This window comes from Stenotrophomonas sp. PE591 (genome assembly GCF_018320795.1).
Taxonomy (GTDB): domain Bacteria; phylum Pseudomonadota; class Gammaproteobacteria; order Xanthomonadales; family Xanthomonadaceae; genus Stenotrophomonas; species Stenotrophomonas maltophilia.
This window is the reverse complement of record NZ_JAAOKO010000008.1, coordinates 112,251-168,842: the sequence shown is the minus strand read 5'-3', so window position 1 is coordinate 168,842 and position 56,592 is coordinate 112,251. Positions and strand designations below refer to the sequence as shown.

Here is a 56,592-nt window from a genome sequence, read left to right as displayed (position 1 = left end):
GGTGACGCGGTTGATCTCGGCCAGGCTGGTGATGCCCGCCGCCGCCTTCTTCAATGCCGACTGGCGCAGGTCATTCACCCCGATCTGCTGCGCCGCCTCGGCAATCTGCAGCGCATTGCCACCGGCCAGCACGATGGTGGCGATCTCATCGGTCATCGGCATGACCTGGTAGACGCCGGTCCGGCCCTTGTAGCCCTCGGTGCATTCGTCGCAGCCGACGGCCTCGTACAGCTCGATGCCCGCATCCAGCTGCGCCTGGGTGAAGCCTTCGGCCAGCAGCGCATGTTCGGGCAGGCTCGACGGACGCTTGCAGTTGCCGCACAGGCGACGCGCCAGGCGCTGGGCGATCACCAGCGTCACCGAGCTGGTGATGTTGTAGGGCGCGATACCCATGTTCATCAGGCGCGCGATGGTCTGCGGCGCATCGTTGGTATGCAGCGTGGACAGCACCATGTGGCCGGTCTGCGCGGCCTTGATCGCGATCTCCGCCGTTTCCAGGTCGCGGATTTCGCCGACCATGATGATGTCCGGGTCCTGTCGCAGGAACGAGCGCAGCGCCGCGGCGAAGGTCATGCCGCGCTTGTTGTTCTGTTGTACCTGGTTGACGCCGGGCAGGCGGATTTCCACCGGGTCTTCGGCAGTGGAGATGTTGCGCGTCTCGTCGTTGAGGATGCCCAGCGCGGTATACAGCGACACCGTCTTGCCCGAACCGGTCGGGCCGGTCACCAGCACCATGCCGTACGGCTTGTGGATGGCATCCAGGAACAGCTTCTGCTGGTCCGGGTCGTAACCCAGCTTGTCGATGCCCAGCTTGGCCGCGCTGCCATCGAGGATACGCAGCACCACCTTCTCGCCGAACAGGGTCGGCAGCGTGCTGACGCGGAAGTCGATCTGCTTGGTCTTGGACAGGTTGAGCTTGATGCGGCCGTCCTGCGGGACGCGCTTCTCGGCGATGTCCAGCTGTGCCATCACCTTCAGGCGCGCGGCGATGCGCTGGTTCAGCTTCACCGGCGCGCGCGCCACCATCTTCAGCAGGCCGTCGATGCGCAGGCGCACGCGGTAATCGTCTTCGTAGGGCTCGAAGTGGATGTCCGAGGCGCCCTTGCGGATCGCATCGACCAGCACCTTGTTGACGAACTTCACCACCGGGGTGTCGTCACCCTTGGCGTCGATGCCGGAATCGCCGCCGGTGGCGCCGAGATCCTCGTCGCCGGCCGCCACGTCCAGGTTGCCCATGCCATCGTCATCGCCACCCAGGGCGTCGCCGAGGGTGTCATGGCTGGCGTGCCACTGTTCCAGCGTGCGGCGGATCTGGTCCTCGTCGACCAGGATCGGCTCGACCACCAGGTTGGTGTGGAACTTGATCTCGTCCAGCGAGTGGGTCGGGTTGCTGGTGCCGACGAACAGCTTGCCACCGCGCTTGAACAGCGGCAACACGTTGTGCTTGCGCAGCAGCTCCTCGCTGACCAGGCTCATCGCGTTCTGGCTGGCGTCGAAGGTGGACACGTCGAACAGCGGCATGCCGAACTCGACCGCATTGGCGGCGGCCAGCTGCGAGGCATTGACCAGCTTGTTCTGCGCGAACCACGTCGGCAGCGGCTGGCGCGCGGCGGCGGCCTTGGCCATGGCGTCGCGGGCGGTGGCCTCGTCCAGGGCCCCGTCCTGCACCAGGCGACGGGCCAGGCCGGTGATGCCGACAAGATTGGCGGTGGTGACAGCGTTCATATGAATCCTTGGCTCATGGGGTCATGCCATGCCGTGCGTCTTGCACGGACACCGCACGGGGCAGCAGAACCCGCCGCGACCCAATGGCCACCGGCATCGCCAATCCATGAGCAACACTGCCTTGCCCGGCACTCCCGGCCCGGCAGGCACGATCCTGACTCCCCCGGGGATGATAGCCCCGTCAAGGGGCAGCCAGCATCCCATCGGAGCGCTGAAGTGTGATCAGCAGCCTGTCGGGCGATAGCGCGCTTCGAACGCGCTGCCATCGCAGCTCCAGATGCCCTCGGCGGAGCGGCGCAGGATCAGGTCCTTGCCGTCCAGCGCGCTGTGTCCCTTCAGGGTGCAGCTGATGTGGCCGACACCGGAGTCGCTGAGTTCGGCTTCGACGTTGGAGCAGTGGGCGTTCTGGGCGACACCGATGTAGTTCGGTGTGACCAGGCTGGCCGAACGGCCCTCATTGACGAGGATTTCCACCTTGGTCTTGCCCAGCGTGATGTCGGCCAGTGCGGCGGTCAGCTGCGTGCGTACGACGTAGGGCTGGAACGCCACCGTCGCGATCGCCGCCAGGATGGCGATGATGGCCACCACGATCATCAGCTCGATGAGCGTAAAGCCTTTTTGTGTGTGCATGACTCCCCCTGTTGGTTCCAGCAATCCCCATTGCTGCGTGCTGACCGGGATTCGCATTCCAGTCAGCACAAGGCCCGCCGAAGCGGGCCTTGTGTTTTCTCTGTTGAGAGCCGTGGAAGCACAGCGCTACCACGCGACTCAGCTGAGCATATTTATTACTTGGTGCAACCCTTCGGAATGAACTTGTCGTCCATCACGGTCACGACGCAGGAGAAACCACCCGGGGTGGTGATCGCGCCGGTGGCGTCGGTCACGGTATCGGTATAGGTCAACGCCAAGGTAGAACCGGCACCGATGCGGGTGCCCGGGTCACGGATGGTGCAGGTCATGCCATCGTCGTCAACGGCGATGGTCGAGCAGGAGCCGGTGTTGTTGGCCTGGAAGCCAGCGGCGGCCAAGGTCGGCGCACGGCCGGCGCTCTTTTCCATCTCGAACTGGGTCTTGTGCGAGGCCAGGTCAGCCAGCGCAGCGGTGACCTTCGACTTGGCGGTGTAGTCCTGGTAGGCCGGCAGTGCGATGGCAGCCAGGATGGCGATGATCGCGACGACGATCATCAGTTCGATAAGGGTGAAGCCCTTCTGGTTCTTCATTGGTACATCCCCAAGATAGTGGTGGTTGAGTTCAGTGCACGGGATCGGACCGGACAGCGCCGGTTGAGCGGGCCCCATGCCCTGCGGGTGGATCAACGCAGGTTGCGTGCCAACCCCGGCACGCCTCCCCCTGGATTTCCCCGCGCCCATGATGGCAGCAATTTCGCGGATGGGAACCCCCCGCTTCCGAATCTGCGATGGACGCGGCAATGTGACGCAGTACGTCACCTTTGGTCGGCACCCGGCACGAAATCGCACGCTGGGCCGCCTGCCAACTGCCCATCCGCCTTTGAACCCGCTACCATCGATGGCTAGTTACCCGCCTGGGGATGGCGGGTCTTGGGGAGCCAACATGTCTGTCAGTCGCAGTGCGATCAAGAAAGAGCCGGTGGCGCGCGCCACCATGGAACTGCAGCCGTTTGTCTGGGAGGGGACCGACAAGCGGGGCGTGAAGATGAAGGGCGAGCAGCTGGCCAAGAACGCCAACCTGCTGCGCGCCGAGCTGCGCCGCCAGGGCATCAACCCGGGCCAGGTCAAGCCGAAGTCGAAGCCGCTGTTCGGCGCCGCCGGCAGCCCGGTCAAGCCCAAGGACATCGCCTTCTTCAGCCGGCAGATGGCCACGATGATGAAATCCGGCGTGCCGATCGTGTCGGCGCTGGACATCATCGCCAGCGGGCACAAGAACCCGCGGATGAAGAAGCTGGTCGACACCATCCGCACCGACATCGAGGGCGGTTCCTCGATGTACGAGGCGGTCAGCAAGCACCCGGTGCAGTTCGACGAACTGTACCGCAACCTGGTGCGGGCCGGCGAAGGCGCCGGCGTGCTGGAAACCGTGCTGGACACGGTGGCCACCTACAAGGAGAACATCGAAGCGCTGAAGGGCAAGATCAAGAAAGCGCTGTTCTACCCGATCATGGTGGTGGTGGTGGCGATGGTGGTCAGCGGCATCATGCTGGTGTTCGTCGTGCCGCAGTTCGAGGACGTGTTCAAGAGCTTCGGTGCCGAGCTGCCCGCCTTCACCCAGCTGGTGGTGAACCTGTCACGGTTCATGGTGTCGTGGTGGTGGCTGATGCTGCTCATCGCGATCGGTGCCGCAGTCGGCGCGATCATGGCCTACAAGCGCTCGCCGAAGATGCAGCATGCGATGGACCGGTTTGTGCTGAAGGTGCCGGTGATCGGGCAGATCATGCACAACAGCGCCATCGCCCGCTTCTCGCGCACCACCGCGGTGACCTTCAAGGCCGGCGTGCCGCTGGTGGAGGCGCTGGGCATCGTGGCCGGTGCTACCGGCAACACCGTGTACGAAGAGGCGGTGCTGCGCATGCGCGACGACGTCTCGGTGGGTTACCCGGTGAACATGTCGATGAAACAGACCAACCTGTTCCCGCACATGGTCATCCAGATGACCGGCATCGGCGAAGAGGCCGGTGCGCTGGACGCCATGCTGTTCAAGGTGGCCGAGTACTATGAGCAGGAGGTCAACAATTCGGTGGATGCCCTGAGCAGCCTGCTGGAACCGATGATCATGGTGTTCATTGGTACCATTGTGGGCGGCATGGTGATTGCCATGTACCTTCCCATCTTCAAACTCGGCGCCGTCGTCGGATAACACATACATGGCTTTTCTCGACCAGCATCCTGGCCTCGGCTACCCCGCCGCGGCCGCCTTCGGACTGCTGCTGGGCAGTTTCCTGAACGTCGTCATCCTGCGCCTGCCCAAGCGGCTGGAGTGGCAGTGGAAGCGCGATGCGCGCGAAGTCCTGGAGGAACCGGACTTCTATGAGCCGCCCCCACCGGGGATCGTGGTCGAGCCGTCGCACTGCCCGCACTGCAAGCACAAGCTGAGCTGGTACGAGAACATCCCGCTGTTCAGCTGGATCATCCAGGGCGGCAAGTGCCGCCACTGCAAGGCACCGATCTCGCTGCAGTACCCGCTGGTGGAGGCGCTGACCTCACTGCTGGTGGTGGCCTGCGTCTGGCAGTTCGGCTTTGGCTGGCAGGGTTTCGGCGCCATCGTGCTGACCTGCTTCCTGATCGCGCTGTCCGGCATCGACCTGCGCACCCAGCTGCTGCCCGACCAGCTCACCCTGCCGCTGATGTGGCTGGGGCTGATAGGCAGCATCGACAACCTGTACATGCCGGCCAAGCCCGCCCTGGTGGGCGCGGCGGTGGGTTACCTGTCGCTGTGGACGGTCTGGTGGCTGTTCAAGCAGCTGACCGGCAAGGAGGGCATGGGCCACGGCGACTTCAAACTGCTGGCAGCCCTGGGCGCCTGGTGTGGCCTGAAGGGCATCCTGCCGATCATCCTGTTGTCGTCGGTGCTGGGCGCCATCATCGGCTCGATCTGGCTGTACAGCCGGGGCCGTGACCGCGCCACGCCGATTCCGTTCGGCCCTTACCTGGCCATTGCCGGCTGGCTGTACTTCATGTGGGGTGCGCCGCTGGTGGAGCAGTACATGGTGATGAGCGGGCTGCGCTGAGGGGAGTCCCCATGAGCCGCTATGTGGTTGGCCTGACCGGTGGCATCGCCTCGGGCAAGAGTGAAGTGACCCGGCGCTTCGAAGCGCTGGGCATCGTGGTGGCCGATGCCGATCTGGCCGCCCGGGCCGTGGTGGCTGCCGACAGCCCGGCGCTGGCCCGCATTGCCGAGCGTTTCGGCGCCGACATGCTGCTGGCCGACGGCAGCCTGGACCGGGCCCGCCTGCGCGCCCACGTCTTTGCCGATCCGGCCGAGCGGACGGCGCTGGAAGCCATCACCCACCCGGCCATCCGCCTGCTGATGCAACAGCAGTGCGAGCAGGCTGAGAGCCCCTATGCGATTGCGGCCATTCCGCTGCTGACCGAGGTGGGCGGGCGGAAGGCCTATCCTTGGCTGGACCGGGTATTGCTGGTGGATGCACCGGAAGCCGTGCAGCACGCCCGGCTGATGCAGCGCGATGGCATTGATGCTGCGCTGGCCGACCGGATGATTGCTGCGCAGGCCAGCCGCGCACAACGGTTGGCGCTGGCCGATGACGTGGTGGTCAATGATGGGCAGCCGGAGGACCTGCAGGTGCAGGTGGAACAGCTGCATGCGCGGTATCTGGGCTTGGCCGGGGCTTGAGGCCTGGTTGCCGGCCAGCGGCCGGCACTACCAAAGCGCATCCATGCGTGGCGTGGATCTACTGGCCGATTCGATTGCCGGCCAGCGGCCGGCACTACCAAAGCGCATCCACGCGTGGCGTGGATCTACTGGCCGATTCGATTGCCGGCCAGCGGCCGGCACTACCAAGGCGCATCCATGCGTGGCGTGGATCTACTGGTCGATTCGATTGCCGGCCAGCGGCCGGCACTACCAAAGCGCATCCATGCGTGGCGTGGATCTACTCCAGCTGCTGGCGGGCGCCACCCTGCTCCCGCGCGATTTCGGCAGCGTGCAGCAGCTGGATCAGGGTATTCAGGCCGGCAAGCGTGCGGCTGAGACCAGCCATCGTGGCGGCCTGCGCCGGGCTGGCCCCCTGCACATCCAGCCGCTGGCCGTCGGCGGCGTCGCGGCCATCCATGCGCGCCAGCAGGGCGGGCAGTAGGTCCCTGGGGTCATCCAGCAGAACTTCGACCCGCTCGGCGACGTCGGCAGGCAGCAGGTGGGCGGCATCGCCGATCAGGGCGTGCAACTGGAGGAACAGCGCGCGGGTGGACATGGTGAAGCTCCTCGCAGACGGCAGGCCACCTGCAGATGCAAGGTGGCGGACGGTGCGGGTTGGCGTACCGGACAACTCCCAGATGGATGGAAACTCCGGCGGATTCCCGGGAATCCCCACGCACCGCCCGCCATGAAGCGAGCACAGTGCATTGTCCGCGATGCCGCGCGAGGCATCGGAAGTTTTCCATCTGACAGTTGATTTCAGGACGCCAATCCCGGCCAAGGCACCGGCCCCGGCCAGGTCATCAGGCCATCACCGCGCACGGCGATCTGTAAGGAAATTCCCAAGTGCGGCGCGGGCTTGCCAATGCGTGCGTTGGAACACGCGCGGGGCGCGGCAGCGATCACGGTGGTGTTGTGTCGGGCCTGTGATGCGATGTTCGCGTGCGGGGGATTCAGTGGCACAAGCGACACAGGGCGTGATGCAAGGTCGGCAGGGTCCGTGCCGACCAAGGTCGGCACCCACCCAAGCAGGGCTGCTTACAACGGCTTCGGCGAGAACGTCAGGGTGGCGATCACGCCACGCTCGCCACCGGGACGCACGCTCACCTGCCAGCCGTACAGGTCGCACAGACGGCTGACGATCGACAGGCCGATGCCGCCGCCCTGCGAATGACCAGCGTGCGTGCCGCGGTAGCCACGCTGGAACAGCTTGGCCGCATCTTCCTCGCTCAGGCCCGGGCCGCTGTCGGTCACCGACACCGAATTGGCGCCCACGAAGACGCGTACTTCGCCATCCTGCGAGTACTTCACCGCGTTGCCGATCAGGTTGCCCAGCGCCACCGACAGCGCCGCCTCGGGTGCATCGATCACCAGGTTGCGCTCGCCTTCCAGCAGCAGCTCCAGCGGCTTGCCACCCAGCTGCGCGCGGTGCGCATCCAGCAGCTGCTCGGCCACGCGGGCCACGTTGCTGGTGCCCTGCCCGCGCTCGTTGCGCGACAGCAGCAGCAGTGCGCCGATCAGGTCGCTGCACTGCTGCTCGGCACGCTGGATACGCTGCAGGCGCTGCAGCACCTTCTCGTCCAGGCCGGGCCGGGTCAGCAGCAGCTCGGTGGCACCGCGGATCACTGCCAGCGGCGTGCGCAGTTCATGGCTGACGTCTGCATTGAACTCGCGATCGCGCTGCACCACTTCGGTCAGCCGCGAGGAATAGTCGTCCAGCGCCTGTGCCAGCTGCCCCACCTCGTCATCGGGAAAGCGCGGCGCCAAGGGCTCGGGCTCACTGGTACCGCCACGGTACGCACGCAGCCGCGCGGCCAGGTCCGACACCGGCTTCATCACCTTCGACGCCGACCACCAGCCCAGCACCAGCGACAGCACGCTGAACACCAGCACCGACAACACCAGCGCGCGGTTGAGCTGCTTGCCGCCGCGCACGCTGTCGGTCATGTCATAGGCGAGGAAGAACCAGGCGTCGTCGGCCTTGCGTACCGCCAGCTTGTAGGCATACGGCTGCCCCTGCTCGTCGGTGCCACTGAGGTTGTAATTGCCGTTCTGCAGGTCGGCCCACTGCGGCCACGACTCGCGGGCCTTGTCGAACTTGTCAGCCGAGTAGGCGTACGCCCGGATCTGCTGCACGGGCACTGCCGGATTGCGCCCCGGATGCTCGTAGAAGCGCCGCGCATACTCTTCGATGTTGTGGTTGATCACGTCTTCCACCAACTGGTTTTCCACCCGCATGCGGGCCCAGTTGGTGGCGAACGCGAACAGTGTCGTCAGGCAGAAGCCCAACAACACGAACGAGACGATGATGCGGCTGCGCAGGCGCCGCCGGTATGGCGTGCGCCGGCGCTCCCCCTTGGCTGCCACGGAATCAGGCTTCCGGGGTGGCGATGCGGTATCCGATGCCATGGCGGGTCTGGATCAGCGGCACTTCAAACGGCTTGTCGACCACCGCACGCAGGCCATGGATATGCACGCGCAGCGAATCCGAATCGGGCAGTTCCTCGCCCCACACGCGGGTTTCCAGCTCCTGGCGGGTCACCACCGCCGGTGCCGCTTCCATCAGCGCCTGCAGGATCTTCAGCGCAGTGGGGTTGAGCTGCAGCAGCTTGCCCTGGCGGCGCACTTCCAGCGTATCCAGGTTGTATTCCAGGTCGCCGGTTTCCAGCACGCGGGTCTGCACGCCCTTGCCGCGGCGCGACAGGGCGTTCAGACGCACTTCCACTTCCTGCAGCGCGAACGGCTTGATCAGGTAGTCATCGGCACCGGAATCGAAGCCGGCCAGCTTGTTGTCCAGCGAATCGCGGGCCGTCAGCATCAGCACCGGGGTCTGCTTGCGCGCTTCATTGCGCAGCTTGCGGCAGACTTCGATGCCGTCCATGCCTGGCAGGTTGAGATCCAGCACGATCGCGTCGAACTCGTGCACCACGGCCAGATGCAGGCCGGTGACCCCGTCAGCCGCGAAGTCCACCGTATGCCCCCGGTCCTCCAGATAGTCGCCCAGGTTGGCCGCAATGTCGCTGTTGTCTTCGATTACCAGGATTCTCACTGTCACCTCTAATTGACTGTACTGCCGGCGCGCATGACCTGCCTCATGTCCTGCTGTGCCCGTTCCTTCTGCCGAGCGCGCTCGGCAACGGTCATGCACTGCGTCGTGGTCCGGTTGGAACCGATGGGCTTTTCACGTTGGCATATTAGACGACTATCTTCACGCGCCTGTGTCAAAACCGTGTTCACGACCTGCTGATCGTTGAAGACCTGGGTTTGCACCGGTTCAGGCATGGAATCGCGTGCCGGGTACTGCTCCACCGCTGCGCGCATGCGTGCAAGGGCGTCGTTGACGCGGGTGCGCTCGTCCTGCTTGAGTTCCGAATAGGTTTCGCCGTCCTTGAGCTCCACCTCGATACGCGCGATCTGCTGCTGCAGCGGCTGGCCGGGCACGAACACGTCCTTGCCCCTGGATGCCGATGCGGTACTGACCAGGGCGAGTCCTGACAACAGGACGGCCGACATCAAAGCCTGTTTCATGGCAAACAAATCCTTGTCTGTGGCGAATCCCGACTCTATTCGCACCCCCTTCACGCCAGCAAGTGCCAATGGTCGGGGCAGCGGAAGCCCTACCGCGAGCTGGCAGGGTTGAAGTTGTTGAAGGTGCGCTGGTCGTTCAACAGCGCCTTGCCCTTTTCCTCGATCCGTCGGCGCTCGGCCACCGTCAGGCAGCGGCTTTTGGGCATGTTGCTGCCGGTACTGCGCGTGTGCTGACAGATCTGCCGGCTGTCCTCGTGGGCGCGGGTGAGCAGGGTATTGATCCGCTCCTGGTCGTTGAAGACCTCCCCCTGCACCTGCGGCGGCAGTTCCTGCACGCTCTGGTGGCCGCCCATCCGCGCGGTGATCCGGGCCAGCGCTTCGCGCACGGTGCTGCGGTCATCAGCGGAAATCTCGCTGTAATCGCCATCATCCAGGGCTTTTTCGACCTGGCGCACCTGCTCGGCCACCGGCGACTGCCGGTCCATCTGCACAACGGATTTCTCCGGCTTGGCCGCAGCAGATCCGGCCAGGCCCAGCAACAACGCGATCATCGTGATGCGGTACATCGCCAGCCTCCGATCCATCCAGGAACGATGGGGGCCACTCTACGGCCGTCACGCCACCTCCACAAGGGACAGCGGGCAGGCATAAAAAAGACCCAGGCGGTGCCCCCGCCTGGGTCTGAAGTTGTATCCCGATACCGATCCTGCTGAGAGGCAGAGCTGCGGTTCGCTGAAGCCTACGCGTGGGCCGATTAAAGGCTTGTTAAAGCCGGCCTCATCCGCCCGTGAGAATCTCAAGCCGCTGAATAATCAGGGTTTTTTAAGCTTCTCGACGTGCTCGATGATGCGCGTGGCCACGTCCACGCCGCAGGCGGCCTCGATCCCTTCCAGCCCCGGCGTTGAATTGACCTCCAGCACCAGCGGGCCGCGCGCGGAGCGGATCAGGTCCACCCCGCACACCGACAGTCCCAGCGCCTTGGCCGACCGCACCGCCACCTGCTGCTCGGCACGGCTGGCCTTGGCCGCCACCGCCGTACCCCCGGCATGCAGGTTGGAGCGGAAGTCACCTTCCGGCGCCTGCCGCTGCATCGAGGCAACCACCTGGTCACCGACCACGAAGCAGCGCAGGTCGGCGCCCTTGGCCTCGCCGATGAATTCCTGCATCAGGAAATTGGCGTACAACCCGCGCAGGGCCTCGACAATGCCGCGCGAGGCGCTGGCCTTCTCGGTAAGGATCACGCCGCGCCCCTGGGTACCCTCATTGAGCTTCACCACATGCGGCGGTGGGCCCAGCATGGACAACAGGTCGACGGTGTCGTCGGGGTTGTCGCCGAACACAGTGACCGGCATGTCGATGCCCTTGGCCGCCAGCAGCTGGTGTGCGCGCAGCTTGTCGCGCGAACGCAGGATCGCGTCGGACGGATTCGGGGTGCGTGCACCCATCAGTTCGAACTGGCGCAGCACGGCCGTGCCATAGCGGGTGATCGAGGCACCGATGCGCGGGATGACCATGTCCACGCCGGTCATCGGCCGGCCCTTGTAATGCATCGAAAAGCCATCGGCGGCAATGCGCATGTAGCAGCGCAGCGGATCGAGGATGCGCACGGTGTGGCCGCGCGCGCGCGCCGCCTCGACCAGCCGGCGGGTGGAATACAGGGAACTGTTGCGGGACAGGATGGCGAGCTTCATCGCGGCAGGATCGGGCGGCAGGCGCGCAGCATAGCGCGGGCGTGTGGCGGGTGGATGATGCCCTGCGGCGTGGCTTGCTCCGGCGCAGGCGGCACACTGCGGGGCAGGCCAGACCGCAAGGAAACCCGATGTCGATCACCGTATTCCCGCGCTTCTCCGAAGTGGATGTACTCGGCCACGTCACCAACACCGCCCTGCCCGTCTGGTTCGAGGAAGGCCGCCAGGAGATCTTCCGGCATTTCAGCCGCGAGGCCAGCATGCGCGACCTGGCACTGATCCTGCGCCGCTACGAGATCGACTTCCTGCAGCAGATACAGGCGGGACACGAAGTGCGCATCGAGACCCGGATCGAGAGCATTGGCCGCTCCTCGCTGTCGATCGTGCAGCAGGCGTTCCAGTTCGAGGCCCTGGTAGCCAGCGGGCGCTGCGTGATGGTTCATTTCGACTACACGGCCAACGCCTCGCGCGAGATCGATGCGGAGCAGCGCCAGGCGTTGTCGGGGCTGTTCACCGAGGAATATGCACAGTCGCTGCGGGAAACGAGCGCGCGCGCCGCCGAGGCCTGATCAGCGCGAGGGAAGGCGCAGCCTGAAGCGCCCATCCCGGGCGCGCAGCGCCAACCCGGTTTCACGCCATTCCACAGGCAGCTCCAAGGCTGTGTGGCGCGTGGGGTTTCGATGGACGGCATCGGACTCCCAGCGTTCCTCATAGGCTTCGCACTGGAGTGTGCCGTCATCGTCAGCATCGATCACATTGATCCAGGCCACGCTCCGGGCCTTGCCGAAGCCCCCCATCGCATGACGGGCAAAGGCTTGCCAACGACCCTGCCAGCAGACAAGCCACACGCCCTCGATGGGTCGCAGGTTTTCATCAAGCACACTGCCGGCCACCACCAGGCAGCGTCCCGACGGGCTCGCGATCACGGTCTCCAGATCACAGGCATGGCGACCACTGGAGGCGTCGTCAAGGTAAAGGGCATACGGGCAGATGCACGCGAACAGGGCCGGATGCGCAGTCACGCGCAGATCATCGGGAAGCAGTGGGACCGCGCGCAGCACCCGGGCATCAGGCAGGACGTGCCTCAGCTCCCGCGGCCATCCGGCGGCCAGCGCCGGATGGCCGTGCTCCAGCCACAGGCCTCGGCAGGAATGCAGCTGGGTCACGCCGCCGGACTGGCTGCGCAGCCACGACGCCGCCCCCGCCTCCCCATCGGTCTGCAGGCGCTCGCCCAGCTGCTGCCGGAACTGGCCGGGGTCAGCCGCAAGCACCTGCACCGTCTTTTGGCGCTCGTCGTAGACGATCACTGCTTCGCATCGATCAACATACCCGCTGGCCAGGCGCAGCGCGCCTCCCGGCAGGTCCTGCCATTCACCACTGGCATCACGACTGCCTCCAGTGGATACGCCTTCAACGATGGCGCCATCGCGCAGCATCTGCGTGCTGTACGCCGGTCCGCCCATGCCCAGCTCGCCCCAATCCAACAGCACATCATGTGCGGGCGGCCGTTCGGCAAAGGGCTTCATCGATCGCGAGCGCAGTCGTGAACCGCCCACGGCATTGCCGACCAGATCGATTCGCTGCAGCGCGCCCCCCAACGCAAGGCACACGGCAAGGCCGGCAATCACTCCCAGAGGCGACCACCAGGCCACACAGACGGCGACCAGGGCCAGGAACGGCAACCACTGGGTGTAGCGCCGCAGGGCGGTTCGATCAAGGGACATGCGGATGAGAGAGGCGCCCCAGCGAACCGTCGACGTCTTCAATGCCGATCCGATCGATTGCGGCCGATGCCGGTTCAAGCATCCTGCGCTCCTGGAACTGCGCCAAATCGATTCTCTTCCTCGCTCCCGGGAAGCAGCATGACCGGAAAGAGGACGAACACCCCCAAGGGAATGAACGCGATCACGGTGTACCAGCCTGACTCGTCGATGTCGTGCAATCTCCTCACGGTCAGGGCCAGCATCGGAGGCAGGAAGACGAAGACAGCGCAGACGGTCATGACCCATCCCACCTTCCACAGGCTCTCGGACGTTTCCCAATCCAATGACAGGTACCCGACCAGCCAGTAACCGCGATCCATCACGCTGTAGCTCACCGCCATCACGAACCCGGCCAGCAGCGAATACGACCAGAACTCCCGCCGGTCGGATCGTCCGGAAAAATCAAGGCATCGCCTGATGGGCACAAGTGCAGCGATCATTCACGCTCCGGGCAACGGATGTTGGGCGTCAACAGCTGACGATCTTCTAGCATTGCGAAGCCAAGCATCAACTGAACTCCGCAGCTCGACCGGGCCCGGGAGGCCACAGCAGCCGCAGCTGCAGCGGGGCAGTTCCTGTCCTGCAGGCTCTGCGCAAGGATGCATTCGGACTCGACCGATCCGGCCAAGGGATGTTTGCGAAGCCACGTCCAGCCCTGGCATTCACCGGGCATCTCGACCGAGATCCATGCGCGGAAAAGCGGGGTTCGGATATCGCGGAGCGTCTGCCTGATGCAGACCGCTGGAGACATGGAGCGGGCGATGGGAATCGAACCCACGTCAGTAGCTTGGGAAGCTACAGCTCTACCATTGAGCTACGCCCGCGTTGCGGTGGGAAGTCTATGCGCTGGGCCCCGTGTTGCGCAATGGTGCCCATCGCATCAGGCCGGGGTCACAGCCCTCTCGTTGCCGAGAGGGCCGACCCCACCTGGTTTCTGCTTAGAAGGTGCCGCTGAAGTTGGCGAACAGCGTTGCGTCCTGGGCACGCTTCTGCCCGGCCGAAGCGCTCAGGCCGAAGTTGCTCTGCAGCCCGAACAGTTCGGTGCGGGCGCCCAGCACGACGGTCGCGTAGTCCTTGTCGAACTTCAGGCCCGGCACACGGTAGCTGCCCAGTTCCGGCAGGGTCTGCAGCCACGCGCTGCCCTGCTTGGTGTCTTCGAACTCATGGTCGTAGGTCAGCTGCGCGTACGGCTTGAGGGTGCCGCCATCGAAGCGGGCCTGCCAACCGATGCGACCAACGGTCGAATCAACGTTCTGGCGGTCGTAGCCCAGCGCGGTGGCCAGGGTGCCGGCCGCAGCGCTTTCGGTGTAACCATCGATCTTCACCTTCTGCCAGATCACCGAAGCGATCGGGCCGTGGCGGAAGCCGCCTTCGGTGCCGAACTCGTAACCGGCGTTCAGGGCGGCGGTCAGGTTACTGCCGTCCGGCGAACCACCGTGCTCGCGGGTGGCCGGGCCGAGCTGGACCTTGCGGTTCACGTCATACGACAGCCAGGTGTAGCTGACCTGGCCGTTCACCCAGATGCGATCGCCGTACCAGCCGGCGAACAGACCGGCGGTGGTGTCCTTCTGGGTGAAATCGCCACGGCTGTTGCCGAAGTCGGCGTTGAGGCGGCCGAAGCCGGCGAAGCCGCCGACCACCATGCCGTCGCGCGCCCAGTCGATGCCGAACAGGCCGGCCGGCGCCAGGCCGTCGTACAGATCCGCGTGGTCGTAGCGCTGCAGGTCACCGCGGACGCCGCCCCACCAGGACAGGCCGTCGGCCGGACGACCGCCCAGGTGCATGCTGACCTGATCGGCACGCGAACGACCGATGGTCTGTGCCGAGTGGCTCAGCACCTGCTGCAGGCGCGGGGCTTCCAGCACCGAGACCGCGTATTGGCCCAGCAGCTGGTGGCCCGCCGTGGTCGGATGCACGCCATCGGCGAACAGATAGGTGTTGGCCGCATCCGGGCTGACGTAGCTGGTCGGGTTGCAGCCAATGATGCTTGCAGTGGCGTTGTTCGGATCGATCTTGCAGGCGGTGCTGGTGACGTTGGTGAAGCCGTACATCGCCGGGTTGGCGGTTACTTCGCGCAGGATGCTGAAGGTATCAAGCGGGATGAACTCGATGCCGGCCTGCTTCAGGCCACCGTACAGGGCCTTGTTGTAGCCGGCCGACAGTGCGGTGGCGGCGGCGGCATTGGGACCACGGAACTGCGGAGTGATGCCCACGTCCGGCAGGTTCGGAACCAGCACGTACTGGGCGCCGGCCTGCTTCAGTGCCCCCACCAGTGCGATCTGGTCCGTGACCGCTGCGCCGATGATGCCCTGCACCTGGGCCTGGGACGCGCCGCCTGCCGCCGCACGGGTGGCCGCGAACAAATCATTGGCGCCTCCCCAGACGGTGTACAGCGCGTTACCGTCAGCCTTGCCGCCATTTGCGGCAAGGTAACGGGCGGCCTGCGACTTCAGCGACGGAATGGCACCCAGGCCACCCGCTTCGTCGACCGATACGCGGGCGCCACCGACAGCATAGTTGTCACCCTTCTGGCCGTTGCCGTTGGCACCGCCGTTGAGGCCGTAGTAATTGGCGACCTGCTGCGACCACACCCAGCCCGGGTTGGTGGTGAACTGACCGGTGACCGGCTGCACGCCCGGATCAAGCAGCGGGCGGAAATAGCCGGCATCGGTCAGGCTGTCGCCGAAGAACACGGCCTTGGAATACGGGGATTCGCCTGCCATGGCCGGAAGCGCGGCCAGCGCGATCGCGGCCGCCATCAGGGTGCGGATCGGGCGTTTGCTGAGCAGCATGAAAAAACTCCTGTGGGGATATCGTTGAGGACCCGGCGGACGTACGCCGGCGCACGGTGAATGGTTTCACTGCGCCGCGTTTTGCTCACGCTGCGCCGCCGCATGGATTGTCGCCCGATCGCCGGGAAACCTGCTGTGCCGGAGCTGGCGCCCCGTTCAATTTGCAAGTGTTCCGATCCCGGCGGGCTATCGGCGACAATGCACGGATGAACATCCAGCTCAATGGCGAACCCCGCGCCCTGCCCGCTTCGGCAACCCTCCACGACCTGCTCGAGGCCGAACAGTTGCTGCAGCGCCGGGTGGCGGTCGAGGTCAACGGCGAGATCGTCAGCCGCAGCCGCCACGGCGAGCACGTCCTGGCCGAAGGCGACGTGGTGGAGATCGTGCACGCGTTGGGCGGGGGCTGAGACCTCCGGGTGGTGCCGGCCGCTGGCCGGCAATCCGACGCTGTCAGGCACCCTGCATGTGCCGGCCAGCGGCCGGCACTACCCTCGCCCTCCTGCGGACAGCACCGCCTTGCGTGATCCCATCTTCAGGCGGATAGGCGATAATCGCGCCATGAACGTTCATGTCTCCCCCGATTCGCTGGTGATCGCCGGCAAGACCTATGGCTCGCGGCTGCTGACCGGCACCGGCAAGTTCAAGGATCTGGAAGAAACCCGCCTGGCCACCGAGGCCGCGGGCGCCCAGATCGTCACCGTGGCGATCCGCCGCACCAACATCGGGCAGAACCCGGGTGAGCCGAACCTGCTCGACGTGCTGCCGCCGGAGCGCTACACCATCCTGCCCAACACCGCCGGCTGCTACACCGCCGAAGACGCCGTGCGCACCTGCCGCCTGGCCCGTGAGCTGCTGGACGGCCATAACCTGACCAAGCTGGAAGTGCTGGGCGACCAGAAGTCCCTGTACCCGGACGTGGTGCAGACCCTCAAGGCTGCCGAGCAGCTGGTCAAGGACGGCTTCGAGGTGATGGTCTACACCTCTGACGATCCGATCCTGGCCAAGCGCCTGGAAGAAATCGGGTGCGCCGCAGTGATGCCGCTGGCCGCGCCGATCGGTTCGGGCCTGGGCATCCAGAACAAGTACAACCTGCTGCAGATCATCGAAGACGCCAAGGTGCCGATCATCGTCGACGCCGGCGTCGGTACCGCGTCGGATGCCGCGATTGCGATGGAGCTGGGCTGCGACGGCGTGCTGATGAACACGGCCATTGCCGGTGCGCGCCACCCGGTGCTGATGGCCAGTGCCATGCGCAAGGCGGTCGAGGCCGGCCGCGAGGCCTTCCTGGCCGGGCGCATCCCGCGCAAGCGCTACGCCAGCGCCTCCTCCCCGGTGGATGGGCTGATCGGCTGATGACCAATCCTTTCGACAGCGCCGGTTCCAAGGCTCCGCCCAAGCCCTTCACCGTAAGCGAGGGCCGCCGCGAGGTGCGCAGCTTCGTGTTGCGCCAAGGCCGCTTCACCCCCGCCCAGCAGCGCGCGTTCGACGAGCGCTGGCCGCGCTTCGGCCTCGACTACACCGGCCAGCCGCGTGACCTGGACGCCACCTTCGGCCGCCCGGCACACAAGGTGCTGGAAATCGGCTTCGGCAACGGTGCCGCGCTGCGCTTCGCCGCCCAGCACGACCCGTCGCGCGATTACATCGGCATCGAAGTGCACGCCCCGGGCGTGGGCCGGCTGCTGAACGCGCTGGCCGACGACAACGCCGACCACGTGCGCCTGTACCACCACGACGCGGTGGAAGTGCTGCAGAACGAGATCGCCGATGGCGCGCTCGATGAAGTGCGCATCTACTTCCCGGACCCGTGGCACAAGAAGCGCCACAACAAGCGCCGCCTGCTGCAGCCGGCGTTCGCCGAACTGCTGGTGCGCAAGCTGCGCCCGGGCGGTCGCCTGCACTGTGCCACCGACTGGGAGGACTACGCCGAGCAGATGTGGGACGTGCTCGATGCCACCGCCGGCCTGGTCAACCGTGCCGGCCCGCGTGGCAGCGTGCCGCGCCCGGACTGGCGCCCGCAGACCCACTTCGAGACCCGCGGCCAGAAACTCGGCCATGGCGTCTGGGACCTGCTGTACGACCGCACCTGACGATCGCCTGAGGACGCCGCGCCCCACATGGATACCGCGCTGACGCTGACCAACGACATGAAGCTCGTGCTCGGGCTGGTCGGCTTCACGATGGCGATGTTCCTGTTCGAACGCATCCGCGCCGACGTGGTCGCGCTGGTGGTGCTGGTGGTGCTCGGTGTCACCGGGCTGATCGCGCCGGAGGAAATCTTCGGCGGCTTCTCCGGTAACGCGGTGATGAGCATCATCGCCACCACCATCCTCGGTGCCGGCCTGGACCGCACCGGGGCGCTGAACCGGCTGGCCGCGTGGCTGCTGCGACGCGGTCATGGCGTCGAGCAGCGGTTGCTGATGATGACCACCGCCATTGCCGGCCTGAACTCGTCCTTCATGCAGAACCCGTCGGTGATGGCGCTGTACCTGCCGGTGGCTTCGCGACTGGCAGCGCGCACCGGCCTGACCCTGCAGCGCCTGCTGCTGCCGATTTCGGCGGCGATCGTGATGGGCGGTGCGCTGACCATGGTCGGCAATTCACCGCTGATCCTGCTGAACGACCTGCTGGCCTCGGCCAACAACAACCTGCCCTCGGGCCTGGCCACCATCGAGCCGCTGCGCATGTTCGCGCCGCTGCCGATCGGCGTGGCGCTGCTGATCGCCTCGCTGCTGTATTTCCGCTACTACGGCGACCGCAAGCTGATCGAGGAAGAGAACCTGGCCAACGACGGGGTCACCCCGGCGCGCACCGAAAGCTACTTCGCCAAGACCTATGGCATTGAAGGCGATGTGTTCGAGCTGGTGGTCAGTGCCGAAAGCCCGCTGGTCGGCATGACCCTGGGCGAGGCCGAGAACCTGCACGATGCCCCGCTGCTGCTGGCCCTGAAAACCGGCAATGACACCCGCCTGGCGCCGCCGGCGGAGATGCGCATCTGGGTGGGCAGCGTGCTCGGCGCAATGGGTCCGCGCGAGCAGATCAACGACTTCGCGCAGAACCAGTTCCTGCGCATGTCTTCGCGCCTGAAGCACCTGGGTGACCTGTTCAACCCGAGCCGCGCCGGTATTTCCGAGGCGGTGGTACCGCCGACCTCGAACGTGATCGGCAAGAGCGCGGCCGACCTGCGCCTGCGCAAGGAGCGCGGCATCAGCCTGCTGGCGATCAACCGCGACAAGCAGGTGATCCGCGAGGACGCGCGCGACGTGCAGTTGCGTGCAGGCGACATGCTGGTCTTCCACAGCATCTGGACCGACCTGGCACAGGCGGCCAAGAGCCGCGACTTCGTGGTGGTGACCGACTACCCGACCGGCGAACAACGCCCGCACAAATTCAAGATCGCCATGGCGATCTTCGCGTTGACCATCCTGATCGCGCTGACCAGCAAGCTGCCGGTGGCGCTGACGCTGATGACCGGCGTGGCCGGCATGCTGCTGACCGGTGTTCTGCGCATGGACGAGGCCTATGCCTCGATCAACTGGAAGACGGTGTTCATGATGGCCGGGCTGATCCCGCTCGGCTGGGCGATGGACTCCAGTGGTGCGGCGGCGTGGGTGGCCGGCCATACCATCGACAAGCTGCCCACCGGCATCCCGGTGTGGGTGCTGGAGGTGGCGCTGGCGCTGCTGACCACGGCGTTCTCGCTGGTGATCAGCCATGTGGGCGCGACCATCGTGATGGTGCCGATCGCGGTGAACCTGGCACTGGCGGCGGGCGGCAACCCGACCGCGTTCGCGCTGATCGTGGCGCTGTCGGCGTCCAACAATCTGATGACGGCCTCCAACCCGGTGATCTCGATGATCACCGGCCCGGCTAACTACACCCCGCGCGAGATGTGGCGGGTCGGCGGCCCGCTGTCGCTGATCTACACCTGCGTGGTGGTGTTGATGATCAATCTGATGTTCTGAGGGGTGGGGTTTGTTGGCAGGGCTGCGCCCTGCACCCCGGTAGTGCCGGCCGCTGGCCGGCAACATCAACGGCAAAAGCGTGCATTCCGTGGGATGGCGGGGTGGGTCCGGTTGCGGGGGACGCTGCAAGTACGTCCATGTAAGCTCGATCGCCGCATCCATGCGGCTCACACCCCCGCAACCGGACCCACCTCGCCTTCGACAGTTTCACGAGGCTGGTGGTGGGTGCCGACCGTTGGTCGGCACCGATCTCGCTCTGGTAGCTGTCGACTTGGTCGACACCGTGGATCCACGCCATGCGTGGATGAATCTCTGGATACCCATTGATGTGGATACCCATTGATCCTGTGGGTGCGAACCTTGGTTCGCACACCGGTTGCCTCAAGCCAGGTAAACCTGCCCGTCGCGCACGTCTACCGGCACCACGCGCAGGCGGTCGCCCTTGCACGGGCCGGCGACGCAGTCGCCGCTGTCCAGCGCGAACGAGGCGCCATGCGCGGCGCAGACCAGGTGGCCTTCACGGCTCTTCAGGAACTGGCCCGGGGCCCAGTCCAGGCGGCGGCCGGCGTGCGGGCAGATGTTCAGGAACGCGCGCACCTGCGCACCGTCGCGGTACAGCACCAGCGATTCGGCATCGCCATCAACCACCGCTTCGACCTCGGCAAACGCGCCATCGGCAATGGCATCAAGGGCGATCAGGGCGGCAGGGGCAGTCATGGCGAAGGCTCGGACAGTAAACCCGCATTGTCGCACGCCCACTCAGGTGACTGGCTGCGACATGAACACAAGTCATTGATCCGTAATAAGCACAGGCTATATTTAACGAGTTTTTCACTCAATGACAGTGGCGCGTCCCGATACTCTGGTTTCGCTGATCCCAGCCTATCGAGCCGCCATGTTCAATCGCGCATCCGCCTTCAACCAGTTCCGCACCCTGTTCGCGCCGCGCAAGCCGCGCCATCCGTTGGTGCGCGTTGCCGTGGGCCTGCTTGGCCTGGCGATCCTGGCCGCGATGGTGTTCATCGGCGTGTTCGTCGGTGCAGCGATGATCCTGGTCGGCCTGGCGTGGAAGCTGCTGGCCTCGCGCAAGCCGGGCGTTGCTCGTCCGGTTGATCCGACCGTGGTCGAAGGCGAGTACCGCGTGGTGCGCAAGCCGGTGCTGCCGGCCTCGCGCTGATCCGGGTCTTCCGCGCCCGCTGACGGCGGGCGCCATGCGTTCTAGACTGCGGGCACGCCCTTCCTGGATGCCCGCATGTCCGATGTCCCCGATGTGATCCCTGCCGTAGCCCTGCCGCGTGTACCGGTGGTGGGTGGTGGCAGTTTCCCCGTGCACCGCATCTACTGCGTCGGCCGCAACTTCGCCGACCACGCCCGCGAAATGGGCGCGGCTGTGCCGGCGGCCGATGACCGTGGCCGCCCGATGTTCTTCAGCAAGCCGGCCGATGCGATCGTGGTCGGCCATGACGACGCCATCCCCTACCCGCCGGCGACCGCCAACCTGCACCACGAAGTGGAGCTGGTGGTGGCGATCGGCCGCGACGCGCCCGCAGGCGAGCTGGCCGTGGCCGACGCCGACGCGCTGGTCTACGGCTACGCCGTCGGCCTGGACCTGACCCGCCGCGACCTGCAGGCTGCGGCCAAGGACAAGGGCCACCCGTGGGATGCGGCCAAGGGCTTCGATGCCTCCGCGCCGATCAGCGAAATCGTCCACGCCGAAGAGGTCGGCGACCTGGCCGCGCTCAACCTGTCGCTGGAGGTCAACGGCGAGGTGCGCCAGCAGGCGCTGCTGGACCAGATGATCTGGAACGTGCCGGAGATCCTGCACGAGCTGTCCAAGCTGTGGCAGCTGCGTGCCGGCGACCTGGTGTTCATGGGCACCCCGTCAGGCGTGGCTGCACTGAAGCCCGGCGACCGCTTCAGCGCGCGCCTGGAAAATGTGGCCGAGCGCCACGGCGTGATCGCCGGCTGACATTACCTGCGCTACCCTGCGCGCTGTCCACTTCCCCACCGGAGAAAAACAACAATGGGAATGCTCACCGAGTTCAAGGAATTCGCGATGCGCGGCAACGTCATCGACCTCGCCGTCGGCGTGGTGATCGGCGCGGCCTTCGGCAAGATCGTGACGGCGCTGGTCGAGAAGATCATCATGCCGCCGCTGGGCTACCTGATCGGCCGCGTGGACTTCTCCAGCCTGGCCTGGACCCTGTCGCCGGCCCACCTGGGTCCGGATGGCAAGGAGATTCCGGCCGTGGTGGTTGGCTACGGCGACTTCATCAATACCATCATCCAGTTCGTGATCGTGGCCTTCGCCATCTTCATCGTGGTCAAGGCGATCAACCGCCTGTCGCGCAAGCAGGAGGCTGCACCGGCCGCACCGGCCGAGGAAGTGGTGCTGCTGCGCGAGATCCGCGACAGCCTGAAGAAATAAGGCGGCAGAACGGTAGTGCCGGCCGCTGGCCGGCAAGGCCAGCACATACGGAAGCCGGCCAGCGGCCGGCACTACCGCGACTGCGCGAAAGCCCCGCTCCGGCGGGGCTTTCGCTTTGCCGGACATGGCGGAAAACAGCGTTCGCGCCAGCCATGACCTCCCGCCCATGCGCCGGGCTGAACGACTGTTAAGCTCCAAGGCTTAGGTCCCTTCCCGGAGTTGTCCATGCGTCGCCGCGTCCTTGCCATCGCATCCTCCCTCGCCCTGCTGGCCGCCCCGGCCTTCGCGGCGCCGCATACCACCACCCTGCCCCCGGCGTCGCTGGCCACCGCCGCGCAGCTGCGCGACCAGGCGCTGGCCGATGACACCGGCTGGAAGGTGGTCGAATCGCTCACCACCGAAATCGGCCCGCGCATCGCCGGCAGCGAGGCCGACGCCCGCGCCGTGGCCTGGGCCGAAGCCAAGTTCAAGGCACTGGGCTTCGACAAGGTGTGGAAGGAACCGGTGACCTTCCCGAAGTGGGAGCGCCGCAGTGAACACGCTGCCGTGACCGGCAGGAACCCGCAGCCGCTGCAGATCACTGCGCTGGGCGGCAGCCCGGGCGGCACGGTGGAAGCGGAGGTGGTGCGCTTCGCCGATCTGGCCGCCCTGCAGGCGGCACCCGCCGGTTCGCTGAAGGGCAAGATCGCCTTCGTCGATTACCAGATGCTGCCGTTCCGCGATGGCCGCGACTACGGCCGCGGCGGTGCAATCCGCAGCAAGGGACCGTCAGAAGCGATCCGCAAGGGCGCGGTCGGCTTCCTGATGCGCTCGGCCGGCACCGACTCCCACCGCGTGCCGCACACCGGCATCACCCGTTTCGATGACGGCCTGACCCCGGTGCCGTCGGCCGCGCTGTCGGTGCCCGATGCCGACCAACTGGCCCGCCTGCTGGCGCGTGGCAGCACCACGGTGAAGGTGGCACTGGATTGCGGCTGGGACGGCACCGCCACCTCGTACAACGTGATCGGCGAGATCACCGGCCGCAGCCTGCCGAAGGAAGTGGTGGTGATCGGTGGTCACCTGGATTCGTGGGACCTGGGCACCGGCGCCGTGGATGACGGCGCGGGCGTGGGCATCACCATGGCCGCCGGCCACCTGATCGGCCAGCTCAAGCAGGCACCGAAGCGCACCATCCGCGTGATCGCCTTCGCCAACGAGGAACAGGGCCTCTACGGCGGCAAGGCCTATGCCGAGGCACACGCCAAGGACGTGGCCCTGCACCAGCTGGCCGCCGAGAGCGACTTCGGCGCAGGCCGCATCTACGCCTTCAATACCGGTTCACCGAATCCGGAAGGCTCACGTGAAGCGACGAAGCAGATTGCCGAAGTGATGAAGCCGCTGGGCATCGAGTACCAGGCCGACAAGGGTGGCCCGGGCCCGGACGTCGGCCCGCTGGCCGCCAAGGGCGGTGCGTGGGCGTGGCTGGCGCAGGACGGCTCGGACTACTTCCACCTGCACCACACCGCCGACGACACGCTGGACAAGATCGACCCGAAGGCGCTGGCGCAGAACGTGGCCGCGTATACGGTGTTCGCGTACCTGGCGGCGGAAGCCGATGGCAGTTTCGGCAGCGAAGCCAAGGCGACCACGCCGCCGAACGAATGATGCGGTAAGCGCCGGGCCATGCCCGGCGAGCGCAGCGGCAGGAGCGGTGCGAACCAAGGTTCGCACCCACCAAGGCGGGTCCTGACTCAGGAACCCGGCAGGGTCAGAGCCCTCGCCTGCGGCGAGGGATCCGACCCCGATCATGCGAGCCCGGATACGGGATCACCCGCGGCGACTTGCCCACTGCGCCAGCAGCACGGCCGTGGCCGAGGCCACGTTCAGGCTCTCCACTGCGCCACTGCCGGGAATCGAGACCCGCATGTCGCATTCGCTGGCCAGGCCGCGGTCCATGCCCTCGCCTTCGGCGCCCATCACGTACACCAGCCGCTCCGGCAGCGACGCACGGAACACGTCGTCGCCACCCTCAACGAGGGTCGCCGCCAGCCCGAAGCCGGCCGCACGCAGCTGCGCCATCGCCTCTGCAGTCTCCGGCAGCTGCACCAGCGGCACCGACTCCGCCCCGCCTTCGGCCACGCGTGCGGCAGCACCGGACAGCGCCAGCGTACTGCCGGCCGGCAGCAGCAGCGCCTTGACGCCGAAATGCGCGGCCGAGCGCAGGATCGCGCCGAAGTTGTGCGGGTTGCCGACACCATCCAGCCACAACGCCAGCACCGGGCCCTGCTCCAGATCGGCCAGCCACTGCGCCAGCGGCACGACCGGCGCACGCAGCACGTCGGCCACCAGGCCCTCGTGATGGGTCGTGGCAGCCAGCTTGTTGAGATCGCCTTCCTCGACGACGCGATAGCCCACGCGGTTGGCCACGCACCACTTCAGCACCGGCTGCATGCGCGGAATCAGCGCGTCCACCAGGTACAGCTTGCGCAGCGCCTGCGGGCGATTGGCGAACAGCGCCTGCACGGCGTTCCAGCCATACAGGCGCAGTTCGTCGTTGCCGCGCCCCGGCGGCGGCGGGGTGCCGCCCTCACGCGGTGGCAACGGGGTGGCCCGCGGCGGTCGCGACGACGGGCGGCGGGCATTCTTCCAGGGATCATTCACTACGGGACAACTCCAGCTTGCGTTGACGCCAGAAATCGGCGTTCTTGATGCCCAGGGCATCGGGGTCGAAGATTGGATCGAGGCCGAGCTTCTTCTGTCGTTCGTAATCACGCAGGGCGAGCATGGCCGGCTTCTGGATGATGAGGATGGCAATGATGTTCAGCCAGGCCATCAGGCCGACGCCGATGTCACCCAGCGCCCAGGCCAGGGTCGCATTATGGAACGCGCCGAACACCACCATGCCGATGATGCCCAGGCGCAGCACCAGCACGGTCAGCGGGCGCTTCCTGTTGTGGTTCACATAGCTGAGGTTGGTCTCGGCCATGTAGTAGTACGCCATGATGGTGGTGAAGGCGAAGAAGAAGATGGCGATGGACACGAACGCCGAACCCCAGCCCGGCAGCACGGCTTCCACGCCGGCCTGGGCGTAACCGGCGCCTTCGGGAATGCCGGCCAGGCCCTGGAAGATCGGCGGGGCGCTGGCACCTGCGGGCGAGTAGACGTTGTAGGTGCCGCTGGCCAGGATCAGGAAGGCGGTGGCGGTGCACACCATCATGGTGTCGAAGTAGATGGCGAAGGCCTGCACGTAGCCCTGCTTGGCCGGGTGCGAGACTTCCGAGGCGGCCGCTGCATGCGGGCCCGAACCCTGGCCGGCTTCGTTGGCGTAGATACCGCGCTTGATGCCCCACTCCACTGCCAGGCCCATCATCGCGCCGAACGCGGCGTGGGTGCCGAAGGCGCTGCTGAAGATGATGTTGAACATCTCCGGCACGCGGTCGTAGTTGATGATCATGATGACGATGGCGGTCAGGATGAAGGCCGCCGCCATGAACGGCACCACCACCTCGGCGAAGTTGGCGATGCGCTTGACGCCACCGAAGATCACCACGCCCAGCAGCAACGCGACCACGATGCCGATGCCCAGCTTCAGCGCCTGCACCGATTCCATGCCGAAGGCCTGGCCATCGAGCGGACCGCACAGCGCAGTGCCGCGGCAGGCGTTGATGATGCTGTCGGCGATGGCGTTGGCCTGCACACCGGGCATCAGGAAACCGGCGGCGATGATCGTGGCGATGGCGAAGGCCAGCGCGTACCACTTCAGGCCCATGGCCTTTTCGATGTAGTACGCCGGGCCACCGCGGTAACGGCCTTCGGCGTCCTTGGTCTTGTAGATCTGCGCCAGGGTGCATTCCACGTACGAGGTGGACGCGCCGAGGAAGCCCATCACCCACATCCAGAAGATGGCGCCGGGGCCGCCGAAGGCGATGGCGGTGGCCACGCCGGCGATGTTGCCGATGCCCATGCGGCCGGCCATCGACATGGCCAGGGCCTGGAACGAGGACACGCCGGCGTCGGATTTCTCACCCCTGACGGTGAGGCGGCACATCTCGACGAAGCCGCGGATCTGCATGAAGCGCGTGCGCAGGCTGAAGAACAGGCCGGCGCCCAGGCACACGAAGATCAGTGCCTTGCTCCAGATGATGCTGTTGATGAAATGTACGGTTGCTTCCACGCGCGCTCTCTCCAGTCGGCGGGTTGTAAGGACGTCCCGTCGGCTGGAAGGGACCGGTCGATTCTCCCTGATCGAAGGCCGCTGCGGTAGCGCCGGATCAATGGGGGCTGCGGGATGGGTGGGTGGGATGGCTGCGCTGACGCCATGATGCCCGGTAGAGTCGACTGTTGGTCCACTGCCGTTGGCCCTGGTCGCAGAAGAGCCCGCGCTGCGCGCGATAGTCGACTGACAGTCGACTCTACCCCTCCCCTTCCCCGGCTGCTCAGGGCAGCTGGGTGCGCACCCGGGCGAAGCGGCGCAGGTCGTGCAGGACGCCGCGCTTGTAGACCGCACAGCGCTCCACGCCCTCTTCCTGGAAGCCGTTCTTCTCCAGTACACGGGCCGAGCCGAGGTTGAAGTCGACCACGGTGGCCTGCAGCCTGAACAGGCGTAGTTCGTCCATCACCCACGGTGCGAACAGGCCAACCACGCGGGTCATCACGCCTTGGCCCCAGTAGGCCTGGCCGAGCCAGTAACCCAGTTCGGCGGTATGCCCACGCTCGGCCACGCCCTGCTGGGCACCGACGCTGCCGCAGGCCTGGCCGTCGATCTCGATGGCCAGGTTCAGGGTTCCGGGGGCCAGCACGCGGCCGGCGAGGAAGGCCTCGCCATCCTCGCGCGTGTACGGGTACGGGAAGCGATCACGCAGGCCGCGCGACACCTCGGCGTCGTTGGCGTGGCGCAGCAGGGATTCCAGATCATCCGGGCGCCAGGGGCGCAGGCGGAAACCTTCTCCCTGTAGTGGCGGGGTCAGAGCCCTTTCCGTTCCGGAAAGGGATCCGACCCCTGGTCCGACCCCGTCGGCCTGCCGGTCAGGCATGCCCGCCCACCGAGGGCGATTCGGCTTCCTGCTTCTCCAGCTCGCGCTTCACCGCTTCCGGCGAGCGGGTGTACGGGGCCAGCCGCGCGTAGAACGCCGGCACCACGAACAGCGACAGGAACGTCGAAAGAGTCACGCCGAAGATGATCACGATGCCGATCGTGCCACGGCTGGCCGAGCCGGGGCCACCGGCCACCACCAGTGGAATCGCGCCGACCACGGTGGCGATCGAGGTCATCAGGATCGGGCGCAGGCGCACCATCGCCGATTCGATGATCGCCTCGCGCACGGTTCTTCCGTCGTCGCGCAGCTGGTTGGCGAATTCGACGATGAGGATGCCGTTCTTCGCTGCCAGGCCGACCAGCATGACGATGCCGATCTGGCTGAACAGGTTCACCGTGCCGCCGCTCACCCATAACCCGACCAAGGCACCGAGCACGCCCAGCGGCACGGTCAGCATGATGGTGAGCGGGTGGATGAAGCTCTCGAACTGCGCGGCCAGCACCAGGTAAACCACCAGCAGGGCCATGGCGAAGGTCAGCAGCACCGCGCCACCCGCACTCTGGTACTCGCGCGATTCGCCCTTCCAGTTCACCTGCGCGTACTGCGGCAGTTCCTCGCGGGCCACGTTCTGCGCCCAGGCGATGGCCTCGCCCAGCGGATAGCCCGGTGCCAGGCCGGCGGTGATGGTGATCGAGCGCAGGCGGTTGAAGCGGTTCAGCGTGCCCGCCTCGGCCACTTCGCTGAGCGTGACCAGGTTGGACAGCGGCACCAGTTCGCCGGAGGTGGCACGCACACGGATCGCGGCCAGATCGGCCGGGCTGGCACGGCCATCGCGACCGGCCTGCACCAGCACGTCGTACTCCTCGCCGTTGTCGACGAAGGTGGTGACGCGGCGCGAGCCCATCATGGTTTCCAGTGCCGAACCGATCGCGGTGACCGGCACGCCGAGATCCGCCGCACGCTGGCGGTCGATGTTCACCCGCATCTGCGGCCGGGTTTCCTTGTAGTCCGAATCCGGGCCGACCAGGCCCGGATTGTCGGCCATGCGCAGCAGGATGCGGTCACGCCACTGCGCGATCTCGGCGTATTCCGGGCCGCCCAGCACGATCTGGAATGGCTGGCCACCACTGCGCACCAGCCCGCCGCCCACCTGCGTACGCACGCGCACGCCGCGGATGGTGTCCAGCTCCTTCTGCAGTGCGTTGGCCACGTCCGGCGTGGCCTCGCTGCGCTGGCGCCACGGCTGCAGGAAGATGCTGACGCGGCCGGTGTGCATTTCCTCGCTGGCACCGAAGCCGCCGGGCACGCGGGGGTTGGCACGCACGATCGGCTTGTCGGCGCCCACGTGCGGGGCCAGCAGCGCTTCCACCTGCTGTACCTGCTGCACGGTGTAGTCGTAGCCGGCGCCTTCCGGGCCGTCGATCATGATCTGGAACGAACCGCGGTCTTCGGCCGGCGCCAGCTCCGACGGCAGCAGTTTCAGCAGGCCCCAGCTGGCGGCCAGCGCGGCCACCATCACCAGCAGGTAGATCCAGGTGCGGTCCACGTGATGGTCGAGCACGCGACCATAGCCGGAGGCCAGGCGCTCCAGGTTGCGGTTGACGAAGCCATGCAGGCCGCGCGGTGCCTGCCCGCTGTGCGGCTTGAGCAGTTTGGAGGCCATCATCGGCGTCAGCGTCAGCGCCACGAACGCGGACAACGCAACCGCCGCCGCCAGCGCCACCGCCAGTTCGCGGAACAGGCGGCCGGTATTGCCTTCCAGGAAACCGACCGGCAGGAACACCGCCACCAGCACCGCGGTGGTGGCGATCACCGCGAAGGCGACCTGCGTGGTACCGCGCTTGGAGGCCACCAGCGGGGGCTCGCCCAGGTCGATGCGGCGCTGCACGTTTTCCACCACCACGATCGCATCGTCCACCACCAGGCCGATGCACAGCACTAGGGCCAGCAGGGTCAGCAGGTTGATCGAGAAATCGAACGCATACAGCGCGATGAACGCCGCGACCAGGCAGACCGGCACCGTTACCGCCGGGATCAACGCGGCGCGGAAACTGCCGAGGAACAGCCAGATCACCGCCAGCACCAGGATCATCGCTTCCACCAGCGTGGCATAGACGCGGTCAACTGCGGCTTCGATGAAGGTGGTGTTGTCGAAGGCGACGAAGATCTGCGTGCCCTTGGGCAGGGTCAGTGCCACCCGCTCGGCTTCAGCGCGCGCGGTGCGCGCCACGTCCAGCGAGTTGGCGGTGGAGGTCTTGACGATGCCCAGGCCGATGCCCGGCTCGCCGTTGCTGCGGTAGTACGCGCGACGCTCGGCCGAAGCCAGTTCGATCTTCGCCACGTCGCCCATGCGCACCACGTAGCCGTCGCGGCCCTTGCCCAGCGGGATGGTCGCAAAGTCTTCCGGCTTGATGTAGTTGCGCTCCACGCGCAGGGTGAAGTCACGGTCGGTCGACTCGATGCGGCCGGCCGGCAATTCCACGTTCTCGTTGCGCAGTGCGGTTTCCACATCGCCAGTGGTCAGCCCGCGCGCGGCCAGCTGGTCACGGTCCAGCCAGATGCGCATCGCATAGCGCTGGCGGCCACCGATGCGGACCTGGGCCACGCCATCGAGGCTGGAGAAACGATCGACCACGTAGCGGTCGGCGTAGTCGCTCAGCTCCAGCGTGTCCATGGTCGAGGACACCATGTTGAACCAGATGATCGGGTCGGCATCGCTCTCGACCTTGGCGATTTCCGGCGGACGCGCTTCTTCGGGCATGCGGTCGGCGACGCGGCTGACCGCATCGCGCACGTCATTGGCCGCCGCTTCGATATCGCGGTTGGAGGTGAACTCGATGCTGACCTGCGAGCGGCCGTTGGTGCTGCGCGCATTGATCGTATCGATGCCTTCGATGCCGGCCAGCGCATCTTCCAGCACCTGGGTGATGCGGCTTTCGATGACCGCCGCCGAGGCGCCGGTGTAGTCCACCGACACCGACACGATCGGCGGATCGATGGCGGGCAGTTCGCGCAGGGTCAGGCGGGTGAAGGACATCACGCCCAGCACCAGCAGCAACAGGCTCATCACCACGGCGAACACCGGCCGCTGGATGGAGATGTCGGACAGCTTCATCCGCCGTGGCCCTCGGCCGCGACCGGCACCGGTGCATCCGCCGGCTTGGCACCGCTGGCCGGCGCCGCATCCTTGGCCGCGACCTTCAGGCCCGGGCGCAGCTTGCCGGTGCCATCGACCACGATGCGCTGGCCGGCTTCCAGGCCCTGCTTGATCTCAACCACGCCGGCGCGGCGCGCACCGGTCACCACGTCCACGCGCTCGACGCTGTCGTCGCTCTTGATGCGGTACACGAACGTGTCGCGGCCCACCTGCACCACGGCGATTTCCGGCACCACCAGCGCCGGGCGCTCGGGGCGGAACAGGCGCACGTCCAGCAGCATGCCCGGGCGCAGCGCATGGTCGCTGTTGGCGAAATCGCCGCGCACGGTCACCGCACGGGTCGCCGGGTCGATGCGTGCGTCGATGGTACTGACCACGCCCTCGAAGGTGCGGCCCGGCCACGCCACGCTGGTGGCGCTGACCTTGTCACCGACGCCCAGGGCGGCCAGTTCCACTTCCGGCACCTGGAAATCGATGTGCATGTGCTCGATGTCGTCGAGCGTGGCGATGACCGTGGTCGGGGTCACCAGCGAGCCCGGGCTGACCTGGCGGATGCCGAGCACGCCGGCGAACGGTGCGCGCACACGGCGATCACCGATGTCGGCCTGCATCTGCATCACGCGCGCCTCGGCGGCATCACGGATCGACTTCTGCGTATCCAGCGTGGCGCTGGACACCAGCCGCTGGGAGGCCAGCTCGCGCTGGCGCTTGTACAACTGGTCGGCCTCGTGGAAGGTGGCCTGCGCCTGCACCAGCGCCGCTTCCTGGGCCTGTCCGCGCAGCGTCACGATCGGTGCGCCGGCGGCGATGTGCTGGCCGCTTTCGAAATGCACCTTCTCGACGATTTCGCTGACCTTGGCGGTGACGCTGATCGACTCGCGCGCCTTGGCCGTGCCCAGCGCCTGCAGGGTGTCGTTCCACTGCGTGGGCTGCACCACCTGCGCCGTGACCGGCACTGCTTCGCCCTGCCGACGCGCGGCGGCCTCCTGTTTGCCTGCGCACCCGGCCAACACGGCCAGGCTGAGGCCAAGGGCCAGGGTCGAAGCGATACGAGCCAACATGAATGGTCCTGATTGATCCACGGCCGCCGAGTGTAGGCAAGGCCCCGCAAAAGCGGTATGTGCCAAGCGTTTACCATCGTGGAACCGAAGCCGTGATAGCGCCTTGAACCCGTTCCGTGCAAGGCTGCCCTTGGCGGTGTCGGCGTGTGTCGGGTTGTATCCAGCCGTGCACCACGGGCGTTGCCATCGTAGAGTCGAAGCTGCCCGACAGAGGGCGTCGGGCGGGGACGGATCCTGGCGGGGATCCGGCCCCGGTTTTTTTTCACCCGGCGGATCAGTACCGGTAGTTCACCTTCATCCACAGGCTGCGCCCGGGCTCGTTGATGCGCACCGGGTCGGCCGGGAAGCCGAAGTCGGCACTGCCGGCCAGGTTCAGGTGCTCGCTGTAGGCGCGGTCGAACAGGTTGTCGACGCCCGCGCTGAGCTGCAGCTGCGAACTGAAACGGTACGCGGCGTTGAGCGCGAACGTGGCGAAACCTGCACTCGGCCCGAGGTCCTGTGCGACCACGTTGCCCTGGCCCTCGGCCACGCGGTGCTGGTGGGTCACCGCACGCAGCAGTGCCCCGGCACTCCAGCGCTGGCCTTCCCAGTTCGCGCTCAGGCGTGCTTCCAGTGGTGGCATCTGCGGCAGCGGACGCTGCTGGTCGCGGTTCTCGCCCCAGGCATAGGCCAGCGTGCCGCCCAGCTTCCACTGCCCGGCCAGGCTCACTTCCAGGCCCGCCTCGGCACCGGCGATGCGCGCGTCGACATTGCCGGCCTGGCTCATGCCCATCATGCCGCTGCCCTGGTACGTGAACAGGATGTAGTCCTGGATCTGCCCGGCGTACGCCGAAACCCACGCCTGCACGCGCGGTCCCTTGTACTGCAGGCCGACGTCGAGCTGGGTGGTGCGTTCGGGCTGCACGCCGGTGAACGCGTTCACTGCGCCGGCCGGGCCATGGTTGGGCGAGAACAGCTCCCAGTAGTCGGGCATGCGTTCACTGTGGCCGAGCCCGGCGTACCAGGTCAGGCCGTCGGCCAGGTCCTGCTCGTAGCGCAGGAAGCCACTGCCGAGCCATTCCTTGCGACGCTGGCCCGCAGTCGGATTGGGCATGTCGCCCATCATTCCGCGGAGCGACTGCCGCTCGTCGCGCACGCTGGCGCGATCGATGCGCAGGCCGCTGATCCAGCGCTGATCGGTGCCGGCGCCCAGGGTCAACTCGGTGAACACGCCGTAGCGGCGGAACTTGGCATCGGTCTCCCAGGCGGCCTGGCGGTAGGTGTCGCGGCCCATGCCCATGCGGCCACGATGGCGGCTGTCTTCGCCGTCCACACCCGCCACCAGTTGCACGTCCTGCCAGCGCCAATCGGAACTGACCCGGCCGCCCTGGGTACGGCGATCCACGTTCGACGCCATCGGCATCGGCATCATGCTGTGCGGGTTCGGCGTGCGCAGCGTGTAGTTGTCCATCACATGGTCGGCCTCGTTGTAGTACACGTTGGTCTGCAACGTGTCCCACGCACCGGGCAGATTGCGCTTCTCGAAGCGCGCGGCATAGCTGGTGCGTTCGAACGCGGCACCGTCCATGCCGCGCCCGGCGTAACGCGCGATGGCATCGCCGGCACCGGCGGAAATCTCCAGCAGCGTGTCGGCATCCGGCGTCCAGCCGATGGCCACGTCACCGTTCCACTTGCGCCACTTCGACGGCACCACGTCACCGTGGCCATCCTTGTAGTCATCGGCCTCGGAGCGGTTGCCGCTGGCGCGTACATAGCCGGTCGGATTGCCCAGGGTCAGGTCCAGCACCTGGTCATTGCGGTTGCGCGAACCGACCAGCGCACTGGCATCGGCACGCAGGCCGGGTTCATCGAAGCGCGGCGTGTCGCGCTCGAAGCGCACGGTACCGGCCGAGGCACCTGCGCCCCAGCGCACGCTCTGCGGGCCCTTGATGATGGTCAACCGGTCGAAGCTTTCCGGCGCGATGTAGGAGAGCGGATTGTCCATGCGCGACGGGCAGGCACCGATCAGGTTGCCGTCGTTGCTGAGGATGTTCAGGCGCGAACCGAACATGCCGCGCAGCACCGGGTCGCCGTTGGTGCCGCCATTGCGGATGGCAGAGAAGCCGGGAACGGTTTTCAGGTAATCGGCACCATCACTGGCCGGCACCGGCTGCCGCGGCAGGCGCGGATCGGTCACCCAGTGCAGCGGCGAGGACGGTGCGGCGGCGGTGACCACCATCGTGTCGAGGGTGCGCGCCTCGTCGGCGGGCGCAGCGTGGGCCAGTGACGCGGCCACGGCCAGGCCAAGGGCAACCGGCAGGCGCGCGCAGGCGCCCGCGGGGCGGGAAGTCATTTTCATCGGAACAGCTCCAAGGTACGCACGCGCGCACGGCGCCCGGTCAGGCGTCGTGCGGCAGATTCACGGGGATATCAGCGGACGATGGAGACGCGCGGTGGCCCACGTGCGGCATGTGCGGGCCAGTGCGGTACGGGCAGCACCTGTTGCGACCACGGGAACACCAGGCGCGGCCGCCACAGCAACGGCAACAGCAGCACCAGCACCGCCAACCATGGCAGCAGGCGCATGGCCAGTACACAGTATTCGCAGGCCTCGCCATGCATGGCGTGGGGATCGGCCGGGCGGTCAGGCGCTGCCGGCGCGGCGCCGTGCTGATCGTGCCCGGCCATGGCCATGTCATGCATGTCGTGACCCATGGCGGCGTGGTCCATGCCCGCCATTGCGGTGTGGTCCATCGGCGGCACCTGCAGCGCGCGGCTGACCAGCGGCGCAAGCACCATCAGCAGCGTCGCCAGGACGGCGAGCTGGAGCAGAAGACGCTGCGGGCGGGACAGGCGGGTCACCCCGCTAGTGTAGAGGCGGGTCCAGGGTTACCCGTGCGACGAACCGTCGCAGGAGGGGGTTTATCGGCAGGGCTGCGCCCTGCACCCGCTGCGAGCTGGAGCAACAGCAACAGCAACAGCCGAAGCAAAAGCGGGCTTCCTGTGGGTAGGCGGGGTGGGTCCGGTTGCGGGAGACGCTGCAAGTACGTCCATGTAAGCTCGGTCGCCGCATCCATGCGGCTCACGCCCCCGCAACCGGACCCACCCCGCCTTCGACAGATTCTCGCGATCTGCTGTAGATCCACGCCATGCGTGGATGAATCTCAATCGGAATCGAATATTTCGAACTGGAATCGAAAAGCATCCACGCATGGCGTGGATCTATCGTGTCGACCAAGGTCGACACCTACCAACAGCCGCCGGAATCTGTCAGAGGTGGGGCGGTGTCGGAGTGCGGGGTGTCAGCCGCATGGATGCGGCTGCCAAGCTTACAGGGACGTACTTGCAGCGTCCCCGCACTCCGACACCGCCCCGCCAACCCACGGAATGCCGCTTCTGCTGTTGCTGTTGCCTTTGTCCGCAGCAGGTGCAGGGCTGCAAGCCCTGCTCGACCAACCCCTCACACCGTGATGGTCTGGGTCAGTGACTCCCACGTCGGGGGCACCGGCCACGCGGCGGCCTGGTTGCCATCCAGCACCCTGCGCAGATCGCGCGGATCAATCTGCGGTGCCAGCACGTGCACCAGCTCCAGCGCGTAATCGCGCAGCACCCGGTCGCGCGGCAACACCGCCCAGGCAATGCACTCGCTGATCGGGTCCGGCGCCGGCCACGAGCGCAGGTCTTCGTCGCTGGAACTGACCGCCATCTCGGCCAGCAGGCCTACGCCCAGACCGGTACGCACATAGGTCTTGATCAGGTCCGCATCGAGCGCGGTCAGCGCCAGGTCCGGCGCCAGGCCGTTTGCAGCGAAGGCGCGCTGCAACGAGGAATTCGGGCGGGTCGAGGATTCGTAGCTGATCAGCGGCTGCCGGGCCAACGCGGCCAGGTCCGGCGCGCGGCCGGCGCGGTCCAGCGGGTGCCCCTTGGGTACCACCACCAGGCGTCGCCAGCGGAACAGCGGCACCGCGATGCCATCGGTGGGCTCACTGCCGGCGGTGCTGATGATCGCGATATCCGCGTCACCCTGATTCAAGCGGTCCAGCGCGTCGGTTTCACCGGCCTGCTGCAGGTGCACGCTCACCTGGGGATAGGCCTGCTTGATCGCTGCCACCGCCGGCGGCAGGACGAAGCGCGCCTGCGTGTGGGTGGTGGTCAGGATCAGCTGGCCCTGGCTCTCGCGGCGCTGGTTGGCCGCGTAGGTGCGGATGTTGTTGGCCTCGGCCAGCACCGCGCGGGCGCGGGCGATGACCTCGGTGCCGGCCGGGGTGACCGACTCCAGGCTGCGGCCCTTGCGCACGAACAACAAGAAGCCGAGCTCGTCTTCCAGCTGCTTGAGCTGCTTGGACAGGCCGGGCTGGGTGGCGTGCACGCGCGAGGCGGCCAGCGTGATGTTCAGCTCGGCGTCGGCGATGGCGACCAGGTAGCGCAGCTGGGTCAGCGTCATGGGAGGCGGGCGGCGTGGGGCGGAGGTCCACTCTAGGGTCAATTGCCGTCACCAGCTTATAACCAAAGGTTGTTTAAGAAAGGTATCTGGTCATTTCCGGGCGTCATATGCCGGCGCTACGGTCAGCCGGCAGCCGCTGGCCTGAACAGCCAGCCCTCCCCTTCTGCCCGCCGGCGTCCGGCGCGGCCCTGTTTCCGGAGCGCTTCCATGGCCCTGTACGACTCCATCCTCGATACCGTCGGCAACACCCCCATCGTCAAGCTGCAGCGCCTGGCGCCGCCGCAGGTCAGCGTCTACGCCAAGGTCGAGTCGTTCAATCCGGGCGGCTCGGTCAAGGACCGCCTGGCGCTGGCGATCATCCTCGACGCCGAAGCGCGTGGCCTGCTCAAGCCGGGCGACACCATCGTCGAAGCCACTTCTGGCAACACCGGCGTGGCGCTGGCGATGGTCGCCGCCGCGCGCGGCTACAAGTTCGTGGCGACCATGGTCGAGACCTTCTCGGTGGAGCGCCGCAAGCTGATGCGCGCCTATGGCGCCAAGGTGATCCTGACCCCGGCCGCCGAACGCGGCAGCGGCATGGTGCGCAAGGCGCGCGAACTGGCCGAGCAGCACGGCTGGTTCCTGGCCAGCCAGTTCGCCAACCCGGCCAATCCGGCGTATCACCGCAACACCACCGCCGCCGAGATCCTGCGCGACTTCGCCGGCAAGCGGCTGGACTACTTCGTCAGCGGCTGGGGCACCGGCGGCACGCTCACCGGCGTGGGCGAAGTGCTGAAGGTCGCGCGTCCGCAGACCCGCATCATCGCCACCGAGCCAGCCGGCGCCGCACTGCTGAAGGGCGATGACTGGAAGCCGCACAAGATCCAGGGCTGGACCCCGGACTTCGTGCCCGACGTGCTCAACCGTGATGTGGTGGATGAACTGCTGACGGTGGAAGATGACCGCGCGATCGCCACCGCGCGCCGACTGGCCGCCGAGGAAGGCATCTTCGTCGGCATCTCCGCCGGCGCTACCGTGGCCAGCGCACTGGACGTGGCCGCACGTGCCGAACCGGGTTCAGTGATCCTGGCGATGCTGCCGGACACCGGTGAACGCTACTTCTCCACGCCGCTGTTTGCCGACGTGAATGAGGGTTCCGACGACGACTGGCTGGCCGGCCTGCCGTGACACCCGGGGGCTAGAGCCTCTTCCATCCGGAAAAGGATCTGACCCCATCCTGTTACATGCCCGGGGTCGGCTCCCTTTTCCGCAGGGAAAGGGCTCCGACTCCCTTCTGCTTCAGCCTGCATGAAGGCGTCGCCCGCCATCGTGCGTGAAGGCCGTCGGATCGCAGCGCGTGAGACGGTCATGACGCAGTATCGATGCCCTGTCCCCTACCGTGGGAACAGCCGGCGCAGATGCTGCGCGGATCACCTCACAGGCAGGAGACGGACGCATGAAGATCGAAGTTTGGCAGGGCGACATCACGACCCTGGCGGTGGATGCGATCGTCAACGCGGCCAATGAAACGCTGCTCGGTGGTGGCGGTGTCGACGGCGCGATCCATCGTGCGGCCGGGCCCGCGTTGCTGGCCGAATGCGCGCAGCTGCCGGAGCTGCGCCCGGGCGTACGTTGCCCGACCGGCGAAGTGCGCGCCACCAGTGCTTACGCTTTGCCTGCACGCTACGTACTGCACACGGTGGGCCCGGTCTGGCACGACGGCCAGCGCGATGAACCGGCGTTGCTCGCCAACTGCTACTGGAAGTCGCTGCAGCTGGCCGAATCGCTGGGCGTGCAGTCGATCGCATTCCCAGCCATCAGCTGCGGCGTATACGGCTATCCGCTGTACCAGGCCGCGCAGATCGCAGTGACCGAAACACTGGCTTGGCAGCGCAGCCACGCGCAACCGATGCGCATCGTGCTGGTGGCGTTCAATACCGCTACGGCCAAGGCCTACCAGCAGGCGTTGAGTGCCGCCGGGCAAAGCGCCGACAGCGAACCGCGCGGGTCGATGCTGCCGCCCCTGGGTGACGCGGGTTTTGCCGCCGCGCATTGAATCGCGACGCAGCGCGGAAAGGAAAAGGCCGGGCATTGCCCGGCCTTCTCAGTTGCACCGTTGATGTCATCCACGCATGGCGTGAATCACACTCAACGACTGGCAGCTTCCACCGCAGCGGCGTCATCGGCCACGGCGGCTGCCGCGTCGGCAGCGGCACGTGCAGCCGAGGCGGCAGCACCCTCGGCGCTGGCCCCTTCCACCTGCACGCGCACCTCGACCATGCCTGCGCCATTGTTCAGGCTGGACACGTCGACGGTGTAATGACCGGCCGGCAGAGTCTCTTCCAGGCGCGAGTTGGTACCGTTGCCACCGTCGTCGTCGGTCAGCTCGACATCGCCACCGACCACGCGCAGCACGGTATCGACCTGGCTGGAAATCGCATCCAGGCGCACGTCGGCCGGCCGGTCCAGGGTCAGCAGGAAGCGGCGACGGCCTTCGTTGTCCAGCATGGTGTACACGCTGCCCGACTTCGGCAGGGCGGTGCCATCGCGCTCGACCAGATTCCCCGGCAGTTCGATGCGGGTGGCAGACAGGGTGAACATGCCATTGACACCGCTGCCGAGGCCGCGCGCGGTCAGGGTGTACTTGCCCGGCTTCAGCGACAGGGTCAGCCGCGAGTTGGTGCTGTCGTTGCCATCGTCGTTTTCGGCTTCAACGCCTTGGCCCGACAGCTTCAGCACCGGATCGAAGACATCCGACACCAGGCGGATTTCGTACAGGCCGGCCTTGTCCACCTGCAGGGTGTAGTCCTGCGAATCACTGGCCAGCATGTCCACGATTTCGCCACTGCCCGCCAACGGCTTGCCGTCGTAAGGTTTCAGCTTCTCGGCTCGCAGGCGATACGGACCAAAGGCGGTCGGGCCATCGGCATTGACCGCCACCTGGTAGGTGCCGCCGCCATTGGCACGGAACGCCAGCGAGACGTCGCCTTCGCGTTCGTAACCGGTGTTGCTGGTGGAAACAAGACTGCCGTTGTTGAAAACGGCGATCGAGCCGCTGAGGGCACCAGTAAGTTTCAGGCCGACCAGATCCTTGTCTTCCAGCTTGATCTGGTAGAGCTGGTGATGGCTGCCATCATTGAAGTTGATGCCGCTGCGCGAGGTGATCTCGCCGGACACCGGCTTGTCGAAATCGAGCGACGCGGCCTTGCCTGCCTCTGCGCCGCCGCCGATGCGGTTGCACCCGCCGGCGACCAGGACCGTGGCTACGGCCAGTGTGATTGCTGCCAAACGCATGTTGTTTCTCCTTGGCCTTCCATGTGGTTCCCGCGTACCGGCCGGGCACGCGGGGGCGGAAAAGATACCCGCAAAAGCAAACGCCGGCGTGATGCCGGCGCTGCCTTGTTCATCCAGCGATGGGACGGATCAACCGTTCCACTTGCCCAGCGCAGCCAGGCCGTTGTCCTTGGCACGCTCGTACACGGTCTTCTGGGCGGCTGCGTAGTTGCCCTTCATGTCCTTGGCCCACAGCTTCAGCGCGGCCTGCTGCATGGCGCGACCGTAGGAGAAGCTCAGCGGCCACGGCAGGTTGCCCAGCTGGTTCATCGCGTTCAGGTGCTCGGTGGACTGCTCGTCGCTCTGGCCACCGGACAGGAACACCACGCCCGGCAGGATGGCCGGCACGGTGCTCTTCAGGCACATCACGGTCGACTCGGCCACTTCCTCGACGTCGGCCTGCTCATCGCAGTTCTTGCCGGAGATGACCATGGACGCCTTCAGGATGGTGCCTTCCAGCAGCACGTTCTGCTGGTACAGCGCGTCGAACAGCGAACGCAGGGTGGCTTCGGTGACTTCGTAGCAGGTCTCGATGTCGTGGTCGCCGTCCATGATCACTTCCGGCTCGACCATCGGCACCAGGCCGCATTCCTGGCACAGGGCGGCATAACGGGCCAGCGCATGGGCGTTGGACTCGATGCAGGTGCCCGACGGAATGCTCTCGCCGATGTTGATGACCGCACGCCACTTGGCGAAGCGCGCACCCAGCTTGTAGTACTCCTGCAGGCGCTCGCGCAGGCCGTCCAGGCCTTCGGTGACCAGCTCGCCCGGGCAGCCGGCCAGCGGGTGCGCACCCTTGTCCACCTTGATGCCCGGAATCATGCCGTGGTCGGCCATGTACTTGGCGAACGGCACGCCGTCCCTGGTCGACTGGCGGATGGTTTCGTCGTACAGGATGGCGCCGGAAATGTGCTCGTTGAGCTTCGGCGTGGTCAGCAGCAGCTCGCGGTAGGCACGACGGTTCTCCTCGGTGTTCTCGATACCGACGCCGGCGAAACGCTTGGCGATGGTAGCGGTGGATTCGTCGATCGCGATGATGCCCTTGCCCGGGGCGACCATGGCCTGGGCGGTTTCGGCCAGCTGTTCGATGCTCATGTATTTCCTGTGGCGGGTGCGGGAAAAACGTAAGTATAGCCCCGCTGCCCGTTGCCCCGGTGTCGAGGCCAGGATGGAAACGATTCCAATGTCCGCGCAGGACAAGGGATGTCCTGCGGCATGGGGTCAGAGCCCCTTTGGGGATCTGACCCCGGGTCGGATGCGCGCAGCGGCTCCGACCCAAGGCCGACTGGGTTTACAGATCGCCCAGCCCAATGGCGCGGCCGTCTTCACCCACTTCCAGCAGGCGCAGGGTATTGGTGGCACCGTGGGTTTCCATGTGCTCGCCGCTGGTGAACACGACGCGGTCGCCGGCCTGCAGCAGTTCGGCTTCCACCAGCAGGCGGATGCTGCCGCGCGCGGCTTCGCGCGGGGTCAGGCCGCGGCTGTCGAAGTTGATCGGGAACACATCGCGCATCAGCGCCATCTGCCGGCGCGCGCCGTCATGGCGGGTCACCGCGAACACCGGCGCCTTGGCGCGGAAACGCGACAGATAACGCGCGGTGCCACCGGACTCGGTCATTGCCACGATCGCGCGCACGCCCACGTGCTGGGACAGGAACATGGTGGCCATGGCAATGGCCTGATCGGCACGCTCGAGGTTGCGCGGCGAAGCGTTGAAGTCGGTCTCGGTCTGGAACTGGCGCTCGGCCCCCAGGCAGATGCGCGCCATTGCTTCGACCGCCTTGACCGGCCAGGCACCTGCAGCGGTCTCGGCCGACAGCATCACCGCATCGGTGCCGTCGATGACCGAGTTGGCCACGTCGAGCACTTCGGCACGGGTCGGAATCGGGCTTTCCACCATCGACTGCAGCATCTGCGTGGCGGTGATCACCACCTTGTTCTGTGCCAGCGAGGCCTTGATGATCTTCTTCTGCAGGCCCGGCAGTTCGGCATCGCCGATCTCCACGCCAAGGTCGCCACGGGCGACCATCACCACGTCGCTGGCCTCGACGATTTCTTCCAGGTTCTCGATGGCCTCGGTGCGCTCGATCTTCGATACCAGTGCAGCATCACAGCCATGCGAGCGGGCGATGTCACGCGCATCGTTCATGTCCTGCGCGTTGCGGCAGAACGACACAGCGATGAAGTCGACACCGATCTTGGCGACGATGCCGATCAGCTCCTTGTCGCGCTCGGTCAGCGCGCCCAGCGAGAGGCCGCCGCCCTGCTTGTTCAGGCCCTTGCGGTCGGACAGCACACCGTCGTTCAGTACGGTATTGATGATGCGTTCGCCCTGCACCTCCACCACCTGCAGCTGCATCAGGCCGTCGTCGAGCAGCAGGACGTCGCCCGGACCCACGTCCTGCGGCAGGCCGAGGTAGCTCACACCCACCTGGGTGGCATCACCCGGGCCGGCGCTGGTGCTGGCGATCAGGTCGAAGCGGTTGCCCGCCTTCAGCTGCACCTTGCCTTCTGCGAAGCGCTCGATGCGGATCTTCGGGCCCGGCAGGTCGGCCAGGATGCCCACTTCCACGCCGACGCGGGCGGCGGCGGCACGCACTTCGGCGGCACGCTTGGCCTGGCCGGACGGGTCACCATGGCTGAAGTTGAGGCGCACCACGTTGACGCCGGCGCGGAACAGATCCTCCAGCACGCCCGGCGGATCAGTGGCCGGACCGAGGGTGGCAAGGATCTTGGTGCGACGCTGACGCTCGAACATGGTGAATGGGCCTCTCCCGATAAAGAACGGAAATTAGCACATCCTTCACGCCGCATGTATACGGTTACAGCCTTGTGCTGCCTGACTTCGCGGGTCATGGAACGGACATCACCCGGACATACGCTGGCGCAGGGCGTTCTGTAGAGCCGGGCCCATGCCCGGCTGCGCCGTTGGCCGCAATCAGCCGAGCGTGGGGCCAGCTCTCCAGGCGGGGCGGCTAGGCCAACAGCGTCGTCAGCTGTGCCGGCTCGCGAGCCAGCTGGCCCGCACCGGCTTCGGTCAGTTCGGCCTCACCGCCAAAGCCCCACAGCACACCCACGCTGCGCAGGCCGTGGTGGCGTGCGCCCTCGATGTCCATGCGGCGGTCGCCGATCATCCAGCACTGTGCCGGCTGCAGCTGCAGGCGGCGCAGTGCCTCCCCGACCAGCTCGGGCTTGTGGCTGCGCGAGCCGTCCAGGGTCGAACCGACGATCTCCTCGAACAGCCCGCCAAACGGCAGGTGCGCAAGGATGCGGCGCGCATGCGGCTCGTTCTTGGCGGTGACCACCGCCAGGCGGTGGCCTCGGCCATGCAGCGTGCGCAGGGTGTCTTCCACCTGCGGGTACACCGTGTGTTCGCGCCAGCCTTCGGCGTCGAAGCGCTCGCGGTAATAGCCCACCGCCTGCTCCACCCGCGCTGGTTCGACGAACAGTGGCGTGAAGGTGGTACGCAGCGAAGGACCGATCCAGCCCAGCAGCGTTTCCTGCGGCGGCACCGGATGGTCCATCTTCTGCAGCGCATAGGCGATGCAGGCGGTGATGCCCACCTGCGAGTCGATCAGCGTGCCGTCCAGGTCGAAGAACAGGACATCCTTGCCGTGCCCGGCACTCATGCGCCGCGCGCGTCGAGTGCGGCCACCGCCGGCAGGGTCTTGCCTTCCAGGAACTCCAGGAACGCGCCGCCGCCGGTGGAGATGTAGCTGACCTGCTGGGCGATATCGAACTTGTCGACCGCCGCCAGGGTGTCGCCGCCACCGGCGATGGAGAACGCCTTGGAGCTGGCGATGGCGCGGGCCAGCGCTTCGGTGCCCTTGCTGAAGGCCTCGAACTCGAACACACCGACCGGGCCGTTCCAGACCACGGTACCGGCCTTGTCGATCAGCTGCGCGTACTGCGCCGCGGTCTGCGGGCCGATGTCCAGGATCAGATCATCTTCGGCAACGGCGTCGACCGCCTTCACCTCGGCGACCGCGTCGGGCATGAACTGCTTGGCGGTCACCACGTCCACCGGCAGCGGGATGTCGGCGCCGCGCGCCTTGGCATCGGCCACGATCTTCTTCGCGGTGTCCAGCAGGTCCGGCTCGTACAGCGACTTGCCGACGTTGTAGCCGGCGGCAGCGATGAAGGTGTTGGCGATGCCACCACCGACGATCAGCTGGTCGACCTTGCCGACCAGGTTGGCCAGCAGTTCCAGCTTGGTGCTGACCTTGCTGCCGGCGACGATGGCCAGCAGCGGCTTGGCCGGTGCATCCAGCGCCTGCGCCAGCGCGTCCAGTTCGGCCATCAGCAGCGGGCCACCGGCAGCAACCGGGGCGAAGCGGATGACACCGTGTGTGGAGGCCTGCGCACGGTGCGCGGTGCCGAAGGCGTCCATCACGAACACATCGCACAGGGCGGCGTACTTCTTCGACAGGGCTTCATCGTCCTTGCCCTCGCCGACGTTCATGCGGCAGTTTTCCAGCAGCACCAGCTGGCCCGGCTGGACCTCTACACCGTCGACCCAGTCGCGCACCAGCGGAACCTCGCGACCGAGCAGCTCGGACAGGCGCTGGGCCACCGGCGCCAGCGAATCGGCTTCGCTCCACACACCTTCCTTCGGGCGCCCCAGGTGCGAGGTGACCATCACCGCCGCGCCCTGCTCCAGCGCGCGCTTGAGCGTCGGCAGCGAAGCGGTGATGCGCTGTTCGGAAGTGATGCGGCCATTCTCGATCGGCACGTTCAGATCCTGGCGGATCAGCACGCGCTTGCCGGAGAGGTCGAGGTCGGTCATGCGGACGATGGACATGGGCAACTCTTTGGCTCGGGGACAGGATGCCGGGATGCGGCAGACGGCCATTGTATCGGGTGCGGGTGGTGGGAGGGTCCATGCCTGTGGCAGACAGAGGCACAACTGCAACTGCAGCAGCAACAGCAACAGCAACAGCACAGCCAGAGCCAAAGCGCTGGCGGTTCGTGGTGCCGTGAGTGGGCCGGGGCGGTGCGGGCTGGCAGGGGACGCCGTGAATCCGTCCGTGGAGGCTTGGCAGCCGCATCCATGCGGCTGACACCCCTGCCAACCCGCACCGCCCCGGCCTCGACAGGTTCATGAGGTAGAGCGGATGGCAAACGCAAGAGCAGTGTGTGGTGTCGGTTGAAGAAAGAAGGGGTGCGCGAAGCGCGCGACCCGCTTTTGCTTTTCTTTTTTTCTACGTGGGTGGACGCACACGGAAACTGTCCGTGGCCGGGCGGGTGGGTTGGCTGGGGGCGTGAGCCGCATGGATGCGGCGACCGAGCCTACAGGGACGTATTCACGGCGTCCCCCAGACAACCCACCCGCCCGGCCAAGCGCGGCTTTTGCTCGAAGAACGACCACCCACGAGGGGCTCCGCCGTTCGCTGGACCCTATTCCGAAGGCGCCGGCTTCTGCCGAAGCAGGCTGACCGCCAGGCCGCCAACAACCAACACACCCAGCCCCAGCAACGCCCACAGCAACCACGCCTTCCAATCGTGCTGCGGCTTCAGCGCCGCGTCACCGGCCAGCGGCTCCGGGCTGCCCTCCAGGCGCGCCAGCGTCGGCTGCCACGACGGATCATTGCGCTGCCGCAGTTCCTCGATCAACACACCGATCGGCGCTTCCATGCGGCGCGCGGTCGCGCTGCCCACTGCCAGTGCATACGGTGCTGCCCCCTGGCTCAGGAACACCAGTACTTCCGGCTGGTAGCCCAAGCGCAGGGTCGGTGCGGTCGCAGTTTCCGCCGGGTTCGCCACCAGCTTCCAGTAGCGGTCACGATGCACGCCCCCCAGCGGCTGGGCCGCTGATTGCTGGCGCTGGCCCTGCGCGCCCTGCTGCAGTTGGTACGCGATCCATGGCGCACTGCGGCGCTGCCATTCCGCACTCTCGTCATCGCGGCTGAACAACGTCCACTGCACCAGGCTGTTGTCGGTGCTGGTCACATCCGCGCGCGCTACCGGGAAACGGCCGTCGAGTTCGAAGGTGTATTCACCCTTGCCCTTCGAGGTCGGTTCCAGCGACAGCCACTCCCACGGCAGCGTGGCCGGCGCCGGCGGCAGCTCGGCCAGCACGCTGCGCAGCGTCGGCAGGCGCGCATCGCCCTGCGCCAGCACGCGCAGATAGCGCGCCTCGCCGTCCACCTGCAGGCGGCGCTGCAGCAGGCGCTTGCCAGCACGCTGCAGGTCGACCAGCGGGATGTCACGCCCGATCGGACGCCAGTGCTGCAGGTCGTCGCTGGCATCCAGCTGCACCTGCGCCTGCAACGGCTGTCCGCTGTCAGCCCAGTCCAGCACCAGTGCCGCCAACGGTTGCTGGCCGAGCACGCTGGCATCGATCAGCCAACCACCCTGCCCGTTCGCTGCCGCACCGCCGCTCACGCGTGCTTCGACGCGACGGACACGGCCATCGGTATCGCGCTCGGTCAGCAACTGCAGATCGTTGCGCTGTGCTTCGGCCAGCGGCGGCAGCGCGAACCACGGCAGCTCACGCTGCACCGGCGGCTGTGCCAGTGGCTGGTCCGGCGCCAGCAATGCCGATGGCAACGATTGGCCGGCGGCGTTGAACACCTGCAGGTCACCCAGGTCTGCGGCACCTGCACGGCGATAGATCGCCGGCTCCAGAACCACCCTGTACGCACCGGACTGTGCGCTGGACAGCGTCAGCGGCCACTGCTCGGCGTACTGCGTGCGGTAGTCGGCGGCCTGCACCGCGACGGCGGCCAGCATGCCGAACATCGCCGGCAGCAGCGCCCTGCTCCACTTCCTCATTGTTTTTCCTCCACGGACGGCGCCGCGCTGGGCGGCGCCGGTGCCAGATAACCCACGACCGTGCACAGCAGGCCGTAGGCGATGAACGATGCGATGCCCAGCAGGTTGCCCAGGTGCTGGCGATCGACGATGACCAGCTTGGCCAGCACCACGCCCATCAGCACGGCACCGACCATCCACAACACGCGCTGGCCACGGCGCGATCCCCACACCCAGGCAATCACGCCGAGCACGCTCCACAGCACGGTCAGGCTGGTCTGCGCCAGGCTGGAACGCATCATCGACGCACTCCACGACAGGCCGCCCCACTGATGCACGCCATGCAGCACCACGCTGGTCAGCGCGACGAACGTTGCCAGTGACAGCAGCGGCATGCGGATTCCCAACAGGGTCTTCGGCGCCTGATCGCTGTACAGCCAGCGTGCAAGCAGCAACAGGCTCAGCCACTGTCCGAGCTCGGCCGGATTCAATACCGGCAGCCAGAGCAGCGGTGCAGCATCGCCCGGCAGCAGCTGTCCGGACAGCCAGCCGATCGACAACAGGCCGAACAGCACGCACTGCAGCGGCTGGCGCACGCGATCAAACGCTGCACCCAGCGGCCAGCGCAGCGCATTCCAGCGCCACAGCGACAGCGCCGCCATCAGCAGCCACGGCACCGTCACCAGCAACGTGGTCCAGCCCCGTGCCAGACCGGCCTCGCCACCGCCCCACAGGGCCAGCAGCGAAAGCAGAGACGGCCACAACAGCCACCACAGGAACTGCGCGATGCGCGCCACGCTGTCGCCCCCCTGGCGCAGGCAAAGCAGCGTGCGCACGCCCATCACCGCGAACACCGCCCAGGCCAGCGCACCGTAGCCGGCGAACGGCTGATGGTGCGCGTCGCTCTGCATCAGCGCCAGCGGGAAGCCCAGCGCCAGCATGGCCAGCGCGGTCACGCCCAGTGCGCGTGCCGGCTGACGGCGCTGCATTTCGGCGGCCAGCCAGGCAGTGACGGCGGCCAGCACCAGCAACGCGTCCACTTCGGTGCGGTACGGGAAGAAGCGGGTGATCTCATGCACCATGCCGCCCAGCCACCACAGCAGGCCCCACAGGTAGTAGACCAGGGCGATCTCGTGGCGTGACCTGCGCTGGTAGCTCCAGGCCGACGCGAAGCCGGCCAGGGCCAGCAGCAGCGCCCCGATGGCGGTCGGATTGATCAGGAAGCGCAGGTCCTCATGCCAGTGATCGCCACCGGCCACGAAGGCGAACGCAGCGCCCATCTGCAGCAGCGCGCCGGACACCTGCGGCAGCCAGCGCTTCTGGCGCAGGCCCAACCAGGCCAGTCCGGCGCCTTCCAGCGCGAAGACCGCGCCGGTGGCCCGCGCCGACAAGGCCAGCGGCACCGCCAGCGTGGCAAAGCCCACCGCCAGCACCGCGTGCGACTGCGCCAGCACGGTGTACGACGCGCGCCTGATCAACGCCCACGCCAGCGCCGCGTAGATCGCGGCCAGGCCCAGTGCGCACAGCGCCAGCGTCATCGGCTGCTGGTACAGCATCCCCGCCTGCAACGAGAACGCGACCAACGGCGTACCGAACACCAGGCTGCCATCGACCAGGTCACGCTGCCCGGCGGGCTGCCGGCGTGCGTAGAGCAACGGGATCAGCAGGTAGAAGGCGAAGAACAGCAGCAGGAACGGCTCGGTGCTGCTGAACTTGTCAGGCGCGTACTGCAGCACGCCCCAGAACGTGCCGATACCGAAGGTGAAGGCGAAGCCCAGCAGGTTCAGCGCGCGCCACGGTCGGAACCAGGCAATGGCGAAGATGCCGGCGTTGAGCACGGCGTAGTAGCTGAACAACCCCACGTGGTTGCCGCTGCCGGTGGACAGCCACAGCGGTGCCATGAAACCGGCGAGGATGCCCAGCACCGCCAGCGTGCGCGAGTTCTGCACCACCGCCAGCACGCACAGCGCGGCTACCAGTGCAATGGAGCTGACGAAGGCGAAGCCCGGCGGAATCAGCTCGAAACGCTTGAAGGCCGCGAAGATGGTCAGCAGCAGCACGCCGATGGCACCGCCCTGCAAGGCCAGCGCAAACAGGCGCCGGCGCTCGCGCTGGTGCCAGCCGAACGCCAGCAGGCCCAGTGCACCGACGGTGACACCGGCCAGGCGCAGCTCGATCGGCAGCACCAGCCAGCCCTGGTCGCTGACGTACTTCAGCAGCGCAGCGACACCGGCCAGCAGCACCAGCATGCCGATCTTCACCGGCACGTTGCCCTCGGTGAACCAGCGCTTGACCGCGCCAATGCCGCGCTCGATGAAGTTCGGCAGCACCGGTCCGGAAGGCAACGGTGGCTGCATCGGCGCGGGTGGCACCGGCGGTGGTGCGATCGGGCGCGGCGCCTCCGTTGCCGCAGGCACCGCTTCGCGCACCGGCGTTGGCTGAGGCGGAGGCGGAGGCGGTGCAGCAGCCGCCACCGGCCGCAGGAACGGTGGATCGGCACTGGCCACAGGGGGGGCCGCAGGCCGTTCAGGCGCGTGCATGGCGGCGACCGGCGCGGCAGCCATGGCGCTTTCCAGCGCGGCGACGCGGCGGCGCAGGCCGGCAATCATCACCAGCGCCACCACCAGCAGCAGCGGGATGGCCAGCAGGACCAGTACGACCAGGGCAATCAGTGCTTCCATTGCGTGCTTCCATAGCGTTCCCGCGCCCCAACGGCAGCGGTCGACCGGCTCATGCTACGACAGGGCCGGCCCCATAAACGACGAACCCCGGCCAGGCCGGGGTCCGTGTGCGATCTTCGCCGGCCTTACTTGGCGGCGATGACCTTGGCCATTTCCAGGCACTTGTTCGAGTAGCCCCACTCGTTGTCGTACCAGGTGACCAGCTTGACGAAGGTGCCGTCCAGGGCGATGCCAGCGTCGGCGTCGAACACCGAAGTGCAGGTTTCGCCACGGAAATCGGTGGCCACCACCTTGTCTTCGGTGTAGCCCAGGATGCCCTTCAGCGGGCCTTCGCTCTGTGCCTTCACTTCCGCGCAGATCTCGGCGTAGGTGGCTTCCTTTTCCAGTTCGACGGTCAGGTCGACCACCGACACGTCCGAGGTCGGGACGCGGAAGCTCATACCGGTCAGCTTCTTGTTCAGTTCCGGGATGACCACGCCGACGGCCTTGGCCGCACCGGTGGACGACGGGATGATGTTCTCCAGGATGCCACGGCCACCGCGCCAGTCCTTGTTGGACGGGCCATCGACGGTCTTCTGGGTGGCGGTGGCCGCATGCACGGTGGTCATCAGGCCGCGCTTGATGCCCCACTTGTCATTGATGACCTTGGCCAGCGGGGCCAGGCAGTTGGTGGTGCACGAGGCGTTGGAAATGATCGCCTGGCCGGCGTAGGTCTTGTCGTTCACGCCGTAGACGAACATCGGCGTGTCGTCCTTCGACGGCGCCGACATGATGACCTTCTTGGCGCCGGCATCGATGTGCTTCTGCGCGGTTTCCTTGGTCAGGAACAGGCCGGTGGCTTCCAGCACCACGTCGGCACCGACTTCATCCCACTTCAGGTTGGCCGGGTCGCGTTCCTGGGTCAGGCGGATCTTCTTGCCGTTGACCAGCAGGTCGTTGCCCTGCACTGCCACGTCGGCCTTGAAGCGGCCGTGCACGGAGTCGTACTTGAGCATGTACGCCAGGTAGTCCGGCTCCAGCAGATCGTTGATGGCCACGATTTCGATGTCGTCGCCGAAGTTCAGCACCGCCGAGCGCAGGACGTTACGCCCGATGCGACCGAAACCGTTGATACCAACCTTGATTGCCATTTCTCAAGCTCCTGCGGCCGCTACGGGTGCGGCGGGATGGATAGGGCCCACAAGTCTAGCAAACCGGGGCTGGCCACCGTGGGCCAGCGCCCGGGCCAGAGGGCCGGCGGACAGGATTTGATCCGGATCAAAGCGTTAGCACGGCGTGAGGCCGAGACTGTCGCCATCCACCCAGCAACGAGATCACCCCCATGCGCAAGACCTCCCCCCTGATCCTGGCCGGCCTGGCCGCCGCCCTGTCCCTCGCCGCCGCCCCGGCCATGGCCCAGTCCAAGGGCGACTGGACCGTCTCGGCCGGCGTCCACCAGGTGGCGCCGAAGTCGAACAACGGCTGGCTGGCCGGCCACACGCTGAAGGTCGACGTCGACAACGACGTCAAGCCGACCATCACCGGCGAGTACTTCATTGCCGACAACCTGGGCATCGAAGTGCTGGCCGCGCTGCCGTTCAAGCACGACATCAACATCAATGGCCTCGGCCGCGTCGGCAGCACCAAGCAGTTGCCGCCGGTGGTGACCCTGCAGTACCACTTCAACAGCAAGGGCAAGGTCTCGCCGTTCGTCGGCGCGGGCGTGAACTACACGACCTTCTTCAGCGAAGACACCACCGGTGCGCTGGCCGGCAGCAAGCTGAAGCTGCAGGATTCGTGGGGCCTGGCCGCGCATGCGGGCATCGACTTCGCGATCGGCGAGAAGGGCGCCCTGCGTGTGGACATGCGCTGGATCGACATCGACAGCAAGGTGAAGTTGAACGGCGAGAAGATCGGCACGGTCAACATCGATCCGCTGGTCTACGGCGCTTCGTACGTCTTCAAGTTCTAAGCGGTGTGTTGGGCGCGGGGGCTTCGCCCCCGCTCCCCCGCCATACGCAAAACCCTCGCAGCATGTTGCCCCGGTGATTGCCGGGGCTTTTTTTGTGCCTGGGACTGAAGCGGTTCCGGAGCTGGGGCCAGGCGGGGAGCAGAGCCGGGACACGCCGCGCCTCCCGCTGCGCTCCCACTTCGGAACAGGAACGCGCCGCTCTTCAATCCACCTACCCAGCTAGAATGTGCACATGAAAGCCCTGCATTCCCTGTTCCTCGCCGCCGCCATGGCGCCGGCCCTGCTGTCCGCTTCCGCCCCGGCCCATGCCTGGGGCGCGCAAGGCCACCGCCTTGTCGCCGAAGTCGCCGACGCCCGCCTCAATCCCACCGCCCGCGCAGAAGTGGACCGCCTGCTGGCCACCGAACCGGACGCCACGCTGGCCAGCATCGCGCCCTGGGCCGACCAGCTGCGTGCCAAGGATCCGGGCCTGGGCCGTCGCTCGGCCGGCTGGCACTACGTCAACATCGCCGAAGACAACTGCCATTACGAAGCACCGAAGCACTGCAGGAACGGCAACTGCATCGTCGAAGCCTTGAAGGCGCAGAGCACCATCCTCGGCGATCGCAGCCTGACCGATGGCGAGCGCCTGCAGGCGCTGAAGTTCGTCGTGCACCTGGTCGGCGACATCCATCAGCCGATGCACGCCGGTTACGCGCACGACAAGGGCGGCAACGATTTCCAGCTGCAGTTCGGCAACCGCGGTACCAACCTGCACTCGCTGTGGGACAGCGGCATGCTCAACACCCGCAAGCTGGACGACGCGGGCTACCTGCCGCTGCTGCAGAGCCAGCGCGCGCCGAAGCTGGCGCGCCAGTCCAACCCGCAGCGCGACCCGCAGACGTGGGCCGAGGCCAGCTGCCGCATTTCCATGCAAGCTGGCGTTTATCCGGCCACGCGTAAAATCGGTGACGAATACACCGAGCGCTACCGGCCGCTGGCCGAAGCGCAGCTGCGACTGGCCGGTGAAAACCTGGCGCAGTTGCTGAACCGCGTGCTCGGCGCGCGCTGAGGAGGGTTCCAATGTCAGTCCAGGTGCAGTCGTTCTTCCACCGTGACAGCAATACCTTCAGCTACCTGGTCATTGACCCGGCCAGTAGCGAGGCAGCGCTGATCGACCCGGTCCTGGACTACGACCCGGATACCGACGCCAGCAGTGAAGCGCCGCTGCAGGCCGCGTTGCAGGCCATCGAGCAACACGGCCTGCAGCTGCGCTGGCTGCTGGAAACCCATGCCCACGCTGACCATGTGTCGGCCGGGCGCCGCCTGAAGCATCGTTTCCCGCAGGCCACGCTGGCCATCGGCGAAGGCATCCGCGCGGTACAGGCAACGTTTGCACCACGCTATGGCCTGCAGCTTCCTGCCGCAGATGAAATCTTCGATCACCTGTTCAGCGACGGCGAGACCTTCGCTCTGGGCGAACTGCGCTGCCAGGTGATCGCCGTGCCCGGCCATACCAGCGACAGCATCGCCTACCTGATCGACGATGCGCTGTTCACCGGCGACTCGCTGTTCATGCCCGACGGCGGCACTGCCCGCTGTGATTTCCCCGGTGGTGATGCCGCGCAGCTGTACCGCTCGATCCAGCGCCTGCTGGCCTTGCCCGATGCAACGCGCGTGTTCGTCTGCCACGACTACGGCCCGGGTGGACGCGGATTTGCCAACGAAACCACCATCGGCGAACAGCGCGCGCACAACATCCACGTGCATGACGGCGTAGCCGAGGCGGAGTTCGTCAGCGTGCGACAGGCCCGCGATGCCACGCTGGAAGAACCGAAACTGATGCAGCCCGCAGTGAAGGCCAACATCCAGGGCGGGGCCTGATCGACGCCGCTGTACTGGCCGGGGATGGCCCGGCGCTACCCGGCATCACGCGCGATCATTTTCCCTGCATGCGGACCGTCTGCCGGCCCTTCACGACCTCGAAGGTGAAGGCGTACTGCAGGGTGACGGCCACCGGTTCGACCCGCTCGGCACTGCGGCAGTCGCCGCGATCAGCCGGCACTTTACCTGCCGCGAAGTGGCAGACTGCGGCAGACGAGTACTTCCACATGGCAACCGCCTCCTGCGCTGCCTGCAGCAAGGGCGCATTCTCCGGTGCCTCACCCGCACTGCATTCGCTGCGGTCGGTCAGCGGGATGCTGCGCTCAACGCTGCCCTGCGCATCCACCACCACCTGCAGGCAGACCGTAGTCGGCGGCAGCGAGGTGCGTGGATCACGCTCCCCCACTACCGGGTCCGGTGCCGTATGCAGTTGTGGCATGCGGTAGCCTTCGCTGGCGGCCAGTGCGTAGGGCTGGATCTGGCCGGTCCCTCCCCCCGCATCGGGTCGCAGGCGCTGGTGACCCACATTCTCGCTGCGGATATCGGCGGTGGTCAGGCGATCCTGGGTTGCACATCCCGCCAGCAGCACGGCCATCATCAGCAGCGGCGCTCGCTTCACTTCGTGTCCTCGGTGTCATCCATGGCGTAGGTAATCGGGACGCGCACGGCACCGGCCACCGGCTTGCCGTTCTTCACTGCGGGCCGATAGCTCCAGCTGCGCGCCGCAGCAATCGAGACAGCATCGAACACCCCCGGATTGGTGGCGCTGAGCACCTGGACGTCGGTGGGATGGCCTTGGGCGTCCACTTCCACGCGCAGGTTCACCACGCCCACCTGGCGCTGCTCGACCGCAGATTTCGGATAGGACGGCGGCGGCATCTTGTCGACCTGGATCTCCCGATCCATGACGGACCCTGCCGGGCCTCCCGCGCCTCCGCCCTGGCTGGCCCACGCCACCGCTCCCATTCCCAGGCACACCCCGACCACCAGTACCTGTCCCGACACCCACGGCAATGCCTTCCGCTTGGACTGCTTCAACATGGCGATACGCTCCTTCAACACGGGTTGGCTGCGCCAATGGCAGACCGCGGGCGCAACCGGGTGGACCAGCTGCGCCTTCAGCAGCGTGCTGGCGTAGAGGCCGCGCAGCGCAGGCTGTGGGCCGATGGTGCGGGCATCGCAGGCCAGTTCCTGGTCGCGCAGGAAGCGGCGTGCGGCCCATGGCAGCAGCGGGTGGAACCAGAACAGCGCGCGCACCAGCAGCAGCGCGCCGTTGGCCCAGTGGTCGCCATTGCGACGGTGGCTGCGCTCGTGCTGCAGGATCAGGTTCTGCTCCTGTGCGGTGAACTGCTGGTCGAATGCCGGGCCGACCACGATGCGCGGCCGCCACAGGCCGACCAGCGCCGGCAGCCCGGGATCGCCACTGGCCTGCCAGCTGCCATCGGCACGCGCACGCAATGGGCCCATGCTGCGTCCGAAACGGCGCTGCGCACGCAGGTCGCGCAGCAGGCAGATGCCCGTGCCCACGGCCCAGAATGCCAGCAACAACCCGGCCCATGGCAAGGACTGGCCGGCCGCGCCATCAATGGCACCGGGCAGCACTTTCAGCGGCAGCGTGGGTACCTGCTGCAACAACGCAACCTGCGGCAACGGCAGCATCAGTGCCAGCAGCAGCATCGGCAGCACCCACCAGCTGCGGTATGCCAGACCAGCGCCCCCCAATCGCACCAGCAGCGGCCGCATCACCGCCAGCAGGACCGCGCCCACCGCCAACCACAGGCTGGCCTGCCACACTCCGTTGAGCAGCTCAGTCATGGTCCAGCTCCTGGATCAGTTTCTTCAGTTCGGCGATGTCCTGCGCACTCAACTGGCCGCGTTCGCTGAAGTGCGCGACCAACGGCGCAACGCGCCCTTCGAAGACACGGCCGATGAAGTCCTGGCTCTGCGCCTCCACCCACGCCTGGCGCTGCAGCAGCGGCCGGTACAGGTAGCGCCGGCCATCACGCTCGGCAGCAATCGCGCCCTTGGTCAGCAGACGATTGAGCAGGGTCTTGATGGTCGGTTCGGCCCAGTCGCGGTGGGCCAGTGCGGCTACCACTTCATCGGCGCTACGCGGTGCCTGCTGCCACAGCACCTCCATCACAACGGCTTCGGCTTCGCTGATCGGGGTCATGGTTTACATCCGTAATCGACGCAAAGATTACGCGCGTAATCGAATCATCTGTCAAGCCCCTCGACTCCAGGTTCATCCCGGCTGCGCCAGCATCGATGCCTCCCGCCCCAGGCCCCGGATGAAGCCGCTGCCCAAGAAGGATTTCCCGGTCGAGCAGGCCCGCCGCTTCCTCGAACCTGGCCCGATCGTGCTGGTCAGTACCGCCTGGCGTGGCCAGCGCAACCTGATGACGATGGGCTGGCACATGGTGATGGGCTTCTCGCCCTCGCTGGTCGCCACCTACCTCTGGGACGCGAACCACAGCCATGCGCTGGCCCGTGGCAGCGGCGAATGCGTGATCAACGTGCCCGGCGTGGAGCTGCTCGACACCGTGGTGGACATCGGCAACTGCAGCGGCCGCGAGGTCGACAAGTTCGCCCGTTTCGAGCTCGATGCGCTGCCCGCGCGCGAGGTCGGCGCGCCGCTGGTCGGCCAATGTCATTCGTGCTTCGAATGCCGACTCTACGACGACAGCCAGGTGCAATCGAGCAACCTGTTCATCTGGGAAATCGTGCGCGCCCACGTCGCGCCCCGGCCGAAACTGCCGCGCACGGTGCATTACCGGGGCGATGGCCAGTTCATGGTGTCCGGCGCCGAAGTCTCGCGTCGACGGCGGTTCAAGCCCGACATGCTGTAATGCCAGCACTCCCCCACACGCAGGACCGCCGCGCATGACCGAACACCTCACCGACCTGGACGCCGCCGTCGACTGGTTGCTTGCGCGCGTGGACGGGCCGCTGCGGATCGGGGCACCGCTGGCACTGGGCAAGCCGCATCGGCTGCTCAATGCCCTTTATGCACGCGTCGAGCACGACCCATCGCGACCGCTGCAGCTGTATACCGCGCTGTCGCTGAACCCGCCGAAGGCGCGCGGCAACGGCCTGGAAGCGCGCTTCATGGCGCCGTTCGCGCAGCGCCATTTCGGCGACGATTTCCCGCGCCTGGCCTATGCCGATGCGATCGCGCGCGATGCACTGCCGGCACATGTGCAGGTGGAAGAGTTCTACATGCAGTCCGGCGCCCTGCTCGGTTCGCGCCAGGCGCAATCCAGCTATACCAGCCTGAACTACACCCACGCCGCCGATGCGGTCGCGCAGCGCGCGCCGCAGGTGATCGTGCAGAAGGTGGCGATGCGGCCGAACGATCGCCGGCTTTCGCTGTCGTGCAACAACGACATCACCCAGGACACGCTGGATGCGATGACCGCGCGCGGGCTGCCGCGCCCGTTGCTGATCGCCGAGATCGATCCGCAGCTGCCTTACATGGGCGGCTCGGCCACGGTCGATGTGTCGTTCTTCGATCTGGTGATCACCCCGCCGCCGCCGTACCCGGCGCTGTTCGGGCTGCCGCGGCAGCCGGTGGGCGATGCCGACTACGCCATCGGCCTGTACGCCAGCACGCTGGTGCGCGACGGCGGCACCCTGCAGATCGGCATCGGCACGCTGGCCGACGCGCTCAGCCATGCGCTGGTGCTGCGCCACACCGACAACGCGCGCTACCGCCGCGTGCTGCATGCGCTGGATCCACAGCTTGCCAGCCACCCGCTGGTGCAGGAGATCGGCGGACTGGATCCGTTCGAGGTGGGCCTGTACGGCTGCAGCGAGATGCTCAACGAAGGCTTCCGCCGGCTGGTGCAGACCGGGGTGATCAAGCGCAAGGTGCACGACGACCTGGCGCTGATGCAGCGCATCGAGAACGGCAGCACGCTGTCCATCGACCACGCCACCCTGGCGGCCGAGGGCGAGTACCTGCACGGCGCGTTCTACCTGGGCTCGCCGGAGTTCTACGAGTGGCTGCGCACGCTGCCGGAAGACGAATGCCGTGCGATCGGCATGCGCCGCATCAGCGAAATCAACCAGCTGTATGGCGGCAACGAGACGCTGGAGCGCCTGCAACGCCGCCATGCGCGCTTCTTCAACTCCTGCATG

General features: G+C 66.8%; 51 protein-coding genes and 1 tRNA gene (2 of these 52 running past the window's edge). 19 read left to right on the top strand and 33 right to left on the bottom strand.

Translation table 11 applies throughout. The features are described from left to right. From pilB to JLDANKMP_RS17575, 3 genes are all read right to left on the bottom strand, one after another. Window positions 1–1,725, bottom strand: partial view of a type IV-A pilus assembly ATPase PilB gene (gene pilB / locus JLDANKMP_RS17585; RefSeq protein ID WP_212561744.1) — the 5' portion only. 9 nt of this gene lie to the left of the window's left edge; 1,725 of the gene's 1,734 nt are visible here — the first part of the coding sequence; the start codon lies at window positions 1,723–1,725; the stop codon falls past the left edge of the window. 222 nt (window positions 1,726–1,947) lie between these two features. Continuing rightward, window positions 1,948–2,355 (bottom strand): pilin, encoded by a 408-nt coding sequence (locus JLDANKMP_RS17580; RefSeq protein WP_212561743.1) that lies wholly within the window; start codon window positions 2,353–2,355, stop codon window positions 1,948–1,950. A 155-nt stretch (window positions 2,356–2,510) separates the two neighbouring features. Further along, window positions 2,511–2,945, bottom strand: coding sequence for a pilin (locus tag JLDANKMP_RS17575; RefSeq protein ID WP_059035220.1), 435 nt, complete (start codon window positions 2,943–2,945; stop codon window positions 2,511–2,513). Window positions 2,946–3,297: 352 nt separating this feature from the next. On the opposite strand from JLDANKMP_RS17575, the gene JLDANKMP_RS17570 reads away from it, so the two are divergent. From JLDANKMP_RS17570 to coaE, 3 genes are read left to right on the top strand one after another with little or no spacing between them, the layout of a single operon-like run. Beyond that, window positions 3,298–4,557 (top strand): type II secretion system F family protein, encoded by a 1,260-nt coding sequence (locus JLDANKMP_RS17570; RefSeq protein ID WP_059035222.1) that lies wholly within the window; start codon window positions 3,298–3,300, stop codon window positions 4,555–4,557. 7 nt (window positions 4,558–4,564) lie between these two features. Beyond that, window positions 4,565–5,428, top strand: a complete 864-nt coding sequence (locus tag JLDANKMP_RS17565) for an A24 family peptidase (RefSeq protein WP_005410800.1) — start codon at window positions 4,565–4,567, stop codon at window positions 5,426–5,428. Between the two features lie 11 nt (window positions 5,429–5,439). Then, the gene (gene coaE / locus JLDANKMP_RS17560; RefSeq protein WP_005414310.1) at window positions 5,440–6,051 is read left to right on the top strand and encodes a dephospho-CoA kinase; all 612 of its coding nucleotides are present in this window, start codon (window positions 5,440–5,442) and stop codon (window positions 6,049–6,051) included. A 259-nt stretch (window positions 6,052–6,310) separates the two neighbouring features. Here the strand turns inward: coaE and JLDANKMP_RS17555 are convergent, their stop codons facing one another. The 6 genes from JLDANKMP_RS17555 to rimK form a co-directional block, all read right to left on the bottom strand. Further along, on the bottom strand, window positions 6,311–6,628 hold the full coding sequence (locus tag JLDANKMP_RS17555; protein ID WP_249336978.1) for a hypothetical protein: 318 nt from the start codon (window positions 6,626–6,628) through the stop codon (window positions 6,311–6,313). 482 nt (window positions 6,629–7,110) lie between these two features. Next, window positions 7,111–8,439 carry a HAMP domain-containing sensor histidine kinase gene (locus JLDANKMP_RS17550; protein WP_005410803.1) on the bottom strand — a complete coding sequence of 443 codons (1,329 nt, stop codon included), beginning with the start codon at window positions 8,437–8,439 and terminating at the stop codon, window positions 7,111–7,113. A 4-nt stretch (window positions 8,440–8,443) separates the two neighbouring features. Further along, the gene (locus JLDANKMP_RS17545; protein WP_005410804.1) at window positions 8,444–9,121 is read right to left on the bottom strand and encodes a response regulator transcription factor; all 678 of its coding nucleotides are present in this window, start codon (window positions 9,119–9,121) and stop codon (window positions 8,444–8,446) included. An 8-nt stretch (window positions 9,122–9,129) separates the two neighbouring features. Continuing rightward, window positions 9,130–9,600 (bottom strand): hypothetical protein, encoded by a 471-nt coding sequence (locus JLDANKMP_RS17540; RefSeq protein WP_005410805.1) that lies wholly within the window; start codon window positions 9,598–9,600, stop codon window positions 9,130–9,132. An 89-nt stretch (window positions 9,601–9,689) separates the two neighbouring features. Then, complete coding sequence (locus JLDANKMP_RS17535; protein ID WP_005410806.1) at window positions 9,690–10,166, bottom strand: hypothetical protein; 477 nt, start codon at window positions 10,164–10,166, stop codon at window positions 9,690–9,692. Window positions 10,167–10,412: 246 nt separating this feature from the next. Further along, entirely contained in the window at window positions 10,413–11,291 is an 879-nt protein-coding gene (gene rimK / locus JLDANKMP_RS17530; protein ID WP_005410807.1) for a 30S ribosomal protein S6--L-glutamate ligase, read from the bottom strand. Between the two features lie 128 nt (window positions 11,292–11,419). Here rimK and JLDANKMP_RS17525 point away from each other — a divergent pair, with 128 nt between their 5' ends. Continuing rightward, window positions 11,420–11,857 carry a thioesterase family protein gene (locus JLDANKMP_RS17525; RefSeq protein WP_005414313.1) on the top strand — a complete coding sequence of 146 codons (438 nt, stop codon included), beginning with the start codon at window positions 11,420–11,422 and terminating at the stop codon, window positions 11,855–11,857. Here the strand turns inward: JLDANKMP_RS17525 and JLDANKMP_RS17520 are convergent, their stop codons facing one another. The 4 genes from JLDANKMP_RS17520 to JLDANKMP_RS17505 form a co-directional block, all read right to left on the bottom strand. After that, window positions 11,858–13,012 carry a hypothetical protein gene (locus JLDANKMP_RS17520; protein WP_212561759.1) on the bottom strand — a complete coding sequence of 385 codons (1,155 nt, stop codon included), beginning with the start codon at window positions 13,010–13,012 and terminating at the stop codon, window positions 11,858–11,860. It abuts the gene before it with no gap. Between the two features lie 74 nt (window positions 13,013–13,086). Continuing rightward, the gene (locus JLDANKMP_RS17515) at window positions 13,087–13,491 is read right to left on the bottom strand and encodes a DUF805 domain-containing protein (RefSeq protein ID WP_212561742.1); all 405 of its coding nucleotides are present in this window, start codon (window positions 13,489–13,491) and stop codon (window positions 13,087–13,089) included. Window positions 13,492–13,801: 310 nt separating this feature from the next. Continuing rightward, window positions 13,802–13,875: transfer RNA gene (locus tag JLDANKMP_RS17510), tRNA-Gly, on the bottom strand. Window positions 13,876–13,989: 114 nt separating this feature from the next. Further along, the gene (locus tag JLDANKMP_RS17505) at window positions 13,990–15,843 is read right to left on the bottom strand and encodes an autotransporter domain-containing esterase (protein ID WP_043034314.1); all 1,854 of its coding nucleotides are present in this window, start codon (window positions 15,841–15,843) and stop codon (window positions 13,990–13,992) included. Between the two features lie 206 nt (window positions 15,844–16,049). On the opposite strand from JLDANKMP_RS17505, the gene thiS reads away from it, so the two are divergent. From thiS to JLDANKMP_RS17485, 4 genes are all read left to right on the top strand, one after another. After that, window positions 16,050–16,250: a sulfur carrier protein ThiS gene (gene thiS / locus JLDANKMP_RS17500; RefSeq protein WP_005410812.1), complete on the top strand. Its 201-nt coding sequence runs from the start codon at window positions 16,050–16,052 to the stop codon at window positions 16,248–16,250. Window positions 16,251–16,401: 151 nt separating this feature from the next. Next, window positions 16,402–17,196, top strand: a complete 795-nt coding sequence (locus JLDANKMP_RS17495; RefSeq protein ID WP_005410813.1) for a thiazole synthase — start codon at window positions 16,402–16,404, stop codon at window positions 17,194–17,196. Further along, window positions 17,196–17,930, top strand: a complete 735-nt coding sequence (gene trmB / locus JLDANKMP_RS17490; RefSeq protein WP_005410814.1) for a tRNA (guanosine(46)-N7)-methyltransferase TrmB — start codon at window positions 17,196–17,198, stop codon at window positions 17,928–17,930. Before JLDANKMP_RS17495 ends, trmB begins: the two co-directional genes overlap by 1 nt. Before the next feature lie 27 nt (window positions 17,931–17,957). Then, complete coding sequence (locus JLDANKMP_RS17485) at window positions 17,958–19,805, top strand: SLC13 family permease (RefSeq protein WP_005414317.1); 1,848 nt, start codon at window positions 17,958–17,960, stop codon at window positions 19,803–19,805. Window positions 19,806–20,186: 381 nt separating this feature from the next. On the opposite strand, the gene JLDANKMP_RS17480 is transcribed toward JLDANKMP_RS17485, so the two are convergent. Then, the gene (locus JLDANKMP_RS17480; RefSeq protein ID WP_212561741.1) at window positions 20,187–20,522 is read right to left on the bottom strand and encodes a Rieske (2Fe-2S) protein; all 336 of its coding nucleotides are present in this window, start codon (window positions 20,520–20,522) and stop codon (window positions 20,187–20,189) included. A 178-nt stretch (window positions 20,523–20,700) separates the two neighbouring features. On the opposite strand from JLDANKMP_RS17480, the gene JLDANKMP_RS17475 reads away from it, so the two are divergent. The 4 genes from JLDANKMP_RS17475 to JLDANKMP_RS17460 all read left to right on the top strand — a co-directional run bounded on the left by JLDANKMP_RS17475 (window position 20,701) and on the right by JLDANKMP_RS17460 (window position 23,880). Continuing rightward, window positions 20,701–20,982 carry a hypothetical protein gene (locus JLDANKMP_RS17475; protein WP_005410817.1) on the top strand — a complete coding sequence of 94 codons (282 nt, stop codon included), beginning with the start codon at window positions 20,701–20,703 and terminating at the stop codon, window positions 20,980–20,982. 75 nt (window positions 20,983–21,057) lie between these two features. After that, a complete protein-coding gene (locus tag JLDANKMP_RS17470) occupies window positions 21,058–21,774 on the top strand; it encodes a fumarylacetoacetate hydrolase family protein (protein WP_212561740.1) in 717 nt (238 codons plus the stop codon). Window positions 21,775–21,828: 54 nt separating this feature from the next. Next, complete coding sequence (gene mscL, locus JLDANKMP_RS17465; RefSeq protein WP_014038282.1) at window positions 21,829–22,233, top strand: large-conductance mechanosensitive channel protein MscL; 405 nt, start codon at window positions 21,829–21,831, stop codon at window positions 22,231–22,233. A 225-nt stretch (window positions 22,234–22,458) separates the two neighbouring features. Continuing rightward, a complete protein-coding gene (locus tag JLDANKMP_RS17460; protein WP_012481115.1) occupies window positions 22,459–23,880 on the top strand; it encodes a M28 family peptidase in 1,422 nt (473 codons plus the stop codon). A 162-nt stretch (window positions 23,881–24,042) separates the two neighbouring features. On the opposite strand, the gene JLDANKMP_RS17455 is transcribed toward JLDANKMP_RS17460, so the two are convergent. The 8 genes from JLDANKMP_RS17455 to JLDANKMP_RS17420 form a co-directional block, all read right to left on the bottom strand. Then, a complete protein-coding gene (locus JLDANKMP_RS17455) occupies window positions 24,043–24,876 on the bottom strand; it encodes a TrmH family RNA methyltransferase (RefSeq protein ID WP_212561739.1) in 834 nt (277 codons plus the stop codon). Further along, window positions 24,869–26,389: an alanine/glycine:cation symporter family protein gene (locus JLDANKMP_RS17450; protein WP_212561738.1), complete on the bottom strand. Its 1,521-nt coding sequence runs from the start codon at window positions 26,387–26,389 to the stop codon at window positions 24,869–24,871. Before JLDANKMP_RS17450 ends, JLDANKMP_RS17455 begins: the two co-directional genes overlap by 8 nt. Window positions 26,390–26,651: 262 nt before the next feature. Continuing rightward, window positions 26,652–27,248 (bottom strand): GNAT family protein, encoded by a 597-nt coding sequence (locus JLDANKMP_RS17445; protein ID WP_212561737.1) that lies wholly within the window; start codon window positions 27,246–27,248, stop codon window positions 26,652–26,654. Beyond that, window positions 27,241–30,366: an efflux RND transporter permease subunit gene (locus JLDANKMP_RS17440; RefSeq protein WP_212561736.1), complete on the bottom strand. Its 3,126-nt coding sequence runs from the start codon at window positions 30,364–30,366 to the stop codon at window positions 27,241–27,243. The genes JLDANKMP_RS17445 and JLDANKMP_RS17440 overlap by 8 nt, the downstream gene beginning before the upstream one ends. After that, window positions 30,363–31,469: an efflux RND transporter periplasmic adaptor subunit gene (locus JLDANKMP_RS17435; RefSeq protein WP_005414323.1), complete on the bottom strand. Its 1,107-nt coding sequence runs from the start codon at window positions 31,467–31,469 to the stop codon at window positions 30,363–30,365. Before JLDANKMP_RS17435 ends, JLDANKMP_RS17440 begins: the two co-directional genes overlap by 4 nt. Before the next feature lie 274 nt (window positions 31,470–31,743). Beyond that, window positions 31,744–33,807 carry a TonB-dependent copper receptor gene (locus tag JLDANKMP_RS17430; RefSeq protein ID WP_212561735.1) on the bottom strand — a complete coding sequence of 688 codons (2,064 nt, stop codon included), beginning with the start codon at window positions 33,805–33,807 and terminating at the stop codon, window positions 31,744–31,746. A gap of 71 nt (window positions 33,808–33,878) precedes the next feature. Beyond that, window positions 33,879–34,310: a DUF2946 domain-containing protein gene (locus tag JLDANKMP_RS17425; protein ID WP_212561734.1), complete on the bottom strand. Its 432-nt coding sequence runs from the start codon at window positions 34,308–34,310 to the stop codon at window positions 33,879–33,881. Between the two features lie 598 nt (window positions 34,311–34,908). Continuing rightward, window positions 34,909–35,892 (bottom strand): LysR family transcriptional regulator, encoded by a 984-nt coding sequence (locus JLDANKMP_RS17420; protein ID WP_005410828.1) that lies wholly within the window; start codon window positions 35,890–35,892, stop codon window positions 34,909–34,911. Between the two features lie 207 nt (window positions 35,893–36,099). On the opposite strand from JLDANKMP_RS17420, the gene cysK reads away from it, so the two are divergent. Both cysK and JLDANKMP_RS17410 read left to right on the top strand, forming a co-directional pair. Continuing rightward, entirely contained in the window at window positions 36,100–37,059 is a 960-nt protein-coding gene (gene cysK / locus JLDANKMP_RS17415) for a cysteine synthase A (protein WP_005410829.1), read from the top strand. Window positions 37,060–37,327: 268 nt separating this feature from the next. Further along, window positions 37,328–37,927, top strand: a complete 600-nt coding sequence (locus tag JLDANKMP_RS17410; RefSeq protein WP_049406609.1) for an O-acetyl-ADP-ribose deacetylase — start codon at window positions 37,328–37,330, stop codon at window positions 37,925–37,927. Window positions 37,928–38,019: 92 nt separating this feature from the next. Here the strand turns inward: JLDANKMP_RS17410 and JLDANKMP_RS17405 are convergent, their stop codons facing one another. The 8 genes from JLDANKMP_RS17405 to gap form a co-directional block, all read right to left on the bottom strand. Next, window positions 38,020–39,165, bottom strand: a complete 1,146-nt coding sequence (locus JLDANKMP_RS17405; protein WP_043034326.1) for a hypothetical protein — start codon at window positions 39,163–39,165, stop codon at window positions 38,020–38,022. 129 nt (window positions 39,166–39,294) lie between these two features. After that, entirely contained in the window at window positions 39,295–40,299 is a 1,005-nt protein-coding gene (locus JLDANKMP_RS17400; protein ID WP_005410832.1) for a class I fructose-bisphosphate aldolase, read from the bottom strand. 196 nt (window positions 40,300–40,495) lie between these two features. Further along, complete coding sequence (gene pyk / locus JLDANKMP_RS17395) at window positions 40,496–41,962, bottom strand: pyruvate kinase (protein WP_005410833.1); 1,467 nt, start codon at window positions 41,960–41,962, stop codon at window positions 40,496–40,498. A 217-nt stretch (window positions 41,963–42,179) separates the two neighbouring features. Continuing rightward, window positions 42,180–42,833, bottom strand: a complete 654-nt coding sequence (locus JLDANKMP_RS17390) for an HAD hydrolase-like protein (RefSeq protein WP_005410834.1) — start codon at window positions 42,831–42,833, stop codon at window positions 42,180–42,182. Next, on the bottom strand, window positions 42,830–44,005 hold the full coding sequence (locus JLDANKMP_RS17385) for a phosphoglycerate kinase (RefSeq protein WP_005414330.1): 1,176 nt from the start codon (window positions 44,003–44,005) through the stop codon (window positions 42,830–42,832). The genes JLDANKMP_RS17390 and JLDANKMP_RS17385 overlap by 4 nt, the downstream gene beginning before the upstream one ends. Window positions 44,006–44,601: 596 nt before the next feature. After that, the gene (locus JLDANKMP_RS17380; RefSeq protein ID WP_212561733.1) at window positions 44,602–45,978 is read right to left on the bottom strand and encodes a DUF3999 domain-containing protein; all 1,377 of its coding nucleotides are present in this window, start codon (window positions 45,976–45,978) and stop codon (window positions 44,602–44,604) included. Further along, entirely contained in the window at window positions 45,975–48,638 is a 2,664-nt protein-coding gene (locus JLDANKMP_RS17375) for a DUF2339 domain-containing protein (RefSeq protein ID WP_212561732.1), read from the bottom strand. The genes JLDANKMP_RS17380 and JLDANKMP_RS17375 overlap by 4 nt, the downstream gene beginning before the upstream one ends. 125 nt (window positions 48,639–48,763) lie before the next feature. Beyond that, window positions 48,764–49,768 (bottom strand): type I glyceraldehyde-3-phosphate dehydrogenase, encoded by a 1,005-nt coding sequence (gene gap, locus JLDANKMP_RS17370; protein ID WP_005414333.1) that lies wholly within the window; start codon window positions 49,766–49,768, stop codon window positions 48,764–48,766. Window positions 49,769–49,959: 191 nt separating this feature from the next. Here gap and JLDANKMP_RS17365 point away from each other — a divergent pair, with 191 nt between their 5' ends. The 3 genes from JLDANKMP_RS17365 to JLDANKMP_RS17355 all read left to right on the top strand — a co-directional run bounded on the left by JLDANKMP_RS17365 (window position 49,960) and on the right by JLDANKMP_RS17355 (window position 52,452). Then, complete coding sequence (locus JLDANKMP_RS17365) at window positions 49,960–50,589, top strand: OmpW family outer membrane protein (RefSeq protein ID WP_005410839.1); 630 nt, start codon at window positions 49,960–49,962, stop codon at window positions 50,587–50,589. A 232-nt stretch (window positions 50,590–50,821) separates the two neighbouring features. Beyond that, window positions 50,822–51,640 (top strand): S1/P1 nuclease, encoded by an 819-nt coding sequence (locus JLDANKMP_RS17360; RefSeq protein WP_212561731.1) that lies wholly within the window; start codon window positions 50,822–50,824, stop codon window positions 51,638–51,640. Between the two features lie 11 nt (window positions 51,641–51,651). Continuing rightward, on the top strand, window positions 51,652–52,452 hold the full coding sequence (locus JLDANKMP_RS17355; protein ID WP_212561730.1) for an MBL fold metallo-hydrolase: 801 nt from the start codon (window positions 51,652–51,654) through the stop codon (window positions 52,450–52,452). Window positions 52,453–52,507: 55 nt separating this feature from the next. On the opposite strand, the gene JLDANKMP_RS17350 is transcribed toward JLDANKMP_RS17355, so the two are convergent. The 3 genes from JLDANKMP_RS17350 to JLDANKMP_RS17340 are packed head-to-tail and all read right to left on the bottom strand — an operon-like array spanning window position 52,508 to window position 54,625. Continuing rightward, on the bottom strand, window positions 52,508–53,071 hold the full coding sequence (locus JLDANKMP_RS17350; protein WP_212561729.1) for a hypothetical protein: 564 nt from the start codon (window positions 53,069–53,071) through the stop codon (window positions 52,508–52,510). Then, window positions 53,068–54,267, bottom strand: coding sequence for a TonB family protein (locus tag JLDANKMP_RS17345; RefSeq protein ID WP_212561728.1), 1,200 nt, complete (start codon window positions 54,265–54,267; stop codon window positions 53,068–53,070). Before JLDANKMP_RS17345 ends, JLDANKMP_RS17350 begins: the two co-directional genes overlap by 4 nt. Then, window positions 54,260–54,625 carry a BlaI/MecI/CopY family transcriptional regulator gene (locus JLDANKMP_RS17340; protein ID WP_012481135.1) on the bottom strand — a complete coding sequence of 122 codons (366 nt, stop codon included), beginning with the start codon at window positions 54,623–54,625 and terminating at the stop codon, window positions 54,260–54,262. The genes JLDANKMP_RS17345 and JLDANKMP_RS17340 overlap by 8 nt, the downstream gene beginning before the upstream one ends. 118 nt (window positions 54,626–54,743) lie before the next feature. On the opposite strand from JLDANKMP_RS17340, the gene JLDANKMP_RS17335 reads away from it, so the two are divergent. Beyond that, a complete protein-coding gene (locus JLDANKMP_RS17335; RefSeq protein WP_088436870.1) occupies window positions 54,744–55,301 on the top strand; it encodes a flavin reductase family protein in 558 nt (185 codons plus the stop codon). A 34-nt stretch (window positions 55,302–55,335) separates the two neighbouring features. After that, a protein-coding gene (locus tag JLDANKMP_RS17330) for an acetyl-CoA hydrolase/transferase C-terminal domain-containing protein (protein WP_212561727.1) crosses the window boundary here: on the top strand, window positions 55,336–56,592 show its 5' portion. It continues 696 nt past the right edge of the window; the window shows 1,257 of its 1,953 coding nt (coding positions 1–1,257); the start codon lies at window positions 55,336–55,338; its stop codon lies off the right edge, out of view.

Bases quoted from the DNA above. Each gene is read 5' to 3' on its own strand.
- JLDANKMP_RS17580 (WP_212561743.1), bottom strand. From the start codon at position 2,355: ATGCACACACAAAAAGGCTTTACGCTCATCGAGCTGATGATCGTGGTG.
- JLDANKMP_RS17575 (WP_059035220.1), bottom strand. From the start codon at position 2,945: ATGAAGAACCAGAAGGGCTTCACCCTTATCGAACTGATGATCGTCGTC.
- JLDANKMP_RS17570 (WP_059035222.1), top strand. From the start codon at position 3,298: ATGTCTGTCAGTCGCAGTGCGATCAAGAAAGAGCCGGTGGCGCGCGCC.
- JLDANKMP_RS17565 (WP_005410800.1), top strand. From the start codon at position 4,565: ATGGCTTTTCTCGACCAGCATCCTGGCCTCGGCTACCCCGCCGCGGCC.
- coaE (WP_005414310.1), top strand. From the start codon at position 5,440: ATGAGCCGCTATGTGGTTGGCCTGACCGGTGGCATCGCCTCGGGCAAG.
- JLDANKMP_RS17555 (WP_249336978.1), bottom strand. From the start codon at position 6,628: ATGTCCACCCGCGCGCTGTTCCTCCAGTTGCACGCCCTGATCGGCGAT.
- JLDANKMP_RS17540 (WP_005410805.1), bottom strand. From the start codon at position 9,600: ATGAAACAGGCTTTGATGTCGGCCGTCCTGTTGTCAGGACTCGCCCTG.
- JLDANKMP_RS17535 (WP_005410806.1), bottom strand. From the start codon at position 10,166: ATGTACCGCATCACGATGATCGCGTTGTTGCTGGGCCTGGCCGGATCT.
- rimK (WP_005410807.1), bottom strand. From the start codon at position 11,291: ATGAAGCTCGCCATCCTGTCCCGCAACAGTTCCCTGTATTCCACCCGC.
- JLDANKMP_RS17525 (WP_005414313.1), top strand. From the start codon at position 11,420: ATGTCGATCACCGTATTCCCGCGCTTCTCCGAAGTGGATGTACTCGGC.
- JLDANKMP_RS17520 (WP_212561759.1), bottom strand. From the start codon at position 13,012: ATGTCCCTTGATCGAACCGCCCTGCGGCGCTACACCCAGTGGTTGCCG.
- JLDANKMP_RS17515 (WP_212561742.1), bottom strand. From the start codon at position 13,491: ATGATCGCTGCACTTGTGCCCATCAGGCGATGCCTTGATTTTTCCGGA.
- JLDANKMP_RS17505 (WP_043034314.1), bottom strand. From the start codon at position 15,843: ATGCTGCTCAGCAAACGCCCGATCCGCACCCTGATGGCGGCCGCGATC.
- thiS (WP_005410812.1), top strand. From the start codon at position 16,050: ATGAACATCCAGCTCAATGGCGAACCCCGCGCCCTGCCCGCTTCGGCA.
- JLDANKMP_RS17495 (WP_005410813.1), top strand. From the start codon at position 16,402: ATGAACGTTCATGTCTCCCCCGATTCGCTGGTGATCGCCGGCAAGACC.
- trmB (WP_005410814.1), top strand. From the start codon at position 17,196: ATGACCAATCCTTTCGACAGCGCCGGTTCCAAGGCTCCGCCCAAGCCC.
- JLDANKMP_RS17485 (WP_005414317.1), top strand. From the start codon at position 17,958: ATGGATACCGCGCTGACGCTGACCAACGACATGAAGCTCGTGCTCGGG.
- JLDANKMP_RS17480 (WP_212561741.1), bottom strand. From the start codon at position 20,522: ATGACTGCCCCTGCCGCCCTGATCGCCCTTGATGCCATTGCCGATGGC.
- JLDANKMP_RS17475 (WP_005410817.1), top strand. From the start codon at position 20,701: ATGTTCAATCGCGCATCCGCCTTCAACCAGTTCCGCACCCTGTTCGCG.
- JLDANKMP_RS17470 (WP_212561740.1), top strand. From the start codon at position 21,058: ATGTCCGATGTCCCCGATGTGATCCCTGCCGTAGCCCTGCCGCGTGTA.
- mscL (WP_014038282.1), top strand. From the start codon at position 21,829: ATGGGAATGCTCACCGAGTTCAAGGAATTCGCGATGCGCGGCAACGTC.
- JLDANKMP_RS17460 (WP_012481115.1), top strand. From the start codon at position 22,459: ATGCGTCGCCGCGTCCTTGCCATCGCATCCTCCCTCGCCCTGCTGGCC.
- JLDANKMP_RS17445 (WP_212561737.1), bottom strand. From the start codon at position 27,248: ATGCCTGACCGGCAGGCCGACGGGGTCGGACCAGGGGTCGGATCCCTT.
- JLDANKMP_RS17440 (WP_212561736.1), bottom strand. From the start codon at position 30,366: ATGAAGCTGTCCGACATCTCCATCCAGCGGCCGGTGTTCGCCGTGGTG.
- JLDANKMP_RS17435 (WP_005414323.1), bottom strand. From the start codon at position 31,469: ATGTTGGCTCGTATCGCTTCGACCCTGGCCCTTGGCCTCAGCCTGGCC.
- JLDANKMP_RS17430 (WP_212561735.1), bottom strand. From the start codon at position 33,807: ATGAAAATGACTTCCCGCCCCGCGGGCGCCTGCGCGCGCCTGCCGGTT.
- JLDANKMP_RS17420 (WP_005410828.1), bottom strand. From the start codon at position 35,892: ATGACGCTGACCCAGCTGCGCTACCTGGTCGCCATCGCCGACGCCGAG.
- cysK (WP_005410829.1), top strand. From the start codon at position 36,100: ATGGCCCTGTACGACTCCATCCTCGATACCGTCGGCAACACCCCCATC.
- JLDANKMP_RS17410 (WP_049406609.1), top strand. From the start codon at position 37,328: ATGAAGATCGAAGTTTGGCAGGGCGACATCACGACCCTGGCGGTGGAT.
- JLDANKMP_RS17405 (WP_043034326.1), bottom strand. From the start codon at position 39,165: ATGCGTTTGGCAGCAATCACACTGGCCGTAGCCACGGTCCTGGTCGCC.
- JLDANKMP_RS17400 (WP_005410832.1), bottom strand. From the start codon at position 40,299: ATGAGCATCGAACAGCTGGCCGAAACCGCCCAGGCCATGGTCGCCCCG.
- pyk (WP_005410833.1), bottom strand. From the start codon at position 41,962: ATGTTCGAGCGTCAGCGTCGCACCAAGATCCTTGCCACCCTCGGTCCG.
- JLDANKMP_RS17390 (WP_005410834.1), bottom strand. From the start codon at position 42,833: ATGAGTGCCGGGCACGGCAAGGATGTCCTGTTCTTCGACCTGGACGGC.
- JLDANKMP_RS17385 (WP_005414330.1), bottom strand. From the start codon at position 44,005: ATGTCCATCGTCCGCATGACCGACCTCGACCTCTCCGGCAAGCGCGTG.
- JLDANKMP_RS17380 (WP_212561733.1), bottom strand. From the start codon at position 45,978: ATGAGGAAGTGGAGCAGGGCGCTGCTGCCGGCGATGTTCGGCATGCTG.
- JLDANKMP_RS17375 (WP_212561732.1), bottom strand. From the start codon at position 48,638: ATGGAAGCACTGATTGCCCTGGTCGTACTGGTCCTGCTGGCCATCCCG.
- gap (WP_005414333.1), bottom strand. From the start codon at position 49,768: ATGGCAATCAAGGTTGGTATCAACGGTTTCGGTCGCATCGGGCGTAAC.
- JLDANKMP_RS17365 (WP_005410839.1), top strand. From the start codon at position 49,960: ATGCGCAAGACCTCCCCCCTGATCCTGGCCGGCCTGGCCGCCGCCCTG.
- JLDANKMP_RS17360 (WP_212561731.1), top strand. From the start codon at position 50,822: ATGAAAGCCCTGCATTCCCTGTTCCTCGCCGCCGCCATGGCGCCGGCC.
- JLDANKMP_RS17355 (WP_212561730.1), top strand. From the start codon at position 51,652: ATGTCAGTCCAGGTGCAGTCGTTCTTCCACCGTGACAGCAATACCTTC.
- JLDANKMP_RS17345 (WP_212561728.1), bottom strand. From the start codon at position 54,267: ATGACTGAGCTGCTCAACGGAGTGTGGCAGGCCAGCCTGTGGTTGGCG.
- JLDANKMP_RS17340 (WP_012481135.1), bottom strand. From the start codon at position 54,625: ATGACCCCGATCAGCGAAGCCGAAGCCGTTGTGATGGAGGTGCTGTGG.
- JLDANKMP_RS17335 (WP_088436870.1), top strand. From the start codon at position 54,744: ATGAAGCCGCTGCCCAAGAAGGATTTCCCGGTCGAGCAGGCCCGCCGC.